Source organism: Caproiciproducens sp. (assembly GCF_053840905.1).
On the sequence record NZ_JBNLXQ010000007.1, the window covers coordinates 151,988 to 206,086 of the forward strand.

70 protein-coding genes (1 of these 70 running past the window's edge) are annotated in these 54,099 nt (G+C 48.2%); 10 read left to right on the top strand and 60 right to left on the bottom strand.

Going from position 1 to position 54,099, the window contains the following annotated elements; genetic code table 11:
• From ACQGQ5_RS09260 to ACQGQ5_RS09465, 42 genes are all read right to left on the bottom strand, one after another.
• On the bottom strand, positions 1-283 hold a 283-nt coding region (locus ACQGQ5_RS09260), incomplete at its 3' end, for a Kelch repeat-containing protein (protein WP_455736231.1).
• Positions 280-1,224, bottom strand: a complete 945-nt coding sequence (locus ACQGQ5_RS09265) for a hypothetical protein (protein ID WP_455736232.1) — start codon at positions 1,222-1,224, stop codon at positions 280-282. The genes ACQGQ5_RS09260 and ACQGQ5_RS09265, both read right to left, overlap by 4 nt.
• Entirely contained in the window at positions 1,225-2,274 is a 1,050-nt protein-coding gene (locus ACQGQ5_RS09270) for a siphovirus ReqiPepy6 Gp37-like family protein (RefSeq protein ID WP_455736233.1), read from the bottom strand.
• 1 nt (position 2,275) lies between these two features.
• Positions 2,276-3,115: a phage tail domain-containing protein gene (locus ACQGQ5_RS09275; RefSeq protein WP_455736234.1), complete on the bottom strand. Its 840-nt coding sequence runs from the start codon at positions 3,113-3,115 to the stop codon at positions 2,276-2,278.
• Positions 3,112-5,427, bottom strand: coding sequence for a phage tail protein (locus ACQGQ5_RS09280; protein WP_455736235.1), 2,316 nt, complete (start codon positions 5,425-5,427; stop codon positions 3,112-3,114). The genes ACQGQ5_RS09275 and ACQGQ5_RS09280 overlap by 4 nt, the downstream gene beginning before the upstream one ends.
• Before the next feature lie 172 nt (positions 5,428-5,599).
• Positions 5,600-5,968 (bottom strand): hypothetical protein, encoded by a 369-nt coding sequence (locus ACQGQ5_RS09285; RefSeq protein WP_455736236.1) that lies wholly within the window; start codon positions 5,966-5,968, stop codon positions 5,600-5,602.
• A 42-nt stretch (positions 5,969-6,010) separates the two neighbouring features.
• Positions 6,011-6,571: a major tail protein gene (locus ACQGQ5_RS09290; protein WP_455736237.1), complete on the bottom strand. Its 561-nt coding sequence runs from the start codon at positions 6,569-6,571 to the stop codon at positions 6,011-6,013.
• Between the two features lie 2 nt (positions 6,572-6,573).
• Entirely contained in the window at positions 6,574-6,981 is a 408-nt protein-coding gene (locus ACQGQ5_RS09295; protein ID WP_455736238.1) for an HK97-gp10 family putative phage morphogenesis protein, read from the bottom strand.
• Positions 6,974-7,324 carry a hypothetical protein gene (locus ACQGQ5_RS09300; RefSeq protein WP_455736239.1) on the bottom strand — a complete coding sequence of 117 codons (351 nt, stop codon included), beginning with the start codon at positions 7,322-7,324 and terminating at the stop codon, positions 6,974-6,976. Before ACQGQ5_RS09300 ends, ACQGQ5_RS09295 begins: the two co-directional genes overlap by 8 nt.
• Positions 7,321-7,644, bottom strand: a complete 324-nt coding sequence (locus ACQGQ5_RS09305) for a phage head completion protein (RefSeq protein ID WP_455736240.1) — start codon at positions 7,642-7,644, stop codon at positions 7,321-7,323. The genes ACQGQ5_RS09300 and ACQGQ5_RS09305 overlap by 4 nt, the downstream gene beginning before the upstream one ends.
• Complete coding sequence (locus tag ACQGQ5_RS09310; protein ID WP_455736241.1) at positions 7,637-7,924, bottom strand: head-tail connector protein; 288 nt, start codon at positions 7,922-7,924, stop codon at positions 7,637-7,639. The genes ACQGQ5_RS09305 and ACQGQ5_RS09310 overlap by 8 nt, the downstream gene beginning before the upstream one ends.
• 10 nt (positions 7,925-7,934) lie before the next feature.
• Positions 7,935-9,140 (bottom strand): phage major capsid protein, encoded by a 1,206-nt coding sequence (locus tag ACQGQ5_RS09315; protein WP_455736242.1) that lies wholly within the window; start codon positions 9,138-9,140, stop codon positions 7,935-7,937.
• Between the two features lie 2 nt (positions 9,141-9,142).
• Entirely contained in the window at positions 9,143-9,811 is a 669-nt protein-coding gene (locus tag ACQGQ5_RS09320; RefSeq protein WP_455736243.1) for a head maturation protease, ClpP-related, read from the bottom strand.
• A gap of 1 nt (position 9,812) precedes the next feature.
• Positions 9,813-10,979: a phage portal protein gene (locus ACQGQ5_RS09325; RefSeq protein ID WP_455736309.1), complete on the bottom strand. Its 1,167-nt coding sequence runs from the start codon at positions 10,977-10,979 to the stop codon at positions 9,813-9,815.
• A gap of 10 nt (positions 10,980-10,989) precedes the next feature.
• A complete protein-coding gene (locus ACQGQ5_RS09330; protein ID WP_455736244.1) occupies positions 10,990-12,672 on the bottom strand; it encodes a terminase large subunit in 1,683 nt (560 codons plus the stop codon).
• Positions 12,669-13,046: a hypothetical protein gene (locus ACQGQ5_RS09335; protein WP_455736245.1), complete on the bottom strand. Its 378-nt coding sequence runs from the start codon at positions 13,044-13,046 to the stop codon at positions 12,669-12,671. The genes ACQGQ5_RS09330 and ACQGQ5_RS09335 overlap by 4 nt, the downstream gene beginning before the upstream one ends.
• Positions 13,047-13,144: 98 nt before the next feature.
• Positions 13,145-13,453 (bottom strand): HNH endonuclease signature motif containing protein, encoded by a 309-nt coding sequence (locus tag ACQGQ5_RS09340; protein WP_455736246.1) that lies wholly within the window; start codon positions 13,451-13,453, stop codon positions 13,145-13,147.
• Positions 13,454-13,641: 188 nt separating this feature from the next.
• Positions 13,642-14,730: a metallophosphoesterase family protein gene (locus ACQGQ5_RS09345; RefSeq protein WP_455736247.1), complete on the bottom strand. Its 1,089-nt coding sequence runs from the start codon at positions 14,728-14,730 to the stop codon at positions 13,642-13,644.
• A gap of 227 nt (positions 14,731-14,957) precedes the next feature.
• On the bottom strand, positions 14,958-15,365 hold the full coding sequence (locus tag ACQGQ5_RS09350; protein WP_455736248.1) for a hypothetical protein: 408 nt from the start codon (positions 15,363-15,365) through the stop codon (positions 14,958-14,960).
• 24 nt (positions 15,366-15,389) lie between these two features.
• Complete coding sequence (locus ACQGQ5_RS09355; RefSeq protein ID WP_455736249.1) at positions 15,390-15,671, bottom strand: hypothetical protein; 282 nt, start codon at positions 15,669-15,671, stop codon at positions 15,390-15,392.
• On the bottom strand, positions 15,668-15,952 hold the full coding sequence (locus tag ACQGQ5_RS09360) for a hypothetical protein (protein ID WP_455736250.1): 285 nt from the start codon (positions 15,950-15,952) through the stop codon (positions 15,668-15,670). The genes ACQGQ5_RS09355 and ACQGQ5_RS09360 overlap by 4 nt, the downstream gene beginning before the upstream one ends.
• Positions 15,945-16,211 (bottom strand): hypothetical protein, encoded by a 267-nt coding sequence (locus ACQGQ5_RS09365; RefSeq protein ID WP_455736251.1) that lies wholly within the window; start codon positions 16,209-16,211, stop codon positions 15,945-15,947. Before ACQGQ5_RS09365 ends, ACQGQ5_RS09360 begins: the two co-directional genes overlap by 8 nt.
• Positions 16,208-16,489: a hypothetical protein gene (locus ACQGQ5_RS09370; RefSeq protein ID WP_455736252.1), complete on the bottom strand. Its 282-nt coding sequence runs from the start codon at positions 16,487-16,489 to the stop codon at positions 16,208-16,210. Before ACQGQ5_RS09370 ends, ACQGQ5_RS09365 begins: the two co-directional genes overlap by 4 nt.
• A complete protein-coding gene (locus ACQGQ5_RS09375) occupies positions 16,479-16,703 on the bottom strand; it encodes a hypothetical protein (RefSeq protein WP_455736253.1) in 225 nt (74 codons plus the stop codon). The genes ACQGQ5_RS09370 and ACQGQ5_RS09375 overlap by 11 nt, the downstream gene beginning before the upstream one ends.
• Entirely contained in the window at positions 16,700-17,047 is a 348-nt protein-coding gene (locus ACQGQ5_RS09380; RefSeq protein WP_455736254.1) for a hypothetical protein, read from the bottom strand. The genes ACQGQ5_RS09375 and ACQGQ5_RS09380 overlap by 4 nt, the downstream gene beginning before the upstream one ends.
• Positions 17,047-17,433: a hypothetical protein gene (locus ACQGQ5_RS09385; protein ID WP_455736255.1), complete on the bottom strand. Its 387-nt coding sequence runs from the start codon at positions 17,431-17,433 to the stop codon at positions 17,047-17,049. The genes ACQGQ5_RS09380 and ACQGQ5_RS09385 overlap by 1 nt, the downstream gene beginning before the upstream one ends.
• A complete protein-coding gene (locus ACQGQ5_RS09390) occupies positions 17,426-17,998 on the bottom strand; it encodes an NUMOD4 motif-containing HNH endonuclease (protein ID WP_455736256.1) in 573 nt (190 codons plus the stop codon). The genes ACQGQ5_RS09385 and ACQGQ5_RS09390 overlap by 8 nt, the downstream gene beginning before the upstream one ends.
• A 54-nt stretch (positions 17,999-18,052) precedes the next feature.
• Positions 18,053-19,015 carry a phosphoadenosine phosphosulfate reductase domain-containing protein gene (locus tag ACQGQ5_RS09395; RefSeq protein WP_455736257.1) on the bottom strand — a complete coding sequence of 321 codons (963 nt, stop codon included), beginning with the start codon at positions 19,013-19,015 and terminating at the stop codon, positions 18,053-18,055.
• Positions 19,016-19,396, bottom strand: coding sequence for a RusA family crossover junction endodeoxyribonuclease (locus ACQGQ5_RS09400; protein WP_455736258.1), 381 nt, complete (start codon positions 19,394-19,396; stop codon positions 19,016-19,018).
• Positions 19,397-19,400: 4 nt separating this feature from the next.
• Positions 19,401-20,006 (bottom strand): hypothetical protein, encoded by a 606-nt coding sequence (locus ACQGQ5_RS09405; protein ID WP_455736259.1) that lies wholly within the window; start codon positions 20,004-20,006, stop codon positions 19,401-19,403.
• 186 nt (positions 20,007-20,192) lie between these two features.
• Positions 20,193-20,609, bottom strand: coding sequence for a single-stranded DNA-binding protein (locus tag ACQGQ5_RS09410; RefSeq protein ID WP_455736260.1), 417 nt, complete (start codon positions 20,607-20,609; stop codon positions 20,193-20,195).
• Positions 20,610-21,290, bottom strand: coding sequence for a hypothetical protein (locus ACQGQ5_RS09415; RefSeq protein ID WP_455736261.1), 681 nt, complete (start codon positions 21,288-21,290; stop codon positions 20,610-20,612). It abuts the gene before it with no gap.
• Entirely contained in the window at positions 21,263-21,904 is a 642-nt protein-coding gene (locus ACQGQ5_RS09420) for a putative HNHc nuclease (protein ID WP_455736262.1), read from the bottom strand. The genes ACQGQ5_RS09415 and ACQGQ5_RS09420 overlap by 28 nt, the downstream gene beginning before the upstream one ends.
• Positions 21,905-21,920: 16 nt before the next feature.
• Positions 21,921-22,619: a phage recombination protein Bet gene (gene bet, locus ACQGQ5_RS09425; RefSeq protein WP_455736263.1), complete on the bottom strand. Its 699-nt coding sequence runs from the start codon at positions 22,617-22,619 to the stop codon at positions 21,921-21,923.
• The gene (locus tag ACQGQ5_RS09430) at positions 22,619-23,542 is read right to left on the bottom strand and encodes a DUF1351 domain-containing protein (protein WP_455736264.1); all 924 of its coding nucleotides are present in this window, start codon (positions 23,540-23,542) and stop codon (positions 22,619-22,621) included. Before ACQGQ5_RS09430 ends, bet begins: the two co-directional genes overlap by 1 nt.
• A gap of 8 nt (positions 23,543-23,550) precedes the next feature.
• Positions 23,551-24,207, bottom strand: coding sequence for a lambda-exonuclease family protein (locus tag ACQGQ5_RS09435; RefSeq protein ID WP_455736310.1), 657 nt, complete (start codon positions 24,205-24,207; stop codon positions 23,551-23,553).
• Positions 24,208-24,276: 69 nt separating this feature from the next.
• Complete coding sequence (locus tag ACQGQ5_RS09440; protein WP_455736265.1) at positions 24,277-24,462, bottom strand: hypothetical protein; 186 nt, start codon at positions 24,460-24,462, stop codon at positions 24,277-24,279.
• Positions 24,459-25,283, bottom strand: coding sequence for a pentapeptide repeat-containing protein (locus ACQGQ5_RS09445; RefSeq protein ID WP_455736266.1), 825 nt, complete (start codon positions 25,281-25,283; stop codon positions 24,459-24,461). Before ACQGQ5_RS09445 ends, ACQGQ5_RS09440 begins: the two co-directional genes overlap by 4 nt.
• 29 nt (positions 25,284-25,312) lie before the next feature.
• Positions 25,313-25,621 (bottom strand): hypothetical protein, encoded by a 309-nt coding sequence (locus tag ACQGQ5_RS09450; RefSeq protein WP_455736267.1) that lies wholly within the window; start codon positions 25,619-25,621, stop codon positions 25,313-25,315.
• Between the two features lie 211 nt (positions 25,622-25,832).
• Positions 25,833-26,021, bottom strand: coding sequence for a hypothetical protein (locus tag ACQGQ5_RS09455; protein ID WP_455736268.1), 189 nt, complete (start codon positions 26,019-26,021; stop codon positions 25,833-25,835).
• A 350-nt stretch (positions 26,022-26,371) separates the two neighbouring features.
• Positions 26,372-27,151, bottom strand: coding sequence for a phage antirepressor (locus ACQGQ5_RS09460; RefSeq protein WP_455736269.1), 780 nt, complete (start codon positions 27,149-27,151; stop codon positions 26,372-26,374).
• Between the two features lie 24 nt (positions 27,152-27,175).
• On the bottom strand, positions 27,176-27,346 hold the full coding sequence (locus ACQGQ5_RS09465; RefSeq protein ID WP_455736270.1) for a helix-turn-helix domain-containing protein: 171 nt from the start codon (positions 27,344-27,346) through the stop codon (positions 27,176-27,178).
• Between the two features lie 224 nt (positions 27,347-27,570).
• Here ACQGQ5_RS09465 and ACQGQ5_RS09470 point away from each other — a divergent pair, with 224 nt between their 5' ends.
• From ACQGQ5_RS09470 to ACQGQ5_RS09500, 7 genes are all read left to right on the top strand, one after another.
• On the top strand, positions 27,571-27,930 hold the full coding sequence (locus tag ACQGQ5_RS09470) for a helix-turn-helix domain-containing protein (RefSeq protein WP_455736271.1): 360 nt from the start codon (positions 27,571-27,573) through the stop codon (positions 27,928-27,930).
• Between the two features lie 6 nt (positions 27,931-27,936).
• Positions 27,937-28,182, top strand: a complete 246-nt coding sequence (locus ACQGQ5_RS09475) for a hypothetical protein (protein ID WP_455736272.1) — start codon at positions 27,937-27,939, stop codon at positions 28,180-28,182.
• 117 nt (positions 28,183-28,299) lie between these two features.
• A complete protein-coding gene (locus ACQGQ5_RS09480; protein WP_455736273.1) occupies positions 28,300-28,824 on the top strand; it encodes a hypothetical protein in 525 nt (174 codons plus the stop codon).
• 21 nt (positions 28,825-28,845) lie between these two features.
• Positions 28,846-29,652, top strand: coding sequence for a 3'-5' exonuclease (locus ACQGQ5_RS09485; RefSeq protein ID WP_455736274.1), 807 nt, complete (start codon positions 28,846-28,848; stop codon positions 29,650-29,652).
• A gap of 119 nt (positions 29,653-29,771) precedes the next feature.
• Positions 29,772-30,959 carry a tyrosine-type recombinase/integrase gene (locus tag ACQGQ5_RS09490; RefSeq protein WP_455736275.1) on the top strand — a complete coding sequence of 396 codons (1,188 nt, stop codon included), beginning with the start codon at positions 29,772-29,774 and terminating at the stop codon, positions 30,957-30,959.
• Between the two features lie 215 nt (positions 30,960-31,174).
• On the top strand, positions 31,175-31,741 hold the full coding sequence (locus ACQGQ5_RS09495; protein WP_455736276.1) for a class I SAM-dependent methyltransferase: 567 nt from the start codon (positions 31,175-31,177) through the stop codon (positions 31,739-31,741).
• 304 nt (positions 31,742-32,045) lie between these two features.
• Complete coding sequence (locus ACQGQ5_RS09500) at positions 32,046-32,195, top strand: hypothetical protein (RefSeq protein ID WP_455736277.1); 150 nt, start codon at positions 32,046-32,048, stop codon at positions 32,193-32,195.
• A 646-nt stretch (positions 32,196-32,841) separates the two neighbouring features.
• Here ACQGQ5_RS09500 and ACQGQ5_RS09505 read toward each other — a convergent pair.
• The 9 genes from ACQGQ5_RS09505 to ACQGQ5_RS09545 form a co-directional block, all read right to left on the bottom strand.
• Complete coding sequence (locus tag ACQGQ5_RS09505; RefSeq protein ID WP_455736278.1) at positions 32,842-33,204, bottom strand: VOC family protein; 363 nt, start codon at positions 33,202-33,204, stop codon at positions 32,842-32,844.
• Positions 33,205-33,775: 571 nt separating this feature from the next.
• Positions 33,776-34,216, bottom strand: coding sequence for a hypothetical protein (locus tag ACQGQ5_RS09510; RefSeq protein WP_455736279.1), 441 nt, complete (start codon positions 34,214-34,216; stop codon positions 33,776-33,778).
• Between the two features lie 290 nt (positions 34,217-34,506).
• Entirely contained in the window at positions 34,507-34,764 is a 258-nt protein-coding gene (locus ACQGQ5_RS09515) for an HPr family phosphocarrier protein (protein WP_455736280.1), read from the bottom strand.
• A gap of 93 nt (positions 34,765-34,857) precedes the next feature.
• Positions 34,858-35,592, bottom strand: a complete 735-nt coding sequence (gene dagF / locus ACQGQ5_RS09520) for a 2-dehydro-3-deoxy-phosphogluconate aldolase (protein WP_455736281.1) — start codon at positions 35,590-35,592, stop codon at positions 34,858-34,860.
• 1 nt (position 35,593) lies between these two features.
• A complete protein-coding gene (locus ACQGQ5_RS09525) occupies positions 35,594-36,709 on the bottom strand; it encodes a DgaE family pyridoxal phosphate-dependent ammonia lyase (RefSeq protein ID WP_455736282.1) in 1,116 nt (371 codons plus the stop codon).
• Positions 36,710-36,760: 51 nt separating this feature from the next.
• Complete coding sequence (locus ACQGQ5_RS09530; protein ID WP_455736283.1) at positions 36,761-37,627, bottom strand: PTS system mannose/fructose/sorbose family transporter subunit IID; 867 nt, start codon at positions 37,625-37,627, stop codon at positions 36,761-36,763.
• A gap of 2 nt (positions 37,628-37,629) precedes the next feature.
• Positions 37,630-38,376, bottom strand: coding sequence for a PTS mannose/fructose/sorbose/N-acetylgalactosamine transporter subunit IIC (locus ACQGQ5_RS09535; RefSeq protein ID WP_455736284.1), 747 nt, complete (start codon positions 38,374-38,376; stop codon positions 37,630-37,632).
• A 21-nt stretch (positions 38,377-38,397) separates the two neighbouring features.
• Positions 38,398-38,892: a PTS system mannose/fructose/N-acetylgalactosamine-transporter subunit IIB gene (locus ACQGQ5_RS09540; RefSeq protein ID WP_455736285.1), complete on the bottom strand. Its 495-nt coding sequence runs from the start codon at positions 38,890-38,892 to the stop codon at positions 38,398-38,400.
• Entirely contained in the window at positions 38,885-39,313 is a 429-nt protein-coding gene (locus ACQGQ5_RS09545) for a PTS sugar transporter subunit IIA (RefSeq protein WP_455736286.1), read from the bottom strand. Before ACQGQ5_RS09545 ends, ACQGQ5_RS09540 begins: the two co-directional genes overlap by 8 nt.
• A gap of 326 nt (positions 39,314-39,639) precedes the next feature.
• On the opposite strand from ACQGQ5_RS09545, the gene ACQGQ5_RS09550 reads away from it, so the two are divergent.
• Entirely contained in the window at positions 39,640-40,476 is an 837-nt protein-coding gene (locus ACQGQ5_RS09550) for a MurR/RpiR family transcriptional regulator (protein ID WP_455736287.1), read from the top strand.
• A gap of 100 nt (positions 40,477-40,576) precedes the next feature.
• Here ACQGQ5_RS09550 and ACQGQ5_RS09555 read toward each other — a convergent pair whose 3' ends face one another.
• The 4 genes from ACQGQ5_RS09555 to ACQGQ5_RS09570 all read right to left on the bottom strand — a co-directional run bounded on the left by ACQGQ5_RS09555 (position 40,577) and on the right by ACQGQ5_RS09570 (position 46,506).
• Positions 40,577-41,797 carry an aspartate kinase gene (locus ACQGQ5_RS09555; RefSeq protein ID WP_455736288.1) on the bottom strand — a complete coding sequence of 407 codons (1,221 nt, stop codon included), beginning with the start codon at positions 41,795-41,797 and terminating at the stop codon, positions 40,577-40,579.
• Positions 41,798-41,829: 32 nt separating this feature from the next.
• Entirely contained in the window at positions 41,830-42,726 is an 897-nt protein-coding gene (thrB, locus tag ACQGQ5_RS09560; protein ID WP_455736289.1) for a homoserine kinase, read from the bottom strand.
• 34 nt (positions 42,727-42,760) lie between these two features.
• On the bottom strand, positions 42,761-44,005 hold the full coding sequence (locus ACQGQ5_RS09565) for a homoserine dehydrogenase (RefSeq protein ID WP_455736290.1): 1,245 nt from the start codon (positions 44,003-44,005) through the stop codon (positions 42,761-42,763).
• Positions 44,006-44,154: 149 nt separating this feature from the next.
• Entirely contained in the window at positions 44,155-46,506 is a 2,352-nt protein-coding gene (locus ACQGQ5_RS09570; RefSeq protein WP_455736291.1) for a transglycosylase domain-containing protein, read from the bottom strand.
• 266 nt (positions 46,507-46,772) lie between these two features.
• On the opposite strand from ACQGQ5_RS09570, the gene ACQGQ5_RS09575 reads away from it, so the two are divergent.
• Both ACQGQ5_RS09575 and udk read left to right on the top strand, forming a co-directional pair.
• Positions 46,773-46,985, top strand: a complete 213-nt coding sequence (locus ACQGQ5_RS09575; RefSeq protein ID WP_275714276.1) for a BofC C-terminal domain-containing protein — start codon at positions 46,773-46,775, stop codon at positions 46,983-46,985.
• Between the two features lie 73 nt (positions 46,986-47,058).
• Positions 47,059-47,703, top strand: coding sequence for a uridine kinase (udk, locus tag ACQGQ5_RS09580; protein WP_455736292.1), 645 nt, complete (start codon positions 47,059-47,061; stop codon positions 47,701-47,703).
• Between the two features lie 51 nt (positions 47,704-47,754).
• On the opposite strand, the gene ACQGQ5_RS09585 is transcribed toward udk, so the two are convergent.
• The 5 genes in view from ACQGQ5_RS09585 to ACQGQ5_RS09605 are tightly spaced (at most 60 nt apart) and all read right to left on the bottom strand, a layout consistent with a single transcriptional unit that may run on beyond the window.
• The gene (locus ACQGQ5_RS09585; protein WP_455736293.1) at positions 47,755-49,014 is read right to left on the bottom strand and encodes a hypothetical protein; all 1,260 of its coding nucleotides are present in this window, start codon (positions 49,012-49,014) and stop codon (positions 47,755-47,757) included.
• Positions 49,015-49,037: 23 nt separating this feature from the next.
• Complete coding sequence (locus tag ACQGQ5_RS09590; protein ID WP_455736294.1) at positions 49,038-50,219, bottom strand: glycosyltransferase; 1,182 nt, start codon at positions 50,217-50,219, stop codon at positions 49,038-49,040.
• The gene (locus tag ACQGQ5_RS09595) at positions 50,216-51,436 is read right to left on the bottom strand and encodes a glycosyltransferase (RefSeq protein WP_455736295.1); all 1,221 of its coding nucleotides are present in this window, start codon (positions 51,434-51,436) and stop codon (positions 50,216-50,218) included. The genes ACQGQ5_RS09590 and ACQGQ5_RS09595 overlap by 4 nt, the downstream gene beginning before the upstream one ends.
• Entirely contained in the window at positions 51,433-52,962 is a 1,530-nt protein-coding gene (locus ACQGQ5_RS09600) for an O-antigen polysaccharide polymerase Wzy family protein (protein WP_455736296.1), read from the bottom strand. Before ACQGQ5_RS09600 ends, ACQGQ5_RS09595 begins: the two co-directional genes overlap by 4 nt.
• A 60-nt stretch (positions 52,963-53,022) precedes the next feature.
• Positions 53,023-54,099: the 3' portion of an Rqc2 family fibronectin-binding protein gene (locus tag ACQGQ5_RS09605; protein ID WP_455736297.1), read on the bottom strand. It continues 684 nt past the right edge of the window; only the last 1,077 of its 1,761 coding nucleotides appear in the window; the start codon falls outside the window, past its right edge — the gene reads right to left on this strand; the stop codon is at positions 53,023-53,025.

Here is a 54,099-nt window from a genome sequence, read left to right on the forward strand (position 1 = left end):
ATCCAGCACTTGAACTCGTATTACGACCACCGAAGATGTATATTTCATCCCCAAAAACCGCGCTACAAAACTCAGATCGCGCGGTAGGCATATCTGCCGCCAAACTGGGATTCTGCCACTGTTCCGCCGCCCACACGTTGCTGTCGAAAACAATTTTTTTGATTTTTTCGGCAAGGGCAGTTTTCAGCCATACACCGTCCTTTTCAGCCGGTTCAGTCGGCTGCGCGTAAACTTTCAGCCGTAGATCACTCCCGCCCCCGCCCTGTGCTGTGTTAATGATCACGATACATCCCCCCTGATGGTTACTGCAACCGGTATGTCAATCTCCGGCTTATCTCCGTCCGCCAGCAATGTGATGCTGTCCGTACCCTGCCCGCCGCCGCGTATCAGAGCAGTCCGCCACGCCGCCCACTGCGCCGCTGTTGCGTCCGCTGTCGGCTGTACCTCTATGCGAGTAGGTTCGGATTTTGCCCCTGTCACGGCCACTGTGATGCTGTATGGGGCTATTACCCCTGTCCAATTTGCAGCTTCCAGAACAGCCGTTGTAAAGATGCTTTTATCCGCTTTTGAAGATTGCAGCCCGTTAATCATATTCAGCAGATTTCCTGCCGTTTCAGCGTCCAGTATATCTTTTAGACTATTAACCCATACCGTGAAATCAGCCTCGTTTACATTTTTAAAACTCGCCAAATCAGCTTGAATTTGGTTGTAAAATGTCGTGGTGTCTATCTGCTGAAAAGCTCCGGTCACAATGCCACATACTGAGCTGTCAAGTCGCGTGTCGGTAATCAGTGCCTGCGTGATCGCCGTCGTGCCAGCTGGTACACTAATTTCTGCGATTTTAAGATCGTATTGTTCCGCCGTGCGCACAATGGCAGGGGCAACCGGATTACTCGCGGGCGTACCCGTGATAACTTGTGCAGTAACGTCACGGGTATTTATGTCGCTGCGCAGGACAATGGTGTCCTTGCGGTTAAGCACACCGTCAGCGTTTGCAACGGTCAGCGTGAGAGGGCTATCATTATAGTATTTGCGGACTTTCCACGCGGGGCCGACGTATGCGCGGCCTGCGGGAATAACTACGGACATATTTCCGCCTGCAGTTACGGCCAAATCACCGTTTTGGACGCCATGCGTTGCAAACCCGCCCGCGTACTCCGCATAATCATCATCGGTATATTCCCGGTCGCCGTTCACATCCGGCCAAAAATAGCTGTGTTCCATTTAATCACTCCCTAAATTCAAAACTTCCGGTAAGGGCGTCCCGCATACCGGAGTCACTGTCATAACACCGTTTTCATAGACCTCTTCGACTTCGGTGATTCGCTGATTCAGTGTGATACCCCACTTTTCAAAAGAAACGATGTCCCCCAAATCCCAATCAGTGAGATATTCAAAATTTTCCGTGCTGACGGCCCCGGCTTCAAACAATTCCGCTTTTGCAGCTTCTGCGAGTTTTTCAAGCCCGCGCTGCCGGAGTTGTGCTTGATAGTCAGCGTCGGTTAGATCGCCTTTCTGCAGGTCTTTTGCGTCAACCCATAGTTCGCGGCGCGGTTCTCCGCTGGCCCGGTCTACCTCGACGATTACCCGCGCTGTGCCGTCTCCCTCGCCGCCGACAATGGCATAGTTTTTATATCCCGTCGTATTCAGCGTGTACTTTGGCCCGGAAATGTTGCGGAATTCGTCAGAAAATAAAACATACGGTCGCGTGGTTTGCGTGATCGTCTTGTCCAGACCGTCGTAAACCTCAAAAGCCCATTGCTTATTCGGCACGTCCAACCGTACTCTAAAGCCGAGCGGAGCGGACTTTCCCAGTGCTTCGCAGACCGTGAGCACATTTTTATATGACGCTTGAAAACTGCATGTCTGCGTAAATCCCACGGACGCGCCGAGCATCAGACCAGATAAAGGTCGTACTGTGATTGCGTTGTCAGATACAATCTTATGCATGGCTGCTTCCACGGTTCCGCTGAAATTGATGGTTGGCGTGATGATACGCTGGTCGAGCATACTTGACCCCATGCGGCCAGTTATAGCCAGTTCGTCGCCGTTGTCTGTACCCTCGATTGCGACACCCTCAATGATGCCGGCTTCGGAGCGGTCGAGGCGATGGATGATATTATCCTCTGCCAGCAGTGACAGATTTTCACTCGTCGCCGCGCAATGTAACTCAAATTCCCCCGGCTCGAAAAAGCGCCGCCGCCAGCGGAAGGAAGAATATTTGTCGATCGTCCCTTGCTGCTCAATCGTGGGGCTGTAAATTAGCAAGTCCATATTAAGCCCCCCAGTATGCCTTCGTGTGCAGGATTGACACGCTTAAACTGTCTATTCCGCTCTCCGCGTCATACCTAAATAAATTATCCCCCTGATAGGCTTGTAGCCACTTAGGAGGATATAGCATGAGATTATTGATATTTGTGGTCGCGCCGCCGGAAATCAGCTTGACACGCTTGTTTCCGTCCCCGGTTGTGATGACGATCTTATCCCCGGCATGCATGGTCGTGTTGATCTGCATCAGCTCATAACGATTGACATCGTACAGAGACGGGTTGACCACTTCACCGGAAGCCGTAAATTTCACGGTCAATCCCATTGGCACGGCGCTGTCATTATGGACATTCCCTATCAGGGTATTTACCTTTTCCGTCACCGTGAAAGGCGGATGAATCCGCAATGGGAATGTTATTTTTCCCTGCCAAACTGCCAGCTGTGTCAACTGATCTTCCAGAGCGTAAAATTTCGGGTCTGAGCAAATTAAAGACAGTGTAATGTGTCTAACTGGGCCGTCGCCTGCAGGAGCGATCTGCTCGACATAATAGTTGATCTTTTTTCCGTCGTCGTTGTCGTAAAGATAGAGGACCCCGGCAGAGCGCGGCTGAAAGAAACTATACAATCGGTTCCGCTGGGTGTAATAGTCAGCACGTTTCACACCGATTACAATAACAATCGGGCGCTTTTTTGCGGTCGAGCCGTTGTAATTTTCGCCATCTTGCCCCGAATTTTGGGAGGTTAAGACCTCATAGTCCGCGCCGATTCCCTCAATTGACTCTAAATATAATGGGGAGCGGCCAATTGTGACCTGCTCCCCTCTGACGTTTTCGCAAATTAATTTCATGATCTCGCCCCCAGCAATAGCTGACGTTTAGCGTTACGGACTTGTCGCGCAGTTTCGGCGGGGGATAACGCTTTAGGACTGTTGATTATGATGGTATCGCCACCTTGTGCGCGTCCTGTTTGAGCGCTGCTCGCGGTCACGTTTATGTTTCCAGTTATCCCCGACATTGCAGCATTTATTGAGCTTTTAGCCCTTGCAACCATTGACGGTATTCCTGCCATAAAATCAGTATTTTGGATTCCCTCACTAATTCCTAAGCCGATGTATTGGCCGACTTCATCACGCATTAAGGTAGATGGGGAGTGTATCCCGAAAAAGTCTTTTAAACCTCCGACAATCTTTTCTCCGACTTTTTTTACTGCCTTTTCTACCCAGCTCCATGCGGTAGAAAATCCGTCGCAGATTCCTTTGATAATATCTCCACCGATTTTTCCCCAGTCCTGTGCTTTTAAGCCGTCCCAGATTTCAGAAAGCATTTTAGGCCCCATTGCCAGCAGTTGAGGCAATGCTCCGACTAATCCGGTAATTACCGCGGCTATGATTTTCGGTGCCATCGTAATTAGTTGTGGTAGTGCATTGATGATTCCGGTAATGATAGACACGATAATTTTTGGTGCAGCTTCGATCAGCTTTGGTAATGCTCCGACAAGGCCTGTGATGATAGTCATAATAATTTGCGGTACCTTTTCCAATAGTTGCGGCAGCGCGTTCATGATGCCTTGGATTAATGCCATAATGATTTTAATTGCCGAATCTATAATTTGTGGCAGGTTGCTGATTAGGCCGTTAACAATGGTCATGATGGCTTGTACTGCCATTGGAATAAGAGTAGGTAGCTGTGCGGATAAACTGTTTACAAGCGTTAAAATGACCGTAATGGCCGTTGACATTATCTGTGGTAATGCGCTTGTTAAACCGGATATAAGCGTCATAATTGCCTGCACACCTGCGGTAATTAAAGCCGGGCCGTTGTCCTGCAAAATTTGCAAAACAGAAGTAATGATTAAAACTACCCCGCTTGCCAATGCCGGAAGTGCAGCCGGAATAGCCTGTACAATTGCCCCAATTGCGCTTGACAAAACCTGAGATACAATTGGGATAGCTTTCGTAATCAACCCGGATAGTTGGGTAACAATAGACGATATTCCGTTGGAAAGCACTGTGCCAAATTGTGTAAAGTCCCCGGTCGTTAAAGCGGTATTCAGCGCTCCTGACATGTCTCCAATCAGTCCAGTAAATTGGTTAAGCATAGGCAGGGCTCCCGCCGCCATTGTACCGGCCATTCCTTTGAGGGCAAGTTTTGAAGCGTCTAAGCTATCGCCGAAGCTGTCAAGCCCAGAAACTGCTTCGTTTGACATTACTGCGCCGTTCTTTTTGGCTTCATCGGACATATTTTTCAATTCGTCTCCGCCAGCTTTAATTAATGGGTTTAGTTCCATTGCGGATTTGCCAAAAATGTTCATTGCAGTTGCGTCACGTTCGGTGGAGTTTTCCATTCCGCCTAATTTGGTAATTACTTCGTTGAATACTTCCGTGCTATTACGCAAATGCCCGTTACCGTCGGTTACTGATACCCCTAATGCTTTAAACGCCGCGGTTTGTGTCTTACTTCCGGTGCTTGCACTCTGCATGTTTTTGGTTAATTTAGCTTGCGCCCTGGTCATAGTGTCAAGTTCCACGCCCAGCGCGGAGCCCTGATATTTCATGACTTGCAGTTGTTCGGCAGAAATTCCGGTAACGTCTGACATTTGCTGCAAGCCGTCAGCGGTTTCGACGGACGACATAAGCAACTTTCCAGCTCCTGCCGCTGCTGCGACTGTTGCCGCACCCATTGCCGCGAGTGAAGCACCGGCCGCTTTTGCACCTGTCGCAAGCCCGCTGCCTAAGCCACTTAACCCGCTTTTTAATTTATCTCCGAAACTAGTTGAGGATTTTCCTGCGTTTTGCAGCTTATCGTCAAGGTCTTTGATTTGATTTCCGGTGGAAAGCATTTCAGCTTTTGCTTTATTCAGCGCAGTTTCCATGCGCTTAGATCCCTCGGAATTATCTCCTTGCGCATCTTTCATAGACTGCAGAGCTTTTTCAGTTTCTTTTACCTTTGCAGCCTGCTCGTCAAATGTCTTTTTTAGGATGTTCTGTTTTGAGCGGAGAGCATCTGTGCTTTCACCGTTTCTTGCGAATTGAGTCGTGGAAACTTTTAACTCAGAGCTGAGAAGTTTTAAGTTGCTGTTGATTTGGGCGCAATTATCCTTGTACTCTTTTTCACCGTCAAACGATAGCCTTGTTTTTATGTTGTCGGTTTTGTCAGCCATTAAAATCCCCCCAGCGCTTCATCAATTGGATCCATTCTTTTCTTTGCTTTTCCCTCATAAAATTGCTTTGCCTTGTTCAGCTCTAAAATCTTGTAAGGCGTCATTTTCCATGCTTCTATTTCGGAGTATCCAAGCGCCCAGTGAGCGATATAAAAAAGCAGCGCGGTCGAGTTTACATCGTACCCGTCGCTGCTATCTTGGGGTTTTCTTCATCTGCCGGCTGCCCTCCGGTTGTGCTGACATTAAACGCTGCAAAAATGGATCCGATAGCAGTGTTCATATTACCGGAATTAATCAGCTTCCCAACTTGCTTTTCGGTGAGTTCTTCTTCGCCCTCGTCAGCTCCCTCGTTGATAAGCAACGCAAGGATCCATTTGAGGTCTTTTATGTAGTGCGGGTTTTTGTCCTTGTCGAGGATTTCTCCGAGCTTATCGTATCCACCGTACTTGTCGTTCAGATCGTCAATGACATTGAGATCAAACAGCAAATGCCGGGTTTTGTCTAGTTCGATTTCGTATCTGCCGTCTTTTAATGCGCTCATAACAAAATTAGGGAGAGCGTTTGCTCTCCCCTACCTCCTTTTCTAAGTTGCTGCTGGTTCCGGAACCGCCGTAAACCATGTTGCCGCCGCCGTGTCTGTCGGGAGCGCGGTAATATCGGCTTTCCATGCCCCGTTTTTGTTCAATGCCTGGAATGTTCCTTCAATAGTGGGCGACTTAAACTCGATTTTCTCCGCCTTTGTTGCGAATTCCTCCGACGGCATGGAGAATTTCCCCTTGTAAAGCCACACATAGCGGAACTTTCCTCCGGTTTTTTTGGCGCGAAAGCCAATTGCGACATAAGGCGGCGCGTCGTCCTTATTGGAAAACACTATTTTGCTGGTTTCGTCAACCTTTGCGCCGAGCAAGGTTGCTGTGTCAGCGTCGGCAAGGTCAGCAACTTCCAAAACCAACTTTGCATTTGCAAATTCGCTTACCTGTTCTGCTACGCCGTCATCAGCGTAGAGTGTGCCATCCGCCAGAGTTGTGGTCAGCTTTGCGGAAATAGCCTGTGCCAGCTTTTTGGGCGTCCCGAATGTTTCTGCCCCGTCAGCCGCTTCGGTGACGGTCGCCATATACAAATCTCTCAAACCAAGAGTAGCCATAATTAACCCCCTTTATGGTTGTCCCATATTTCTTTTTCTGTTTCGGTGATTTCGTCTGAACACTTTTCATTTGCCGTGCGCATCCACGGGCGGGCAGGAATTTTGCTTGTGCCATACTCGGCGATAAAGCCTTTGTCCGCGTTTCGAGTGCCTTTGTGATCTTTGCCCTGCGGATAAACGTCAACATACGAATTGTCGTCCTTGTCTTTTTTGATATTTGTAGGCTTGATGGAGTTAATAAAATCCCCTGTGTCCCGGATTTTCATTGCCTGAGCCTCAGTCTTTTGCGCTTTGACAAGGATTTCTGCACCCGCTTTCAGCATTTCTGGGATTGCTTCTTCTGCCGCCTGCTGATGGTGCATCATGTCATTTATGACATCATCAATTCCTACGGTGTTAAAATCAGCCATTGCAATCCTCCAAATAGACGTCAACCGGGACATGGTAAAATCCCGTGTCTTTCTCGTAAATCTCCGGCCCGCTACCCTGAATTGTGAACCCTGCAGCTTTCAAGCGTGCTTTTACGTCCGCAAGCAAGGGTTTATAGTTGCCTTTGCTGAAAATGTCGATTGTGGCGGTCACGGAGCCTTGCACGGGTTCATCATCCGCATAGGTGTCATCCTTATCCAGTAAGGTATAAAACGTGATGTAGGTCGTTTCTGCGCCAGTGTAAACGATAGGCGTTACGGATACGGCTTTGCCGCCCGACGTAATACCGGAGAGAGCGGACAAGACAAGCGGATTGATATTCACGCGCCCACCCCCAAATCAGTGCAAGTAATTTCCAGCATTTCGTCGTCTTTGGAGTAGGTGCGGAGGATTTTATACTTCTTTCCGTCGTGTTCAAGACGGGTCGCTTCCACTCCATCATAGGTCGATTCGTCAAAATCCACCTTACGGGTATTAAACACAGCGGTTGCCGTCGCCCCAGCCTGTAAGCTGGAATAAAATTCGGCGCGGGATACAGACTTTTTATCAGCAAAAACATCGTGTGGATGCTCCACTTCTGCCGGGAATCCGTCCGCGTCCTGCCCTTTGGTTACCGCAATCAAAGTGATAATGTCTTTATACACCCGCAACCACCACCGTATTGTAATCTCCTGATAATGCCATTGAGTTTTTAAGCATATCGTACGCCTTTTGATACCTTTCGCTGTCCGCGCTATAGCCAAAGTTGGCCTTTACATAAAGAACAACGGCCCGCTGCGTGAGCGGGTCGCTGTCCTTAATTACGTTTACGCCGGATAGTTTAAGGTCTATTTTACAAGCGTCGATTATTGGTTGAATCTCCGCAGAATCAAACGCTGTTGACTTTATACGGAGATTTACTTTTACATCGTCAATCAGTGCCATATGTCACCTCTTAGGCTACAGTCTTTTTCAGCACAACAAGGCTGTTCTTATCGACAACTTTGCCGTCGACCAGCATAATTGCCTTTGTGATCTGATCGTCGGTTTCGTTGTCCTCATAACGCTTGACCGTAACCGCGTAGTTGGTGTTGAGAACGTAGTCGGAAAAACTAAAGAGGAACGCAAACAGGGTATCAGTAGTGACCGTATCGGCATAGCTGCCCATGTAATCGTTGAGGACAACGGTGCGGCCAAGCAGAGTGCGCTCCGGTCTGCCATTGATACCCTGATTTACGCGGGCAATCGGCTGCTTCTGAGAATCAAGCATTCCGACGAACTGCATAAAGGTCTTTTTGGTCATGCACCATACCGCATTGGCTTCATAGGCAAGCGGCAGAGCAGATTCGGCGGAGATCAGCGTTGCGTAGGTGAGTTTGTCAGCAGCGGCAAGAGTAACGGTCTGACCGTCAACCGGAGTTTCGGTCAAGATGCCTTTCGGCTGGGTTGTACCGTCGCCGCTGATGATTGCCTGCTCCTGCGCCTTGACCATTGCTTCTGCAACATTGTTTGTAAACGCAGTTTCAAACACGCCGAGAGTAACCACGGAGGTTTCAAGTGACATGGAAATTGCGCAACGGAGTTTGAAATTGGTAAACGTGATGGATCCGGTAGTCTTTTTCTGTTTGTCGGAAGTGGCGCCCTCAGATACCCATGTTGCCACCGGCTTAACACTGGACGTAGGAATGCTCAGGCCGCCCTGATATGCGGTCTTTGTTACGAGCGGAAGAATCATGCCGGTAGATTCCATTTTTTCGATGATCTTCTGCATAATCGTGGTCGGGATAACGCTGCCGACATCGGTTGTCTTGGTGTTAGCATCTGCGTTCTGGAATTTCGCAGGAATAGCAGTGCCTTTCAGCACGTTGTTCATGAATGCCTTGCGGTATTCGACGGAGTCGTACATGTCGGTCGTTTCCGGACTATATGCGCCGATAGAATCCACAACGCGCGCGCCCGCGCCAGAAAGGTCGACAATCTTCTGGTTGTCTTTCAGAGCGTTCAGATTTGCCAATGCTTTCGCCTCGTTGTCAAACTGAGTGTCGAGGTCTTCAACAGCCTTGGTCTTTGCGGCGGCATCTTCCAGTTTCCCGTCATTGATAAGGGCCTCTGCTTCTGTGAGCAGGGAATTGCGGTCGTTCATGTATTTTTCTTTTGTCATTGTTAAACCACCTTTACTTTCAATAAATTTAATTTGGCCTGCAAAAAAACCGCCTGCTTTTCAGCCTGCGGATTCTTCATTTGGTTTCTGATTTTATCGATTACAGAGCGCGGCAGCAAGCCGCTATTAAAGGACGCTGCAAGTTGCGGAGCGTCGGCAAACATCACTTTATCAATCAGCCCTTTATCGACTGCCTGTTGCGCTGTCAGCCACGTTTCTTTGTCCATCATGGATAGCGCGTCCTTTTCTGTCATGCCGGTCTTTGCAACGTATGCCGACGCAATGGTCTTGTTGGCCTGTTGCAAGACATCCGACTGCTTATCCATGCTGTGGTAGTCGCCCTCCGCATAAGACGATACGTTATGTACCATCATCATTGCCGTAGGCGACATTTCGGACTTGCCGGCCATTGCAATGACAGACGCGGCCGAGGCGCATAGCCCCACAATTCGGATATTCACGCCGCCGGCGTAACTTCTCAGCGCGGTATAGATTTCAGACCCCGCAAAAATATCGCCGCCGCCCGAATTGATTTCCACGTCAACCGGCATACCGTTTGCTTTTTCCAGCGCATCGGAAACGTCTTTGGGGCTGGTCGCGTCAATTCCGAACCAGTCGTAAATCCATTTGTCCGCGTTCTGGACAATCGCGCCTTTTACATTGATTTTCACTCTACTCACCTCCCGTTACCGGCGCGGTGTCAAGTCGCCTTACCGGATTATCCCCGCCGTCAATCGGTGCAAGATTCAGTACGGAGCGCCACTCGTTCGGAGTCATTGCCCCGCGGTCAACCATCGCTTGCAGTGCCAACTTTGTGGTCATGCTGGCATACTGTAAATTGTAAGCCTCAAAATAAATGCGATTTCCAAATCCTCGCTGCTTGCGGCTAAAAATCTTTCGGGTGTATTCCTCACTTAGTTGGCGCTCGACCGGCTCAACTTCTGCCTCAAAATACGCCGTCCAGTCATCTTCTCCGTAACTGGATTGGACAATCTTCTTATTGGTGTTGAAAAAAGAATAGATACGGTCGGTTGTTCTGTCCATCTGTGAAGCGTTCGGAACGTAATCTTTCGGTTCCACTCTCACTGCTTCGGCCTTGCTATCCACCGCGGCGACTCCGACCGACGCGCTGTCAATGCTCAGGTAGTTTGTTGCGAAATCCTCAGCTTGCTTTTTCAAGTCCTCCGGGCGCATGGAATTTGTAAATTTCAAAAGCCACTGAACGATGGAGGAGTTTTTAATTGCTTTGATGATTCCCTGATCTGTCGTAGAAACTATGTTCATCAGCGGTTCAAGCGCAAGTGCAGGGCTTTCACCGAATATGTCGTTTTCGTTGTAATCCTGTCGCAAATGGATGATGTCAGAATATGGGAAAGTGGTTGACCGCCCATTCAAAAACAGGAATTTCAGCGAAAGAGTCATGTCGGAGTTGTAAATTGCTTCTGCTTGAATCGCGGGCACTGGGTAAATTTCAGTCGGAAGTCCGTTCCCGTCCCGGATGATTGCCGCAAACGCATTGTTGTTTAAGCAAAGTTGCGTTGCCATCTTTTCCTGCAGCATTTGACCAGTCATAAACGGGTTTGGCTCTTCCAGAAGAAACCGTATGTACGCGTCCGGGTTAACTGCTGTAATAGTTTTCCTGCCGTTTACCGCAGTTTCTCTAATATGCTTGCCAACCAGCTTTCCGATCGCCTTAACCTTTGGGCGGATGCAGGCGCGAATAATGTCAGACTGATAAAGTTTCCCGTTCCACGCGTAAAATCCGTTCCCGCGGTCAGTCATCATCTGAAAGCGCGTTTCAGTCGGGGAACGGTTAAAAATTCTTTGCATTATTCCCATCAAATCACTCCTAAATCATTGATAAATATTCGCCCATTTTATTCTGCAATACGCAGTAACAATCAAGCAAAGCGGCAGTACCGTCTATCCTTTTTCGTGGGCTGCTCGTCTTGATCGGCTGAATGTTATCGTTTTTGTCAATGTCTATTGCGGTATTTGCAAGACACCATTTGTCAATAGGGTTGTTGTTGTAAATGACAAGTTTACTGTCAAGGTCGGCACCGAGCTGTTTCATGGGCGCCGAGAGAGTTTTTTTGCCTTGAATAACCGGTATCATGCTTTCTTTGCCAAATTCGCCTTTCATTTCCTCCACCCAGTATGTGGCCGACCATGAATCGTACCCGACCCACGGGATGTAAATATCCATTTCATTTTGGACTTCTAAAAACCATTGTGTGACATACTTTGCATGGACTTTGTTCCCCGGGCAGGTGCGGAGCAAACCTTGTTCAGCCCACAAATCATAGGGTATCTTATCTTCTTTGGCTCGCTGCTCAATCAAATCTTCCGGAAGCCAGTACATTTGCAAAACGTAAATATGCGGGTCGTTTGGCACCATAAAAATAACCTTGGCTGCGGTAAGGTCTGTTGTGCTGGATAAGTCAGCACCGCCGATTCCATAGCGCGGCTTCATGGCTTTCAAATCAAACGTATTCGTATTGTTGAGTTGCTCAAACGTCAGCCACGCTTCGGAAGTTGTCTCTCGGATATTAAACTCTTTGCAGACAAGATTCTTAACGAGGCTCGGGTTCTCTTTTGCCTTGCGAACTTTTTCGGCGAGTTGCGCCTCGTTCTTAATTGTGCCGAGGCCGGGATTTGCTTTCTTCCAACATTTCGGATCAGTCCATTCCTTTCGGTTGTCCAGTTCGTAGATAAGTGGGAGAAAATGCTCGTCGTGATAGCCTCCGGGGTCAAAGTATCCGTTTATTACCCGCGTTGCTTCATCGTACTTTTCGTCGTAGATATCTTCTCTGACTGTTCCGGCGGTTGATGTGATAAATATAAGCGGCTGCTCTCTGGCAGTCGTTCCATCGGCCATGATGTCGTATAGAGCCTTGCCTTGCTTCCATTGGTGGATTTCATCCATCAGGCAGCAATGAACATTAAGGCCGTCGAGCGTGTCGCTGTCGCTTGCCAACGGGCGAAATATCCCGTCGTTAAAGTCACAATACAATTCGGAGACAAGCGGCTTCACACGCTTGCGCAGGATAGGGGACTTTTTTACCATCAGTTTGGATGCAAGCCAGATTTTTTTTGCCTGGTCTTTTTTGGTAGCCACGGCATACACTTCCGGACCCGGCTCTCCGTCCGCCGTCAGCATATAATCCCCGACGATGGATGCCAAAAGGGATTTACCGTTTTTCTTGCCGATGATTAAAAGGGCTTCGCGGTATTTTCTCAGCCCCTCAATATCGGCAAACCCAAATATAGCCGCGAGCATGGCCTTTTCCCACAATTCGAGCTTGACGAGCTTTCCGCCCTCCTTGCCTTGGTAGTTGTGGCAGTAATTTTCGGCAAACTCCAATATGTGGTTAGCACGTTTGGCACTATAAAAATACTCGCCCGGATGCTCTATATCGTAGGCGAGTTTCTTATAAGTCTTTTTGATTTTTGCTCCGACGATCTCTTCACCGGATTCGATTTTACCCCAATATTCAAGTATCGGGTTATAATCCCGAGGATAGCGTATCATGCATCCTCACGCCCCGAAACAAAGTCGTCGAATCCATCATCTTGCTCCGGCTTTGGTTCTTCTTTTGGGAGCAAATTTGTAAGCTGATTGATTGCCTTTTGATAGCTGGCGTTCATTGTGTTGTAAAGGTCTGCAATAGGGCGCTTACGATCGTATGGCTCTTGATTGCCCTGCGAAAACGGCTCCGTAAATCCATTCAGATCAATGTCTTTTTCCATATCCTCGAGTGATACTCGCATATAGGCTGCGCGTTGGATAAGCCCTTGCACGGTTGCTTTTTTACGATCGTCTATATCGGCGTATATTTTTGCAAGTCGCTTTTCTTCCTCAGAAATTCGCTCTTGCTTTGTCTTTTGCCGCGTACCTTTTCGCATTTTCATCACTTCCTTTTGGGGTAGGGGGGTCATACGCGCGACCCGTGTGTTTTTTGGAGGCTCACCACCGGTGCCGCCCCTCTCGCTACGCCTTGTTTTTATGGGGGGGAGTATGGCACTATCTGTCCGTCCTCATCAAAAATATAATTTATCGTCACGCTCTCGCCAAAGTGTTCGACGTTGTGGCAGTCTTGGCACAGCGCTTCGAGGTTGTCCCAGTTCAGCGTCACGTCGGGGTTATTGATGTTATCAGGCGTTATGTATGTCTTATGATGGACTATCTTTGCCGGTACAATCTCACCCTTTGCAAGACACCTCTCACATAGCGGATGCGCTGCCGTGTATGCCCGGCGCAGTTTCTTCCACTGCTTCCCGTTGTAAAACCATTCAGCGTACTGCATTGCCATATCTGTGCCTCCTGATCTCCCCCCTTATCATCCTGTACTCAGCCTGTTCAGACTCGTCCCTATTCACTGTGCAAAGTTGTGCCAGCCTTTTTGTCAGCTCATTCACACTCTTCTGACAGCGTGGCATTGAGCAGGACGGGACAGCAGTTATTTTGATTTGACTGTACGGGCAGTTATCACAGATCATTTTAATAGTCCTCATTGGTCATATCGTAGTACGGAATAAATTTTGGAGATAACTCCGTGATGGTTCCGTCAGGCTTGCACTTAATCGTTATAATCCATCCTCCGACTACTGCGTTCAAATGCTTGCCCAGTTCAAAGTTGGTTTGTGCTTCAAAGCACGGAACAACAAATGCGTGAATGTTTCGGTACATCATGTAAAACTGTTTATGATAATGTCCGCACATTAAGAGCCGTGGCTTCTTTCCGCCTTGCAAACCGTCAATGTGTTTCTGAAGCTGATAGGATAGTGCGTAGCTGCCTCCATCCAATGGATGAAACAGATCCATGTCGCATTGAGGCGTAAGCCAGATCTTTGCTTTCATGTATCCCAGATATTTCATGTCCGGGCGCTGATCCGCTATTCTCTTTCCAATGTCGGAACCGCCGTTTTTAATGTGAGTCGCATCATGATTGCCCGTGATGAATTTTGTAGTGACCCCGTCACGCTTTGGATATTTGTCAATTATGTACTCGGCCTGCTCGTCAAATCCAATCTTAAACAGTTCATAAATGTGTTCCGGCCTGTTTTTGTAATAGCCATCTGAAATGTCGCCACAATGATAAATTGTCGATATTCCTTGTCTTTGGCATCTATCGTAAAAATCATTCAGATAGGTTAGCTGCTGAGATTTATTGCAAAGGTGCGTGTCCCCAATCACTCCGAATGTGATTTCCGTCTCTCCGCTATAGTCCTCATGTAATTCATTGCTGCTGGCTACCGCTGCTTTCTCAAGCCAAATCAAGTTGCTGGCTTCGGTAATGTTATACCCGTCAGAAGAAAGCCTGTCACAAGCCCTCACAAATGAAGTAATAGACATATGCAGTATATCCGCGTCCTGTTGTGCTGTCCTCTTTACCTTTAAAACAGATAGTATCTGGTCGTCAGCAACTTCTTTGTCCTCTTTCGCTCTATTCCGAAACGGAGCGCGAATCTTTTCCCGGATCTGCGTTTCCGTCAGCCCCGGAAATTTTGGCGCAAGTTTTCTGGCTATTTCAGTCCACGACATATTCTCTTGAAATTTTAGCCGTTCAACTTCTTTTTTCCAGTCCAAATTTACGCCTCCATTTTAAGCATAACAAAAGCGCCCACCAATTAAGGAGAGCACCGAGTGTGGCGTCAGCATCCGGTTCATGCGCCGCAGCCAACTCATTCCGAATTGGCCTTTATGCTGGCATATTGCGCCGTCGATTGTGGCGGCGCTATGAGAAGGAGGAACTATTTTCCTATAAGCAATTTTTCACTATGTCCATTATACCCCCTTGATTTTGTTTTTAGGTATCATATTTCGTTTAGGTTTTCTGCGACCGCCATTAAAAACGTTTTTCTCAGCCGCTTCATACTGATAACAGCCATCGGCAAATTTATATCATCCATCCTGATGTTTTCAAAGAAATTCAGCCGAATAAACTCTCTTTGCCACGGCTCCGCGAATATTGCCCATGCTTGCTCTACGGCCTTGATCTTGCGCTCATTCTCTGCCTGCCGCAAAATTATCCTCTCAGCCTTTCGCCCTGTCGTGTCGCTTGTCCCGCTCCCATGAGGTTGCCCATCTGAAGCGGGCGATTCGTGGATAATATCGTTTTCGATTTCCTGCCGTCTGCGGAGCATGGCATAATAGGACTTTGCCACGTTTACCGCGGTACGATAAACATCGTTCGGCAGGCTTATGTATTTGGGGTTATACATCCACATCACCTCTATCTTTTGCGCTCATGCATCCTCCTTGTCAAACGGCAGTTTTAATTCTTTAATTACCCGGTCAATGTGATCCCAGAATATTTCGTCATTTTCTGCCTCTGCCGATAGATTTGATATTTCACACAATAGTTCTGCCAGCCGGTCATGGCCAAAATTATACTTCTGGTGTAGTGCTACGCACATCAGTTTAAAGAATCGGCGCATTGTCTGTTCTTTTTGAGTGTCAAGATATTCGTTCAATGTTTTGGCCTGATTCCGCGTTACTTTGTGCTTTACGGGGATATGGCAGTTCATTGAGTTTCACGCTCCTTTAGCGCTTTCTCCGCTTCGGGGCGGGTTAAAAAGACGGTTTTGCCAATGTCATTTAACATTCTAATGCTGAAATGCAGAGATACTATTTCTCGTGTTAATCCGCTACCAGAAATGTATGTTGTATAAACCGTATCTCCCACCTTGCACGGCAGCACCTTAATTAATCCCTCGCCATACTGCTGAAACAGTTCCGGCAGCAGATAGAGGGCGGCTGCGGGGTTCTCGGTATAGGTGGCGCGGAGGGTTTGGATAATGTCAGGCATTGTTATCATTCATCCTCTCGATTAATTTTGGAAGTCCTTTTTTCACTAATTCTGTAGAAGCCCTATCTACAATTTTTTCGATTATTTCATCTTTGTGGGAATAGACATAATCTTTCACAGACTGTTCTACACCTTTTCTAATTCCCCATTTTGTATCAGACGATTCCGCACTATATGTCCTTGCCATAGAAGAAGCAATTTTTTCAATAACTAATTTTGCAATATCGTCTTCATTTATGGTAATTACAATATCTTTCATTCCGCCCCGTCCTTTCTCACGCCGAAACTACAAAAATCGGTATCCATTTTTACGCTGCCGACATTGGGGTTGCGGCACATTCCGTAGTTATGCACACTGTCGTTTTCCCAGAATTCGCATTTTTTACAATGCACCACCGGCCTTAATTCCCCGGATGCAACACGGCGGAGAATGGCGGCGGCAGCGGATAAAACGCGTATGTCATTATCAGATTCTATGTGAGAATCAAGATATAAAAGTGTTTCCGCAACCTCTGCGTGATTCATTTCATTTGGCATTGGGCGCCTCCAAATAATCTTCCGGTAACTTTAATTTTGCTTCAATGCTTATTGCACCCAATTTAGCCGCTCTTTTAACGATGCAATTCGCACATAGCAGACCTTCATGCTCAGGGAAAACTAAATCCCATTGATCGTTTGGTAACGTCAAATCAACCCAGTTAGTGCCTCCATATGGCATACCACAATCATAGCATTTTGCTTTATCTCTCATTTCTTCCCCTCCTGTTCCTGCGCCTTACGAATGAAATAATCCGGTGCAAATACTTTTTCAACCGGCGACAGATTGAGTTCAGCACACGCCAGTTCCAGCGCCCGTTTCAGCGTAGCTTTTTCGGTTGTCAATCGTATAAAATCGTCAACATGGTCTTGATGAGAATCCTGCAATTCGGCTTTCAGTGCGGTATTTTCTTTCATTAGCCGTTCCACCTCGGCAAGCAGTTTTTTCCCGTAAAGTCGCAACTTTGCTATCTCAGATATGCGCAAGTCCCTATAATCGTCTGTCAACATTTCTGTTGTAAAAGCCGCCTTGATCTCTGCAAGATATTTAGCGTCCATCACTTTTCCTCCAGTTCCGGCTTGCGGGCGTAGGCATTGGCTACTCCGCGGTTGAAATCTTGCTCTGTATACAACCAATTTTTGGCCTGATGCACAGCGCATGGGTATACTTGCAAGATACACTTAGTTGCGCGCACAAAGCACCAATGCGCCTTTGGGGGCCAGTCAACATTTCCCTCAAAAACCGCCCACACCGGCTCCCCGTCCATCTGCCTAAGCTGTTCCAACGTCAGCGCCTTGTTTTGCGGGGCGGGGCGGCGGTCTATAATATCAGCCGCCCATAATATCAATTCGTCAAGACCGGGTATTTGGCAATGCCCTTTCCATTTGCGTAATTTTTGAGAAACTTCTTCGTCCGTATATGGGCACGGTTTTAATTCATCCATTAGATTTCACTTGCCTTTCTTCCTTACGTAAGGAAAATTTAAATTTAATTTTATGAGCCGTTTTTCTTTTGCCATTGCAGCAATAGCCAATTGCATTCCCTCCAAAAGCGTAGTATCTTCCCGCTTCAGATATACTGCTAAATGTTTTACCATCATCTAGGCAAGTCACTGGTTTTGCGTGGCCACAAAGGCTATGAGAAAATGCATGAATAGTGTTTTCTTTTGGAGTGACCCATTCGAGATTCTCCGCATTGTTATTTTTCTTGTTACCGTCAATATGATTTACTTGGGTTTTACCGTTTTCTCTATAAACAAAAGCATTGGCTACAAGTCGATGAACAAAAAGCGAGCGCACGCAATTTTCTTTTGACAAACTAACCCTTTGGTAATTCACTCTACTTTTGTTCGCATCACACAGCGCTAAAACCTTTCCTTTCATATGCTTCATCTTTCTTGTTCTAACGTTATAAACATTTCTGTCTAACGATCGAACGCGGCCTTGATTACTTACCTGATATAAACCTTCATATCCGTGAATATCTTTCCAAACTTCTGGATTCATCATAGTCCCTCCATCGTCATGGAGGCGGCGCGCCTTTAAACCGGTACCTATGACTTTTTATTTGTGAGATTTAAATTCCCGATACATGCGGGTGTACTTGTAACTGTCTGCAAAGATGTTGTTTACTGCTCCGTACAACTTCGGCTCATACTGCTGAATTAGCTTAAGCTCTTCCTCAAATCGGCTTCCAAACGGGCATCCTGCGCATCCAGTCCGAATCATACCCCAAACGCAATAACAATCTGAGTGCTGGACGCAGTAATGTTTTTCGTAGTCCCGTTTATCTGCATCGCTGACGAAAAACAGAGGCCGGTATGCCGCGATATTGTCTTCCTTTGATGGAGTAAAACAACTGGAGTTAATTGTTGCCCTTGCGCCCCCCTCGGCTCGGCGTTCACCTGTGATTTTCAGATCGGCTGCGAATTCCGTATCGCATAGGTGCGCAGTTTTCTTTTTTGCGCCTGTACAACATTCCTTTGAGATTTTGAACCACGGCGGATGCGCGATCATGAACTCCTTTAGCAGCTTATTTCTGGAAATATTAAAGCTGCTTTTTTCTCCGAACCGATTGCACCACCAGCGTAATGCTGCTTTGCATTTTGGATATTCTGCATAGAGTTCTTCAAACGGCTTATCTTCCCACTTGAAATTGTGGCGTTGTAACCTTTCAATGAATTCTGAAACTTGTTTTGATAAAAACGGTTGCCCGTGCTTTTTGCATCCCAATGGAACCGGCACAACTGCGGGACGCCGCTCAATGGTAATGCCGTATTTCTCTTGCAAATAATCAAGATGCCTCTTTGTAGCCTGAGTCTCAATTCCGGTATCGAAAAACACGTATGTAACGGTGTGTGGGGCAATTTTCTCGATTACATCCATCATGATGTCGCTGTCGCTTCCGCCACTGATGGAACAAACTGGGCGGATAAAGGTATCTAGTTTCGCATTCATGGTCATAATCATTTTTTGGATAGTTGCAATTTGAGGAGCTGCTTCTAATAGTTTTTCAATATCATTCATTCAAGCATTCCCAACCTCCGTTATGGTGACTTCCGTGCGGGGTCTGTCCTTATCGTACAATACTCTGCTACCGTCCGTCGTAACAACAATCTTGCAATTATCATCTGCCAAAACATGTGCTTTGACTAAAACGTCCTGAATTGCTTCGATAAGGTTTACAAGGTCTACACGGCGCTGTGACGGCATGAAAAATTTTGCGCATAAATTCACCGGACAATCAATATTGAGCTTGTATCGCGAAGATATGAACATAAGACAAGCGTTCTCATAAGCTATGTATTGGTCTGACTGTGCAATAAACGGTTTACCGGTTTTGTGGTTGCGCCTGATCTGTTGATGGTTCTTTTTCGTAACCGGCGCTATTGATATCGTAAATTTCATATGCTCACTTCCTGTCAAAATTTCCGAATACGTCGGAATTTTCATAGAGGTCAATATCGTAAGACGGTTTATGTTCTGGCTTGCCGCGGTTGTCATAATTGCCCTCGATGATCTTTTTCCAATTCTCAGGCTTCAGAATCCAATCAAATGAGCAGCCTGACCATTTGCCGTTTCTGCCGGAAAGAAAATCACTTTTTTCAATCCGTTCAAAAACAGCGCCCATTTCTTCAACAGACATTTTCTTATCGCGGATCCGTTTCTTCCGTCCATCCGACCAGTTTTCAGCATCTTCCGGCTTAGGCAATGAGGGGCAAAATTTTAAAAATGCGTCGCGATAGTCACTATATATTATCTTTATTGCTTTATTGCTTTCTTTAGCTTTCTTCAATTGATGTTGGTCGCATGTTGATGGCATGTTAGTGGCATGTTGGTCGTATGTTAATTCGCATGTTGGCTGCTGATATAAATCATAGTTTTTTATAGTCACAATGCTATATTCAGCAGTTGCGATGCATGTTATTTCGCCTGTTGATTTTAAGTGATTTATCGCTGTCCTTGCCTGTTGCACTGGCATATGTATTTCCTTTGCAAGTTTCACATAGGAAAACACTCTCTGCCCCCTCTGAATAGTAATTCCATGCCATTGTTTAGGTTCATAATTTGCGGTTAAGATCAAATGTAAAAACACAGATTTTGTATTTATATCGTCGTACCACTCCCATTTTAAAAATGACCGGTACAGTCTGACATATCCAGAATCAAGCAATTAATCACCTTGCTTTCACGCTTTAACACACTAAAATGGAAGATCATCATCAACGGGCATTTCTTCAAAATCTCCCGTGTCACCTCTCGCTGGTTCAACGTCTGCCGAACCGCGTTGATATGTGTTATTGTTGCTTTCCTTCTTCTCTGCAAAATGCACATTGTTTGCGACGACTTCAAACGCTTTGCGCTTGTTTCCGTCCTTGTCGGTATAGGTACGCGTCTGAATGGAACCTTGCACAATGATTGCTGAGCCTTTTTTGAACCACTTGCAGACTAGTTCCGCCGTTCCGCGCCAGCACACTACGTCGATAAACGACGTTTTCTTTTTGTCCCCGTTTCCCTGATCGTTGGCAATGGTGAATGATGCAACCGCAATATCATTTGGAGTATGTCTCAACTCCGGGTCTGCACAAATTCTACCTTGAACGATTCCAACATTTAGCATTTATATTGCTCTCCTTATGTTTCTGTTATTTAGATTTGGCTGCATGAACATTTTGTTTTTAGGCCAATTATTTGAGATTCTCCACCGCAGTGTTGCAGCAGAAATTCCAACTTTACGCGCCCATTCTGAAACCGGAAGTGTTTGGCCATAAATTGTTAAGTATATCGTATTTCTACGATTATTTTCCTGCTCTTCATAGGTAGACCATTTGCAGTTTTGCGGTTCATAATTTCCGTTACAATCAATGCGGTCAATGGTAAGGTTATCTAAATATCCGTTCCGAAAAGCCCAGATCTGGAAGCAATGGAAATCATGCAGCCATTCATTGCATACTGTTATTCCGCGCCCTCCATAGTCCTTGTAAGCAACGTTTTTACGGTTGTAGCATCTGCTTTTCATTGCACACCAAATGGTCCATAGCCGTGTTCTGGACATGCCGTGTTTAGGCGAATTGTTGTGGGGAGCAGTTTCTTTTCTAAAGCATCCACAACTTTTTGTTTTCCCGGAAGTCAAACTGTCTGCTAAAATTGTCTTAATGTTTCCGCATTCGCATTGACATATCCATTGCGCTTTTCCTCTTTTGTCATTGTTTGCTCTGTCTATTACTGTAAGTCTGCCAAACGTTTTTCCTAAGAGTGGTTTTAGATTCATGCCTATCCTTTCAGCCGCAAAACGCGGCACAAATAATCGTCCAATTTGATTCCAAAAACCTTGTATTTCTCGCAAAACGTGTCTTTACCGATTGCGTGAAACTCGGTGTGATGTGTCCTGCAGAGCGGAAGAACATGCATACCTTTGTGAACGATTTCTTTTCGATTTCTTCCACTGCCGACTGCATCGACGTGGTGTAATTCAGCTTTCTTGCCACACAGAGCGCACTTTTTATTTGCAAGGCAACAATACAAATACCGTGCAATATCCGGCGAACGGTCAAGCAAGCTGTCCTCCGTGGGTATATCCTGCTCGATACAAAATTCAATCAGAAAATTAAGAAATTCGTTTGCCGTGGTCATATCTGCATCTGCAAGAGAAAAGTAATCACACCCTGTTTTTGCTATAAAATCGTACTTCATGAGTGCTTTTATTTCGTCTGGCAAATGCCCTGACCATATGGAAATATCTCTCATTGTGGCATAGATTTTCTTGCGCTGATCTGCACTGACTGTCCGGCCGTCGTCAAGCCTTATTTCGCACTCGGTAATCTCACGTTTTGTAAGAATATAATCATCGGAAAACGGGGCGACTATCGTTAATGCCTGTCCGTCAAACCCGCTTATGTAGCCTTTGATATTCACCCCGTATCACTCCTTTTTATGCTAATGGGTCGGGTTCTTGCGGCTGCGTAGCCTGCGCCGGTGCGTCAACAATTTTGCTTTCATCAATCGGAGTTTCGTCTAAAATTTGGTTGCCAGTGTCAACTTCCTCTGCCGAATACATGCCAGAGAAGTCCTCTGGGAACGCTTCGCGGAGTGCTTGCACCAGTGCAACCTTGCGAATCATGGTTGCCGGCTTCTTTGACCATTGCCCGTTCACTTCGCCGTCTTTTTTCATGCCGATGTATTCAGACAGGGAAACGGTAATTTCGACCGGCTCAACATAATCTTTGATGAATACTTTCGCCCATCCACCGACTAACTTTTCATTTTCCAGTACAAGCGTACCGATACGATTTTCAAGGGCTCCGTCCTCTTTTTGGACTACTACGCCTGCCTGTTGCCCTGCATAGTCCTTGTTGCGGCGTGCGCGTTTGGTAAATACTTCTTTACCGGTTACCATCGTAGCGGGCTGATTTCCGCCGTATTTGATAAGGTACGCTTCGCGGAGAAACGGGTTTAAATGCTGAAAGCGGCACAAATTAAGGAACATCACAATTTCCTGATCGCTGACATTCCCGCCGCCGGAAACAAGATAATTTCTGATTATTGCCGGTGAAAGTTTTACCTTTTCACCGCTTACCTCGTATTCAACGATTTTGCTTTCCTGCTGTTTTGCCAATGAATTGTTTACCATTATTGCAAATCCTCCCTTTTAGCCCATCCGTATTTAATTCCGTACTTCGTGCACAACGCGCCCATTTCGTGGCGGAAGTCTGCCGTTGTGTCGTGAAACGTGACGCTTATAGTCTTTCGCGGCTCATCGGGTACTATCGGTTGCGGACATTCGTCCGGCTCAGGTATGTACGACTGCTGAGGCTGTGCGGCCTGCGTAGGCTCTGAAAAAGTCGTTTCAATAACTTGCGGAGCAGGCTGTTTTGATTCTTCTGCGGCCTTTTCTGCGGCGGCTTTGCGTTGTGACTCTTCGTATTCTTTCAAACGCTTCTGCTGTTCCTCCCAACGCGTTTTCTCTGCCATTGCAGCGCTCATATCAAGCGTGCGGAGGAAAGTGTCAAGCATCTGCTGTTCGCACTCTACGCCAAAAGCCTTGATAATGTTGATGTCATTTTTCACCTTGAAAATGGTTTTCGTGATTTCGTCGGCGATATCAGCCATTTTGTAACCGGAATTGAGCCATTTCGGATTGTAGATTTTTTCGAGCGGAAGAAGCGTTTCCAGCTCATGAATATTTGCAAGGTAAAAAGCTTTAATCTGCCCCTCTTTCTCTGCTTTTTTCTGTTCGTCAAAAACTTTAAGCTGGGTATCAATAGCAGTGATCGGTTCGTCTATCATGCCAATTAATTCCTTGACCTTTTTTTCAAAGTCCTCAAATGGTGTAAGACAATCCTTTTTGACTTCCTTGCGCTTGTCGTCTAGGGCAGTTTTTAGCTTATTCAGCTTTGCACGGTCGTCCTTTGCACTTTTGATGCTATCCTCGGTGACAACCAGCGCGTTGTAATATTTCAGCTTTTCGGACAGCTCCGTTTTAAGTTGCTCGTGGTTAAAATCAATCTGCTTTGGCAGTTCTTTTGCCAAATCGGTAGTCATTATTAGTTCCATATTTCCTCCTAGATTTCCGGCAGGATAAGCGCCGGTTTAATATCGTTTTGTACGCAATCCCAAAACACTTTTTCGCGTTCTGCAAGCCAGTTTATATCGTCTATAACGTCAACACGCTCAATAAAATAGTGCCGAATATACACGCTTAATTCACCGTCGCGCCATGCTTTGATCTGTGCTTTCAATACTGAAAAATCGTATCCGGTCGCCAAAAGTTGATGAACAACTTGTATGTAATAATGTTGCGGAATTCGGTTGTTCCATTCCTCCCACTGGCCGGCACGCATGATCTCCGCTGTTTTGATTTCGAGAACCCCACGGCGGCTGGAAGATTTCTCCGTCAGTGCGCCATCCAGTGTAGCAAAGGCGAACGGGCAATCGGGGTTATTGCGAATCATGCCAAACTCGTCATAGTCAACCCTATACTCTGGGAAGTCCAGAGAAAACAGAGCGCGCAAATGCCTCTCGGCTTCTTTGCCGTACTGGACATAAGGCTTATCGGATATATCCGGCGCAATTCGTCTGCCGGTCTTTTCCTCCCATAATTGGACGTTTGACTTATAAGGCGACATTCCAACGATTGCAGCGGCTTCACTCGCTCCGACACCGTTTATTCGCGCTTTTATCCAATCGTCATGGTTCGTCGGCTGATTCATCTGCACCATCCTTTTCAAATGGATCCGGCCCCTCCTGCCGGTCATACTCGGCTTGCGCCGCGTCTAGTCCGTGATCGTTCATTTTGCAATACCCTCCAAGACTTTGATGGTTTCGTCCATCGTCTGCGGCACGACCGGTACACAGTTTTTATACTTTTGGCACTCGCCATACCAATAACTGGATGATTCCGTTTGCTCTGCCAGCTTGTCCTCAAGCTCAATGATTTTTTCTGCTTGTCGGGCAATGATTTCTTTGTCGGTCATTTCACTACCTCCAACAGCCTTACCTTTTCGCAACGGATTTTCCCGTCGGTATTGTAAGGCACGACAACCCCCGCAAGCCACGGCCATTCAATCAGGACTTTCCAAATGTCACCGTTATGGATTCTGCGCACCCAATCGAGCGGAGCAACATTAATTCCGCATCCGCAATCGTTTGTACGGTTTGGATTAACGTTTTCGATAATTACGCTGTCGGGTTCGATCTTCCACTTATCCGGCGCACGATACTGAGAATTGAAAGTTTTATATGCAATATAGCCTTTATCCGTGCGTTCAAAATGAGCATCGATAAAGCCAATAGAAGAAAGCAGCCCCTTGGCACCGCTCAGGTTGGCATCGCTCAGGTTGGCATCGCTCAGGTCGGCATCGCTCAGGTCGGCACCGCTCAGGTTGGCACCGCTCAGGTCGGCATCGCTCAGGTCGGCATCGCTCAGGTCGGCACCGCTCAGGTTGGCACCGCTCAGGTCGGCATCGCTCAGGTCGGCACCGCTCAGGTCGGCATCGCTCAGGTCGGCATGTTGCCCACCCGACTCTCCTGCTAAATACTTTTTATGTAGGTCAAGGATCCCTTGCAGCCGTTCGCCCGTCAATGGGTCTTCATGCCGTACAAAATCAAAACATTTTTCGTCAACATTCCATTTGTCACCAATGTGGGAAGAATCTTTGTGAATCAAAACCCTGACCTTTATATTTGGCTCATTAACTTCAACAACACGGCCCTCGGCCATATCTTGATTTGTAATGCTGTAACAACTGGATTTTTTATTGCCTTTGACGATATCTCCAATTTGAAATTTACTCATAGTTGACAAATCCTCGCTTTCAGATATAATTAGATTGAAATATTTTCTACTGCGCCGCTTTCAGTTTGCAGACTGAGGGCGGCTTTTTTCTTTGCGTACTCCTTGCGCCTTAACGCGTTCCGGTGTTCTCTCCTTTCCGCGTCAGTCAGCTTTACGCGCTTTGTCGGCTTGATTATAATGTCTTTCTTTTGCTTGCCGCCGGACGTATATTTGGTACAATTTGGTCCTGCATGGCATCCGCGCGGATGTCCGGTATAATACATATAATCACAAGTGCTGCATTCTCCCGGAGCATTTGAGCGGTAAATACATCCTTTGCAGTAAACCGGAGCACTCATGTTCTCGCCTTCTTACTTGCTCTGCGGTGGGTATCCAGCATAATTCGACGAGAAGTTGTCATCAAAAAGTCGTCCAACGCCTTTTCGCGGTCTTTTGCAGCTTTAATCTCGGCCTTTTCATTGTCGCTCTCGGTTTTCCATTCTTTCCACGTCGGGCAGCCTGAGTGGCATCCTATGTAACGGCCAGTACAATCCTTGCAGGGTGGCTGCGTCATAATAACCTCTCCCCCTCGCTTACTATGTATCCGACTAATCCGATCGCCATGCAGGCGGCAGAAGCGGCGCACAGATATACAAGTTGATTAAGCGTTATCCGATCTGCATCAGAGGCACCGGCTACGAAAAACATGCCAGCAAAGCCGATAAATGCAAGTGCGGTAAAAATTACTGATTTACGCATGACTTGTCCTCCTTCAAAATTCCTGCCCTGACCAGCTTTGCCCTGGCATCACATGTCGGACAGACATATCCGGTTCTGGGTATGTGCTGAAAGATACTGACGTTCCATGATTTTCCGCAGCGGGTGCAGACGGCGGTCATGAGGCTTGCACCTCGATTCTTAATGTCCCTCTCTGATATGCTACCAATAGGCCGGGGCTGATATGATATGACCAGTTTGATTTCCCCTTATCCGCCGTACCATACGGACAGGCATGGCTTTGCAAAATTCCGTAAATATGTAGGTAAGACACACCGAGATATGCCGCTGCCGTCTTTACCGGAACATTGTCCATTGCAAGAATTTCTTCATCAGTAGGCTTCACAATCTTCACCGCCTAAAAATTTGTTGATGAAATATTGCTGGCCTTTCCCGGTTACCTTTGTTGTACGATTGACCGTTACATGGCCATCAGAATGGGTAATTGCGGTTTCCTTTACCCTAAACAAACCCATCTCCATGCTTTTCTGTGTGGGAGCGTTGTAATCAGTGCCTTTTCTACGGATAAGATAACCGTTTTCGCGGAGCCACCCAAATAGCCGCTTTTCGCCGATATCAACGCCGTTCTGCTTAATCACCTTTGCCAACTCTCCAATTAGCATCGGGCTTTCACTCGTGGCAACCGCATCGGCAAACAATACTTTGGGCTTGTCCGATTCAACTTTTGATTCAAGTACTTTGCGCTGTTCCTGCTCTTTTTTCAGTTCGGTAAGAAGCTTGATTCCAAATTCCGGGGAAGAAATCATTTTGTCGAGCGTGTCCGGTGTTGCATATGCGCCGTGTTCCAAAACGGACGGGATGACTTCATCAAAAATCCAACTTTCAAACTTGTCCGCTCCGGGAAGTTGGCTGCTGGCAGCAAGGCGACATAAATCCCCTTTTGAAATAAAGTTCAACTGCTGGATTCCTCCGGCTGTAAGGGTTTCCCGTTTCGTTACACCCTTGCAATGGTCTGATACGGCTTTGCTGGGGTTTGCGTACCCAAGCGCTTTCGCGGTATCAGACCCACAGAATAAAACTGAACCGTCGGGCTCTTTGAATGTGCGAATTTCTCCGAATTCGTTACTTTTGAAAATTTGTAAATCGTTCATGAAATTCCCCTTTCTATGTAAGTTTTAAGCGGTTTTACGTCCTTTTTCAAACGCGTCTATATCTTCCTGCCGGATTCTATAATCACGCCCAATTTTGATTGCCGAAAGCTTTTTTCTGCGAATCCAATCCCACACAGTTAAGGTTTTAACCTTATATCTTGTGGCAATTTCTTCACAGGTAAAATATTCAGACATAAAATTCCTCCTTCCCATTAAAAAATACTTGCGTTTACTTCGGTTTTGTGATATACTTCGATTGTCGGTAAAAGTAAATCATAATTCGAAGTAGTACGGATTTCGTTTTGTATTGCTTCGTATTTCGTGGTATGCTTATAATATACAACGGGTTTCGTTGTATGTCAATAGGTTTGCTACGAAAATCGTTATACTATTTTAAGTTTGTAAAGGATTAACGAAAAATGTATGAAATTTTTGAGCAACTTTTAAAACGTCGAGGCATTACGCCTTATCGAGTCCATAAAGAAACTGGAGTTCCACAAAGCACATTAAGTGATTGGAAAAACGGTAGGGGTGTTCCTAAGATTGATAAACTCCAAAAAATTGCAGATTATTTTGGGGTGACCGTTGATTATCTCATTAATGGCAACGATCAAAAAGAAAAGCCCCTCGTCAATAATGACGAAGAGCTTACTGAATATCTTGAAGAACTGAAGACCAGACCGGAAATGAAAATGCTTTTTAATCTCGCCAAGGGTGCGACAAAAGAGGATGTTGAAAAGGCTGTTAAAATTGTAGAAGCTTTTTTAAAAAAGGACTGATAAACCTTGGGTGATACGTTTATACATTTGTTACCGCTCCCAGCCAAAGTGTACGCGCTTACGATTCCTGACGAGTGCGGTAATTTTACAATAATCATTAATTCTGAATTAGACGATTTGCTGCAGAGGAGAGCGCTTGAACATGAATTAAAACACGTCGCATTAGACCATTTTTATGATGAAAACGATGTTGCTCAAGATGAAAGAGAAGTGGAGGGGAAAGCTAAAAATGGCAATTTAATTGCAATATAAAAAGCCCACACGTTACCGCAAATAACGTGTGGGCTAAAGTGAAAAACTCCAACAGGGAATTCTCCAAATACATTGTAGCATATTGATAAAATATGTCAATTATTGGAGGAAGGAAAAATGTATAGCGACGATAGTATTGTTCAAACAATACACGATATGATTAAGCCGGAATATCTCGCAAATTCAAGAATGTATCTGACTATTAATAAATCAAATTACAATAGCATCAATGTGATCTCTGACAAAACACCGTATCGGGATTCAGCAACCGGAGAATTGCTATTTGCAAGGCTTAAGACAAGCGGTTCTTCAACCTATGTTTCGTTCAACAAAACGTATAAAGAATTATTTATCAAAAAAGGAATTGCTGTCACGACAATAAAATCTGATCCAAATTTCATTCGTATAAATTTAGATATATTTTCACCGATTTCCGGTTATTTGGAAGCATTGCCCGAAATATTCAACCAAATATTCATCGATATTTTTTCGTTTCCTGCTTTTGGCTGCTGCTCAAAGTATGTAGAGTGCAGTGATGCAAAACGCTGTTTGCACGAGGACATAGCCTATGCTACAGCTTGCCAGTATAGAGCCAATCTTGAATCTGGAAGAATATTTTACGGCAAAAACAAAAACATTTAAATAACTGGAGAGGTAAAATATATGCTTGAGCCTGACTGTGAATGGACAAAGTTTGCTTCGGACGACGAAAAATTGGAGAAATACAGGGAGTGGGGGTTTATTGCTCCAAAGCAGAAATGGTTAAAAACTCTTTTTTACTGTGGTATTTTTTGTGACACTCCCTCTGTATGTGATATTGTCGGTTATATTAACGATTTTATGATTGTAATAAAGGTAAACGATAAGCTGCATACGATTCAACCGAATTATTTATTGCAAATGCAGAATGCTTCCCCTACAGCTTACCCTGATAAATACATAGTGCTTGACTTGGAAACTACCGGCTTTAGTCCCAATAAAGATAAAATTTTGGAAATAGCCGCTATAAAATATCAACAAAGCACAGAACTCGAAATCTTTCATACTATGATAAATCCAAATTGCGGTTTAAACCCGTTGGCAAAATCCGTAAATCATATCGATTCTTCTATGATTTGTGATGCTCCCTGCATAGAAGACATTCTTCCGAAATTTATTGATTTTTTGGGTGATCTTCCATTGGTAGCTCACAACGCCACGTTTGATTTGGGATTTCTAAGAAAAGAAGCTCAAGCTGAAGACTTAAAAATTCTAAATACAGTTTTTGATACAGCGAAGCTTGCAAGAGAAGCTTTCCCTAATTTGACAAATTATAAGCTTCAAACCATTATAAAAGAGCTCAATATTAAAATTGAGGATTCTCATAGAGCGCTACCTGATACGCAGGCAACTGCAATAATTTTTCAAAAATGTTTGCAAATACTCTATCCGGCTGTCAAATTTATTTCTACAGCAGAACAGGTAGAGTAATAAAAAAACCGCCCTACCCTGCTCCAACAGGATAAGGCGGCTCACCATCAGCAGGGCTGACAGTACGATTAACGCATTTATATTGTACTCTATCAGCCTTCTTTTTCCAAGGAGGAATTATGAACTGCAAGAAGTGTAAAAAAGAAATTGAGGACGATTTTATTTTCTGCCCTTGGTGCGGGACAAAACAGATTAGAACGCCGCGCCGAACAATTAAGCGCGAAAATCTGACAGGCTCAGTGTACAAGCGCAATGACCGGAAGAATCGCCCGTGGGTAGCATTGACACCGAAAACGCAGCAAATCATCGGGCATTATGAAACGGCGCAACAGGCTAAAGATGCATTGGATGACTACCGCAAAAACCCAACGACGAAGTTAAATATCACGCTTAAACAAATCTACGAGGAATGGATTCCCCTTGGACTAAAAGATAAGTCAAAACAGCTTGCAGACAGTTACAACGCCGCGTGGATTAAACTAAAATCGCTTTATGAGGTCAAGTTTCGCGAACTCCGCACGGCGCAAGTACAGTCAATTATAGACGGTCTGCAAAAGCAACGCCCAAAATTGGGCAAAGATGGGAAACCAGTCATTAAGGACGATCAGCCCGTTATGCTCTCTCCTATGTCATATTCGGCCCTGCATGATATAAAAGTTTTAATGGGCCTGTTGTATAAGTACGCCATGCAGAACGATATTGTAAATAAAAACTATGCTGAATTTTTGGTACTGCCTAAAAAGGTCAGCGGCGTAAAAGACTGTTTCAACGATCTGGAACTTAAACGAATTGAGGGCGCTGCATTTGGCACGGATAAAGTTAATAAAGTACCGTTTGCTGATTGCATACTCTTCATGTGCTACACAGGCCTTAGAATCACTGAATTTTTGACATTAAACAAATTTAGCGTCCACGAAAAAGACGGTGTGTGCGCCCTTTACGGGGGCATAAAGACAGATGCAGGAAAAAACAAGGTTGTACCAGTGCATCATAAAATTAAGCCAATTTTAGCGGACTGGATGAGCAAGGGCGGGGAAACAATTTTCTGCCGCCCGGACGGTACTCCCTACCCGGTAAAATACTTTCGTGAAAGCTGCTTTTATCCTGCGCTTAAAGAAATCGGCATCACCCGAAAATTGACCCCTCATGCCACCAGACGTACGCTCGCGACGCTTATGAGCTCTGCAAACGTTCGCGAGGAAGATTTTATTGCCATGATGGGGCATGCTGATTTCGGCGTGGATATTGATAGCTACATTCTTCAATCAGCTGAAAAACTTCAAAAATCCATAGAAATGATCCCGTAATGTTACTACCGCGTTACTACAAAAGCCCCATGAAACCCGCATGAATACTAGGTTTTCCTTTGACTGGGGGTCAAGAGGCCGTGAGTTCAAGTCTCGCCACTCGGACCATAAAAATCCATGTGTCAGCATTTAAACTGGCACATGGATTTCTTATACCCACTGTGTAATACAATATTTATCAATTATTTTCGTCGTGTAAACAGAGGTGCATCTCAATGTATATGGGCAACTTATCTTATTGGAACGATAAATTTAAAGCAAGAGGTCAGAAATTGATGCAGCCGGAAGGCCGTTTGGTCAGTGATATGCACTTCCTTCCCAAAAGCGGAACGGTTTTGGACTTAGCCTGCGGCGACGGCCGCAACACGGTATTTTTGGCTTCCCACGGTTACAAAGTAACTGCAGTTGATTTCAGTAATATTGCTATTGAAAGATTGTGCCGGTTTGCTTCGGAAAAGCAGTTAGACATCAGCGTACTGCAAAAAAATCTTTGTGCAGAAGAGTCTTATCTTGATTTCGGTGAGTTTGATTTAATCGTGATAAATCACTACCGTTTGGAAGACAATTTTTACCCTATTTTGGAACGGCACTTGAAAAAAGGCGGAGTTCTATGGGTAAATGGTTTTTATGAAGTACCGAAAGATAACCCTGATATTAAAGATAAAGATATGATTGCTCCAATAGATTTCCATGGGTTAAAAGGATCGACTTGCGAGAACAAGACAATCTATGAAATCGGTATGAGAAAATTTATAAGGTATATTTGGAGAAAAGTTTCTTAGCTTCAAACGGAATTCAATACCCTTTCCTGCCAGATTTTCCGGCAGGCTGAGTCTGTATGCCATTCTCGCTCCTCACCCTGCAGACCCATCGATTGATATCCATCTGATCTGCTTCATCGAAAAAAGCCGCAGATTATGGTATAATTGAGCAACCCTGCAGTTTATTAAAAACATCTAAACTGCAAGAGTCATTTCAGAAACATCTGGTAATTTCTGTAATCATATTATAATCACATTTCGGCAATTAATGTTCAGGAAAAATCGGTATAATGAAAGAACATTAATTTGATTGGAGATGTAAACGATGGTAAAAGCAGAGACAAAGGTAGAAACAGCAGAAAAAATAAGGCATATGCTTCAGGAGCTGGGTTGGTCCGACGAAGTAATAAACGACTATCTTGTAAATTCTCCGGACTTAACAACTCAGGTCCCTACAACACCGAAGCAGCAATGACTACATAACATGAAGCTTCCAGGAAGTATATTGCCGGACAATATCTCCCATGCTTTTCCCTTTGAAATCCGCCATTGCCTGAACAGTTTTGTATAAAACAAGAAACCCGGTCCCGAAGGGGTCTTCAATGGATCGAATACGCCGGTCTAATTTTTTGATTTCTTCTTGTGTCATTTTGTTGTTACCCCCTAAAATATTTGTTTCTATTATTATAATTGATTTTTCGTTAATTTTCGACATGTGTAACAGAATGTAACAAATTTATCTTTCGGTAAAAGCGGAAATGTTTCTCCGACAGCAATAAAGCAGCAGCAGAACGGGCTCATCGAGTTCATGGAGTCCCGATGGCCATAAAATCATCCATTTGGCATGTTATCTCGTAGTACAAGTTTCATTATTGAATTTTACCACATAGACTTATATCAGATATGTTAATTCTATGAAAATAAACAGAGCCTGGCAAATATAATAATCCTTCTTCAAATAATGAAATGATGATTTACCACCAATTCCAATCTGAAATAGCAAATAAAAACCCTCTCAGGCGGCAAGACTGAGAGGGCAAATTATTAAGGAAGATATCCGGAGAATCCCCCGTTGGCAAACCGGCCGACGGGGGATTCATCATATTGCCGCGCTGAAAACATCAGGGGTCATTTTCTACAAACTGAATGGAAACACCGTTAGGATCCTTCACGAAAAAGAAAGAGGCCCCCGGTACTTTTGCAGGTCCGCCGAAAGCAGCAAGTTTTTTGGATTTGACCATGGCAAGCGTATCCGCAAGCGATTCCACTTCAAACCCCAAAGAGATACCCTCTTTTTCCGTTCCAACGGGTCTGCCGTTTTGCAGCAGCTCAATCTCAAAGCCGTTTTCGTCTTTCAGAAAAGCGATTTCCGTACCCGGGTTGGGTGAAAAACGCCGCGCAACGGAGAGCCCGACGACCTCCCTGTAAAATTCCACGGACTCGTCCAGTTTCTCCGTCGTAATCGTGCACCAGCAGCAGTTCATAAATTGATCCTTCCCTTCGTGTCTACTGTCTTTTCATGATATTGTCAGTAATTTCAGTATAGCATCGCAGAACTGTATTGTAAAGCTATGCAGACTACTGAAGATATTGCTCCGCCTGTTTCCTTCTCGCCCCGATCAGCTTTATCAAGGACCACATCAGCCAAGCGTGAAAAATAATGATACTGAATCAAGGTCCGGATGAACTTTCAAGCCAATGTCATCCCCGACGTTAATGCATCATATGAGACGCTCCGGGGAAGTACCGAATAAGAACCGATCACGCGAAAGAACGGCCTCAGGTAAATTGCCGCCGGAAGTCTTTGTAATCTCTCTGTACACAAAGGCATATATTGAAATGATCCCAACAGAAAAGAGGTAAATGAATGAGCGGCACTTACAACGTGACTCTGCATACGCCAATGGGGGTCCAAAAGGGAACCGTGACCCTTGTTGACGATCACGGAACGCTAAGCGGCTCTATCCGTTCCATGGGGAGCACAAGCTTTTTCAGAAACGGGAAAGCCCATGGAAATTCCTTTGCGTTTTCCGGAACCCTCAGCCTCGGATTTTTTCAATTAAGGTACCATGCGAAAGGAACCGCAGAAGGGGATATCATCAGAGCTGTTGCCACGACCGATTCCGGAACATTCCAGATAAACGGAACACGGGCGGCATAAAAAATTTTTGAAATGCTGAAAATCCGGCGTTTGCAAAAATCGGCACTCTCAGCCTTAAAAACTGAGAGTGCCGATTTTCCCTGTATTCCAATCAGTCCGATCCGGATATTAAACAACAATCTTGGCATATTATTTTTAAAAGCAAGGTTGGTGCATGTACTTTGACACTGAATATAATCATCGGGTTTATCATTCCGTGGATAACGGCGCTGATCTTCATACGGGAAAGAAAGATCCTGTTTCTGATCGCCCCTTTTTCCTCCGCTATGGCCTTTTTGATTAACGATATCGGATTTCTTTATTACTGGAAGCTGTACCCCTTTCATCTTTATCATCTCGCGTCGCTCCCGTTTACATTGGGGTTATTTTGTGTTTATCCATGTTTTGCAATTGATCTCATACGTAAATATCATTTTTACGACCATGCCGTCTTAATCCTGTCCAGCCTTCTGCTGACTTTAGCGGAAGGCTGCGGAGTTCTCATAAAAAGAGTTTATTATCTGAGCCAATGGAATATTACAGCGACCTTCCTGTCTTACTATATCGCGATTCTGAGTTCTTATATCTTTTATCGGATACTGAAGCGAAACGGATATCTATAGCTGGGGGCTGCAGAAAGCTGTCCTTATAGGTTCTCCCGGAAGAAGCGTTCCAGGGCAGCCGCCGCTTCGGCTTCATCAGGGCCTTCTACGGAAACGCGGATTTTTTCTCCCTGCTTGACCGCAAGCTGCATAACCGCGAAAAGCTTTTTTAAATCAGCGGAGCTTTCGTCTCTGCTGATCGTAACGGAAGAGCTGTATTTTTTTGCTTCCTTTGCAAGAGCGCCTGCCGGACGGGCATGGATTCCCATCTCATCCTGTACGGAATAGTAAAATTCTTTCATAGGTAATCTCCTTTTGCAGTAAAATGATATTGATGACAAACAGGATCCCCGGTGAATTTACCGCCGGGGATCCTGCGCCGTCATTGTGTAAAATTACTTTACCAGCTCGGTAATGATCGCATAGAGCTTACGGACATCCTCAATTCTGGTGTCCCCCGTTTCCTGATCGATGATGGAGGAATAGACATGAGGGATGATTTTCGGCACCCCGGCATCCAGAACGATCTGCAGAATCTCTCCGAAGTTTTCCGTGGTGATTCCTCCGGTGGGTTCCAGCCCGAAATGCGCGTCGGCACAGGCCTTCGCCACCTTCGCTAGCTCATCCCGCACCTTCAGACCGCCCATCGGGAAATATTTGAGCGAATCCACTCCCTGCTCCTTCGCCATGGCGATCGCCGTGGCAACCGGCGCAATCACGGGTTCCAGCTTCCCGCTTACCGGACCGGTTGAAATGCGCACATAGCCCGGCCTGCCGCAGGGGGACACCATCGCGTTCAGGAAAGGACCCTCCCCGGTCTTGCCGCGGGTAAACCCCGTAGCCGTAAAGGTCTGATTGATGTGTTTGGGAATGATCTGGGAAGAAATTTCAGCCACCGCGCGCCACTGGTTCGGATTTCCGGCGCCAAGCCCGACGGAAATGTTGTTGTCCACCGCTTTCTGATAAATTTCCATATCCTTCACCGCGCTGGCGACATCGGGATAATTGGCGGACAGAATCCCCACGACCACATGGCCGTTTGCCGCTTCCAGAATTTCCCGGGCGTTGCGCACGGAATTGGTCAGGCAGTTCAGCGCGACGCGGCCTTTGTAAAATTGAATTTCGTCCATATTAATCTCCTTTGCTAAGACGTTTCATACTGTTGTAGATTGTTTCCAGCTCCTGCGCGGAACGCAGCGGACGGGGGTCAATGGCAATCGAGCCTAAATTCGCCTGATAATCGCGGGTGTAAATGGCCGGATTCCCTTTTTTCAGCTTTTCCACAACCTCTTCGGCACTGAGGCCGAACTCTTCCCCAAACGTAATCTTGCACCGGTAAATCAGCCGTCCCGCCTCGTCCTGTACAATCTGCGTCCGGCATCCGGGGATGGAGCTTATTTTTTCGGCAAACTCTTTGAGCTGCTCCAGATTGACCGCGGGCTGGTGCTCGCCGGCAAGATATTCTTCCATGGCTTTGAGCAGGCCCATGATATTTTCTTTGCCCACCTTCATGGCCCGCCCGATTCCTTTATACTGCAGGCGCATATTGGCGGCAAGCTCTTCCGTTTTGCAGACAACCAGCCCGCTGGTGGGGCCCTCGATCGCCTTGGCCCCGCTGTAGCAGACAAAATCTGCACCCAAACGGTTGTAAAGGCTTAAATCTTCCTCCGCGGCAGCGTCCACAATGCAGGGAATCCCCAGCGAGTTTGCCAATTCGATTGCCGAACGGGCATCCACCATTTCTTTCTGTACACAGTGATGCGATTTCACGAATAAGACCGCCAGCGTTTTTTCATTGACCGCGGAGCGGATATCGCCCAGGGTGGATTTGTTGGCGTATCCAACCTCCACCACTTTTCCGCCGCCGATCTGGATCATCTCGCCGACCGGCGCGCCGAAGTCCACATTCTGCCCTTTCAGCAGGATAACCTCCCGGCGTTGCGTGTCGGGGAGAAGCTCATACAGATGCTGCACCCTTTCCAGACTGTCTTTGCAGATCAGGGAGGCGACCGAAAGCGCGATGCCCGCCGAGGCGCTGGAGGTAACGCACGCATCCTGTACGCCGACCATGGAGCCGATTTTCTTCCCGGCATATCTCATCAGGTCTTCTATAACGACATAGTGGCCGGCCGCTTCGGCGACCGCCCGGCCCACCGCTTCGGAAACCGTGGATACTCCCAGAATGGTCATGCGACCGGAAGCGTTGATCACCTCCTGCAGTCCGTTTTGAGTGTAAATATTTGCCATGATATCAGTTTCCCTTCTTTAATGCTTTCGTCCTTTGTATTGCGGCGTCCTTTACAGGATCCCCAGGAAGGCCGCGGCAACGGAGACCACGACGATCGTTCCCAGAATCAGGTTGTAGCGGGGGCCGCGCTTTTTCAGATAGAAATAGATGAGAAATACCGCAAGCAGCGGCAGAAGGCCGGGAACGATCAGATTCAAAATATCCTGAAGTACAATTTTATTTCCGCTCGAGAACACAAAGGTCAGCGGAGTGGAAATCTTCACGTAGCTTGCCGAAAGCGCGCCCATCATGGTAAGCCCGATGACGTTGGCGCTGAAAATAATGGACTGCATCTTTCCGCCGTTCAAAAGGGAGGTTACAGATTTCTTTCCGAGTGTGTAGCCCTGATGAATCAGAACATACGAAACGCCGATCGTGATCAGCGGATAAAGGATCAGCGGAAGCAGCCCGCCCATCGGCGAACCGTTGGAAGCAAAGGGCAGGAAAATGGAAATGAGGATCGGCATGAGCGCCGCCCAGATAATGGCGTCGCCGATACCGGCAATCGGGCCCATCAGGCCGGTTTTCAGACCGGTAATCGCGTCGTCCGTCACATCTTTGCCGTTCGCTTTTTCTTCTTCCATCATAATCGCGATTCCCTGGATGACCGCGCCGAACGTACCCTCCGTGTTGAAAAACACCAGATGGCGTTTGAGCGCTTTGCTGAGCTCCTCGTCCGTGTCATACAGCTTTTTCAGCACGGGAGTCATGGAAGCGCAGAAGATCAGGCTTTGTAAACGTTCATAGGAATTGGACAGCTCCGCGCCGAGGTAGTAAATCCACATCGCCTTGGTGATGTCTTTTTTCTCCAGGCGGCTGGTTTTCTTCTCGTCGGGCTCTTTCAGGGCCTCTGTTTGTACCGTCGTCATATTGTCCATTTTTACGCCTCCTCCTTAATCTTGAACAGGTTCAGCAGCAAAGCAGTGCAAATTGCAAAGATTGCCATTGCCATGGTGTCCAGTTTCAGATACTGCACGGCGAAAAAGCCGATGATGAAAAAGGGCAGCAGCTTCTTTTTGCCGATCACCATCAAGGTAATCGCGAAGCCCAGTGCCGGAAGAATTCCACCCATGACCTCGAATGAGTGCATCAGCCAGGCGGGAACAACGGTCATAAGTGTTTTGACCGCGTCGACACCGAGATAATCGATCACAAACACGATTGGAAAACGGATGACAAATCCGAGCAAGGCCGGAAACAGGAACGCAGCCAGCAGGATCCCCTTTGTGTTGGCCTGCTCCGCGTAACGGTCTGCCATATGTACCCAGATGGCGTTGGTGGAACGGCGGAGCTGGTCGACGAAGACGCCCAGAACACCGAAGGGAATCGCCAGCGAAATGGCGACCTCCGGTTTCATGTTGGCGAGCACGCCCAGCGGGATCGCCACACAGCCCGCAAGTGCGGGATCGCTGGGAACATTGCCGCCGGGAGTGGAAGTAACCCCTAAATAGACCAGCTGAAGCCCCGCGCCGATCTGCATGGACAACGCCATATTGCCCGTGAGTATGCCGACGAAGATACCGATGACAACGGGCTGGAGCAGCATGGATGAAAAGGTGTAGCCGAGCCGCAGCCGGGAGAACCAGTAATAGATACCCATTGAAATAGCAAGTGGCAAAACGCTCATTGTTGTTTCCTCCTCAAGTATTTAGTTTTGACGATACTTCTTCAAAATTCCTTCCAGGCTCTGGGGAGCATCCTCCGGAATTGTCTGAAAAATGATTTTCACACCTTTCTGCTGCAATTCGGTAAGGATCTCCACATCCGCGTCGTCCAGCGTGATGTTCTGAAAGACCACTTTCCGGTTCGGCGCTCCGCCGAGACCGCCTACCTGAATGTCGGTAACCCGGATGCCTCCGTCATAGACCTCTTTCATTGTCTTGAGATTTGGCAGCAGGAGCAGCACCTTTCCCCCGCCGAATTGGTCCGCATTCCAGTTCTCAATAACATCCTTCAGGGTATAACAGCTCACCTTGACATCCCGCGGCGCGGCAAGAAGATAAATCTCCATCATGAAAGGGTCTTTTGCAAGCTCATCACTGACCACGACGATTTTGTTCGCCCCGGACTGATTGACCCATTTGGTCATGACCTGCCCGTGGATCAGTCTGCTGTCAATTCTGCACAGAACAATTTCAGCCATTTTTTTCCACCTCCTTTTCCTGAAGCGATTTTGTGATCTTTTCGATTACATCTATAACGGAAGTTTTCCCCGTCTCCAAAACAGAGTCGAAGTCTATCCTGCCGTCCTCCATCAGCCCGAGACACGCCTCGATCAGAAGCGGGGCATTCAGCCCGGAAAATACCCGGATGTTTTTTTCCCGCCCTACGAGCGCGCCCGCGTTGGTCGTGGTTCCGCCAAACATATCGGTAAGGATCAGCGACCCGTCGGGCATTGCATCGGCGGCTTCCCGAACAAGCGCAAGATATTCCTGAAAGGTGACCTGTGGTCTCAGCGGCACTTCCTTTACGAAATCAACCGCGCCGATCACCATCCTGACCCCTTCCATCAGGGACATCCCCCACCCTCCGTGAGTCAGCAGTAAAATCTGTGGTTTCCCCATAAAACACTCTCCTAACAGCTAAAAAATCGAACTGTTACATACTTTATGATTCTATAATTATTGTAGTACACTACATTATCCGCGTCAATTCACGAATCAGATAAAAAAATCCCGCTGTTTTTGTAATTTACTACAAACCGATATAATTCGATGTAGGCAAACAAACAAAACTATGATATAATAACAAAACAGTTAAAGTTGGCTGCACAACAAAGTTTTTCGGCGTTCTCAAAAAATACTATTCCCTGTTATGACGCCAAATCAACTGTTAAATGTTGGATTACCGACGCAAAATCCCAATTCAAATAGGGAGGTACCCACCCGCAATGGCAAAAGAAAGCGATTGGTCCAGTCTGATCACACGGATGAACGCAATGTCGAACCAGTTTACAAAGACCGACTGGAAAATTGTCAATTATATTAAAAAGAAAGCGGAAACCTTTCTTGGCTGCAACGCGCAGGAGCTTGCGAAAGCAATCGGCACATCCGACGCGAGTATCATCCGGTTTACCCAGAAGGTGGGTTATTCGGGCCTGAACGAATTCAAATATGTGCTGCAGCAGCAAATTACGGAACCCGCAGCGGAGACCGGGACGGGGGATTACGCCGCGCTGCTGCAGGACAACATGACGCTCCTGAAACTTCTGTATCAAACGGTCAAACCGGAAAATGTGGACCTGCTGCGTAAAAAGATGCTGGCTGCGGAAAGGATTTTTATCGTTGGCCTGGAAATCAATCAGCATGTGGCGGAAATCCTGGCTTTCAAATTCGCGAAACTCGGGCTGCCGATCTGCGCTGTAACAAACTACGACGTACTGAAGGTCTACCGAAAAATTTCCACGCCCCGCGATTTGTTCATCACTATTTCTCTTTCCGGAGAGGATGAGCTGCTCTCGGAAACGCTCGCGGATTTTATTGATAACGGCAGTTATATCGTGCTTTTCTCCAACCATGAAAAATCCCTGTGCGCCGCGTACACGGACCTGCTTTTCCTGATTCCGAAAACGGACCTTCTGTCAAGCTCCAACGTAATCTGCCGTGAAATCCTGCTGCTCCAGCTGGGGGACATGATTTTTCAGAATTTTCTGGCGAAGGACGGCCCTTCCTACAAAACATTCCTGAAAACGGCTTCCTATGCCATTCCTGACAATGAAGACGATTAGCGGAAGGATTCCATACAAAAAAGATCGCTGCCCCTGTGAAGTAAAAGGGACAGCGATCTTTTGGTTCTGTTTCACAATTCCAAAGCACAAAATCCGAACTTTAAGCTTCCATCGCTTCGCTGAAGAATTTATTGTGTACCGCCGTGACGGCCTTATCCGCATCGGAGCGGTCGATCAGGACCGAAATCTTGATTTCACTGGTCGCAATCATCTGAATGTTGATATTTGCTTCAAACAGCGCTTCAAACATCTGAGCGGCCGTGCCGGGATGCGTTTCCATTCCCGCGCCCACAATGGAGACCTTGGCGACATTTTCATCGTACACAACGCTGGTCGCGCCGATCAGCTCCACATAGGGGTTCAGAATGTCGATCGTTTCCTTTAGATTTGCCTGGCTGACCGTAAAGCTGATATCCTTTGTGCCGTTTCTGCCGACGGACTGAAGAATAATGTCCACATTAATATTTTTCGCGGAAAGCTTTGAGAAAATTTTGAAAGCGAGACCCGGTCTGTCAGGTACGCCGATGATTGAAACGCGGGCCACATCCTCGTCTTTCGCAATACCGCTGATCAACATTTTTTCCACTTTCGTTGCCTCCTTAACAATTGTGCCGGGTTGTCTTGTCATACTGGAAAGGACCTCGAGCTGAATCCCGTACTTTTTTGCCATCTCGACCGAACGGTTATTGAGCACCTGCGCGCCCAAAGTCGCAAGCTCCAGCATTTCATCATAGGAGATGTAGGCAAGCTTCCTCGCGTTTTTCACCTTGCGCGGGTCGGCGGTATAAACGCCCTCCACATCCGTAAAGATCTGGCACAGGTCCGCGTTCATTACCGACGCGATGGCGACCGCGCTGGTGTCCGATCCGCCCCTGCCGAGCGTCGTCATGTCGTTGTATCGGTTGATTCCCTGAAAGCCCGTTACAATGACGATATTCCTTTTGTCGAGCTCCTTCTTGATACGGTCGGGCACGATCCGTTTGATTCTCGCGCTGCCGTAGGCCGAGCTGGTATAAAATCCGGCCTGCCACCCCAAAAGCGAGACAACTGGGTAACCCAGCTTTTCAATCGCCATCGCGAGCAGCGACGCGGATATCTGTTCGCCCGAAGTAAGGAGCATATCCATTTCTCTTTTGGAGGCATAGGGATTGATCTCTTTCGCTTTATCGATCAGATCGTCTGTCGTATCGCCCTGTGCGGACACGACGACGACAATGTCGTTGCCCTGTGAATAGGTGTTTGTGACGATGTCCGCCACATTAAAAACGCGTTCCGCATTCGCAACGGAACTGCCGCCGAACTTCTGGACTATAAGGCTCATTCGGTTCCATCCCCCATATTAAAGTAAAAGTATTATTCAATCGATATCTGCGCGCCTTTTGAATCCGTATTTAAAATTTTGATCTCCCAGCCCGTAATCCCCTTTTCCTCCAGATGATTCGCCGCGTATTTTGCAAAGACATCCGTATCGGAGGCATCGATCATGGAGATAATCGTCGGGCCGGCCCCGCTGACATAAGTACCGAGCGAGCCGAGCTCATAGCTCAGGCGGAACACGTCGTCCAGATGATCGATCAGATTGGCCCTGTACGGCTGGTGAATCTTATCCTGCACCGCCACGCGCAGGTTTTCCAGCTTGCCGGAAAAGAGCGAGGCCGCCATCAGCGCGGACCTTGAAAGATTGTAAACGGCGTCGCTTCTCGAATACTCTTTGGGAAGCACGGAGCGCGCCTTCTCTGTTTTCAGTTCAAAAGGCGGAATAAACAAAGCGAACCGGATCTTTTCCGAAACGGGAACGCTCACGCTGTAAACCCTTCCCGCTTCCATGGCGGAGGCGGCAAGGCCGCCTTCGATCGCGGGCGTGGTGTTATCGGGATGCCCTTCGATTTCAGCCGCAAGGTTAATCAGCTCCTGTACCGAAAGAGGGCCTCCCAAAAGGCGGTTCGCGCCCGAAATTCCGGCGACGATGCACGCCGAGCTGCTGCCCAGACCGCGCGCCATCGGGATATTGTTCAGCTGAACGATTTTAAGACCCGGCAATTTGCGGCCGCACCGCTCATAAACCTGCTTTGCGGCCCAGAAAATCAGGTTGCTGTCGTCCGTCGGCACCTGAATATTGTCTTTGCTGGAAATATCAACGGTATCGGATTCTTCCATCCAAACCTGATTGTACAGGTCCAGCGCAATTCCAAGGGAGTCAAAGCCCGATCCAAGGTTCGCGCTGGTAGCCGGTACCTGAATTCTTATCATATCCTATCAACATCCTAATCCTAAAGAAATGAATTTACAGATCCCCTATGCGGATGGTATTCTTTACCGTCACTCCCAGCGGTTCCAGTTCCGCAAGCTTTGCGACGATTTCTTTTTCCCGCATAACCTCCGTCACAAAAGCGATTTCGCCGCGGGCCGGTTTTTTACGGGAAAGCCGCGTAACTCCGCCGAAAATCTGATTGATGTTCTTAAAGGCGAGGTCCTCGTCGTCCGTTTCGGCGCGGACGAACATGGCGACCTCGTTCAGGAGGTAATCCTCCACATAATCCTTTGAACCGTCTTCCCAGTAGAGATATTTTCTGGCTCTGAAATGCTTCACGCAGTCAATGACGTCCGCGACAACCGCGCTTGCGGTCGGGAGCTTTCCGGCGCCCTTTCCGTAAAACACGATATCGCCGGTCGAGTCGCCGCGCACCATAATCCCGTTGAACACGTCGTCAACATTGGCAAGCTGGCTTTCGCGCGGAATAAACATCGGGCAGACAATGACCTGCAGCTTTCCGCTCTCCATCATTTTGACCTGTCCGATCAGTTTGACCACTCCGCCCCAGGCGGCGGCGTACTCCACGTCCGCCAGAGCAATTTTGGTGATGCCCTCGGTGTGCACCTGATCGGGGTAGACGTGCTTGCCATAGGCCAGGGAGGAAAGAATGCAGATTTTGCGGCAGGCGTCCTGCCCCTCCACATCCGCGGCGGGATCGCGCTCCGCATAACCCAGCTTTTGGGCAAGAGCCAGCGTATCCTCAAAAGTCATCTGTTCACGGATCATTTTGGTCAGTATAAAATTGGTGGTACCGTTTAAAATACCCGCGATTTCCACCACGTCGTTTGCCGCAAGGCACTGGCTGATCGGGCGGATAATCGGGATGCCGCCGCCGACACTCGCTTCGAACAGGAAATTCAGGTTGTTTTTCTGCGCGATTTTCAGCAGCTCGGCCCCTTTGGCGGCCACCAGCTCCTTATTGGAGGTAACCACGCTTTTTCCCGCTTCCAGGCAGCGTTTCACATAATCGAAGGCCGGGTTCAGCCCGCCCATCACTTCCACCACGATTTTTACTTCCGGGTCGTTCAGGATGGTATCAAAGGATTTTGTGAATTTGCTTTCAAACGGACTGCCGGGGAATTCACGCAAATCCAGAATATATTTGATATCGATTCGCTCTTTGGAGCGTTTGGCGATATTCTCCGCGTGATTGGTCAAAACCTCCACCACACCGGAGCCGACTACGCCGTATCCCATTACAGCTATTTCTACCATATGTAGCACCCCTTACTATTTCTACTGATCTCCCAAAAAACAGATAAGCACTTTAATAGTTTACCACGTTTCAGTGCGACAATCAATTTACAAATTAACCGAAATGCAGATGCCCGCGAACAGGCATCCGCATGAAAATGACAGAGCAGTCAATCGGCCGCAGCCGCCAAATCCCCCTGGGGACGGCCCGGCTTCGACAGTTTATCCGGGCGGGAATTCTTTGCGGACGACGTATGGGATTCCGGTGTTGTGGAAGACGTCGGAGCTTCCGAGGAAGCGTCGGGGTTTTCGTGCGACTCCCCGCCGCTCGAAACGGCGCTCTCCCCGCTTTCCGTACCGGACTCATCGGAATGGGAAACGACGGAGGAAGCCGACCCGGCGTGGATACCGTCACAGATAGCCGGCATATGGTTCTTGTCGTACCAGCCGATCTGGGTGTCTTTGTCGGCAGTCGGGTTCGCCAAAAGTCCGGTCACCGTGCAGAACCTGGCCGAAACCACGTTGGGATCGTAGGTAAAGGTCAATTTTTCTTTATTTTTCAGATACGACGCCATAATATTCTTCCACGTGGCGGCGGCATAGGTCGTATTGGCCAGATGCGCGGGCGTCAGATAGCCTGTCCAGATACCGGCGACCGCGTAAGGCGTTCCGCCGATGAACCAGCTGTCCTTTTCATCGTTGGTGGTACCCGTTTTGCCGAATACCTCCCACCCGCTGATCGCCGCGCCGCGCCCCGTCCCGTGGGCGCCCGTCACGACATTGTTGAGCAGACGATGCATGATGGACGAGGTGGCGGAGCTGATTGCCTGAACGGAAGTCTGGCTGCGGTTATCCAGAATCACATTGCCGTCGTGGTCGTCCACATGATAAAAGGTATAGGGCTGATAATATTTCCCGCCGTTCGCGAAAATCTGGAAACCGGCCGTCATCTCTCGGACGGTGACGCCTTCGCTCAGGCCGCCGATCGCCATAGGCGCGCGGTTGTTGTCCGCGGGAAGCAGGCTGGTAAAGCCCAGTTTGTCTTTCAGAAAATTGAAGCTGACGTTCGGCGTAATGGCGTTTCCGACCTGCGCCGCGCTGGCGTTGAGGGAACGCTCCAGCGCCCACTCCAGCGGAATGGGGCCCCAGTATTTTCCGCTTGTGTTCCCCGGTCCCCAGTTTTTCGGGCCGGAGCTGCCGTCGCTGAACCAGTTCGGCAGCGGATTGTCATTGACTAAAGAAGAATAATTGTATTTTCCGGATTCTATCGCCGGCCCGTAGACCGCCAGAGGCTTGATGGTGGAACCCGGCTGTCTTTTGGAGTCCGTGGCCAGGCTGAACAGGCGGTTGCTCTTTTTCTCCCCCCTGGAACCCACCGTGGCCAGCACCCGTCCGGAATAGTCCATGGCAAGGTACCCCGCCTGCATCTTGGTGTTGCTTCCGAAGAGCTTGTCCGATTTGAACGTATTTTCCGCAATGCTCTGCAGATCGGTATCCATTGCGGCATAAATCTTCAGTCCGTCATGGTAAATCATATCCACGGCCTTCTCGCTGGAGCAGTTATAGTGCTCCATCAGGCCGCTCTTGACGTCTTCAAACAGGGTATCCACATACCAGTTCCAGATAGGAACGTCGTCCACGACATTCTCGGCTTTTTTCCCCACAAAGGTCATGTGTTCCGATTTTGTCATCGCGGTATTGTACTCCGCGTCCGTAATCATTCCCTGAGTATGCATCTCGTTCAGCACCGTCTGCTGGCGTTCCCTGTTCTGATCGGGATGGACAAGCGGGGAATATTTCGTCGGGTTCTGCGTGATGCCCGCAATCGCGGCACACTCCGCTATATCACAGTCCTGGATATTCTTTCCAAAATAAAGGTTCGCCGCGGCCTGGACGCCGTTGCTGCCGCTGCCGAAGGGAACGACATTGAGATAAGCGGCGAGGATCTCCTCTTTGGTATATCTTTGTTCCAGATTCAAGGCACGGAAGATTTCCTTTACCTTTCTGGTAAGACTCACGTCCTTGTCTCCCGTAATGTTTTTAATCAGCTGCTGGGTAATGGTAGAACCGCCGTAGCTGCTCCCCTTGGAAAACAGCGTAGTCACCGCGCCGGCCGTTCGTATCCAGTCAACGCCCTTATGATCCCAGAAGCGCTTGTCCTCGATCGCGACAATGGCGTCTTTCATGGACTGCGGTATTTTGTCGTAATCCACCCACACCCGGTTTTCACTGCTGTACAGGCTCTGGTACTGGACGGGATTGGAGCTGTCGTCGTTGGGGCCGTTTACATAGATGAAGCTCGTATAATTCAGCTGCAGCTTATGCAGGTCGTAATCGACGGATTCATTGCTCAGGCTGAATACAAAGGAAAGCAGCGAAATAGACACAATGATGCCGGTAATGAATAATATAGTAAAAACGGTGAAAAGACTTTTCCATACGATCCGGCCAACGGACCTGGCTTTGCCGTCTTTTTCTCCGTTTGGGGAGCCGACATATTTATTGATATCGGTTTTTCTCATCGGGAACCACCTCCTTGATAAAAAATGGATTATCGCAACAAAAATGAATAATTTTCCAATATTTTCAAATAATACCTATGAGGTGATGCTATTTGAAAAGAAACTGGATTGTGCTGCTGGGTACAACTGTTATTATAATCGGAATGTTAATGTGGGGTTTTTCTCAAACGAGAATAAACCAAATACCTGAAGTTTCAAGCTCAGATATATTAGATAATTCTACCTCAAATGAGGCTTCAAGTCAAGAAAACAGCGAAATTCCGACCATGGCGAGCCGAAGCAGCAGTGTAAACACCTACACGGTAAAGGAGTATGAAGGGCATATCGGAGTCTTTTACAACAACGAGAGCACTCCCTATCAGGAGATCGACGTCGACGTCGCATCGCTGCCGCAGGCGGATCAGGTGCTTTTAAAAGACGGGATCCGGGTCACGGACGTCGACCGCCTGAACAGTATCATTGAAGATTATGAAAGCTAAAAGAATGCTTTTCGCCGGTTTTTGTGCTATAATTTAAAGCTGTAAAATAACACATTACACACAGGAGGCAGCTATGGATTGTTCACCCTTTGTAATCGGTGTAGCCGGCGGCACCGGTTCAGGAAAAACAACGCTTTCGACGAAGCTGAAACAGGCAATCGCCGACGACGCCATCATTTTATCCCATGATTTTTATTACCGCGCAAATTCCGATATTCCATTCGAACAGCGTGTCAAAATGAATTATGACCATCCCAACGCATTCGATACCGATTTACTGATTGAGGACGTAAAAAAACTCAAAGACGGCCGGGCGATCGACCACCCGGTTTATTCTTTTGTCACCTACACCAGAACCGAAGAAACCGTACACGTGGAGCCGGCGCGCGTGATCATTGTGGAAGGGATCCTGATTTTTGAAAACAAAGACCTCCTGGATTTAATGGATATGAAGCTGTTTGTGGACACGGACGCGGATATACGGCTTCTCCGCCGTCTGACCCGGGACGTGAAAGAACGCGGCCGCAGCCTGGATTCTTTTATGTCCCAGTACATAAATACGGTCAAACCCATGCACGAGCAGTTTGTAGAACCCAGCAAGAAATACGCCGACATCATTATTCCCCAGGGCGGCGAAAACCCCGTCGCCCTGCATATGCTGATCGACCATATCAGGACGCTGATCCGCAAAACGGACAAGCTTCCTATTACCCGTTAACAAAAACGCTCCGCGGATTTTCCGCGGAGCGTTTTTGTTCTGTCTGTCCTTTCAGATATCGGTGGTAACAAAGCCGATGGGATTGCCGCCGCAGGCGTTCAGGCGGTGGAACGAATCCTTGAATTCATGATACGGAGTCGAACCGTATTTCGCGACCATAATCACGGAACCGGCGAGCCTTGCGATATTATCCGCCTCCGGATACCGCACTTCGGAAGGCGTATGGATAATCACATAATCGAACTTTTCGGAAAGCTCCCGGAACAGCCCGGTGAATTTCTCGGAAAACAGTACGTCCGCGGGATTTTGGGATGCTTCCGTGCCGGAAACAAGGCTCAAACCCTTGACGGAAGTCTGTGAAACCGCCTCCTGTGCGGAACAGGTCCCGTTCAAAACGTCCGTCAGGGAATGCTGCGGTTTTACATCCAGCAGCTTACCGATCCCGTTTTCACGGAGGTCCGCGTCAATCAGAAGCGTGGTTTTTCCGGAACAGGCCAGCGCGCCCGCCATCCCGGCCGCCACGGAGGCAGCGCCGTTGTGCTCGCAGACATCGGTGACCAGGAAGCTGGTCTTTCCCTGTGCACAGTGAACCGCCGCGGCACGAAGCTTGCGGAAGCTGTCTTCCTTCTTTTCGCCGCCGCTCTTCTTCGGAACCGTTCCCAGAAGCGCGGTGTCCAGCGCTTCGCTGACATAACGGCTGTTGCGGATGGTCTTGTCCGTCAGCACGACAATAATGCCGTAGCACACGCACACGATAAAGCCGATGACGAGGCCAAGGATGCCGGCCTTGAGCATCGTGGATTTATTGGACTGCGGCTCCGCCGGAATCGCGGGGTTGGCGATCACCGCGGTCAGCTTCGGGGACGGGAACGCGTCGGTAAGCTTTGCCCCCAGCACCCCGGCCGCTGTGTTGGCAATGCGGTCCGCCATGGCGGCGTTTGGGGTTTTCGCGGTCAGCTTGACGACCGGAGCCGTATTCACCTGAACCGCGCCGATCGAAGTAATTTCCTTTTCGTCGATCCCAAGCTTTTCGGCGGTCTGGGAAATCATATCCTTGCCCGCCGCGATGGCGATGGCGGTCTGCACCCTGCTGTTCAGAATGCTGGTGTACTGCAGCCGGTAGTCCGTCTGCGCGTCCTCGGGCACCTCACAGGAAATGATCATGGTGGTATCGCAGGTGTATTCATTGTGGACAAATTTGAGGGGCATCAGCCCGAACACAATTCCAAAGGCGGCGACGACGACGACAAATTTCAGGATGCTCCTCTTAAAATATTCCAGTATTTCTGAAAAGCTTACGAAAAGTTCCATATTTAACCTCCAAATATCGTTGATCAATCTATATTCATTGAAGCTCCCGCAAAAGTAAGGACCTGCTTCATAATGGTTTTCCAGTCGTAATTTTTCTCCGCGAATTCGCGTTCCTTTCGCGCTATGGACGGGTCCCTGCGGCAATTCCGGACAAATTCGATGACGGCGTCCATATCCACCGCCGTCCCGTCGTTCGGCAGCCTGAGCGCAAACGGCGTATCGCTCCCGATTTTTGAATCGTCGTAGGCATACAGGAAGGGCAGTGCCGCGGCGCAGTATTCGCGCGCTTTTAAGGAAAAGCAGGCGGTCAGCCCCCTGCGGTAACAGCCGAGAGAGGATACCCCCACGTCGACCGTCTGATAAATATCGGAAAGCTCCCTGCCTTTTTTAAAGCCGCAGAACGTCACGTCTTCGGTCAGGCCAAGCCTGTCCACCAGCGCGCGGAATTCGGGCATCTCCGTGGCGTCGCCGCCGACCAGCACAAATTTCAGCGCGGGCGCGCCGTCCGGTTTTTTCTTTTTGTACTGGCTCATTCCCTCAAGGACCCGGTCGTAGCCCTGCCACCACAGGGTACCGGCAACCCCGAGAAACACAATGTCCTTATCGACGTCCCCGCAGTGTGGGACGGGCGATATCCCGTCGATGTTGATGCCGTTGTCCCCGTTCATGGCTTTGACTCCGAAAAACGAGTCCGCCCGGTTTCCGTACAGCACCACCGCGTCCGCATACCGTTTCAGCCTTCTGCCCGACAGACGGTCGTCCGCCGCCGTTACGGCCACCTTCGCGGCGGTCACGGCACGGGTTTTGAGCGTTTTGGCATACCGGATATTGCGGACATAATCCCCCAGATAAGGATAATTCGGGATTTCGGCCACAATGGTTTTTACCCGGTTTTCCCGCGCGGTTCTGCAGATTCCAAGCATGTCAAAGCTGACGCGGTCAAGGCGCAGATACAGGACGTCGAAGCTGTGCTTTCGGACATATTCAAGGGCGATCTGCGTAAGCTGCTTCATGATTCCGCCGGAGGAATCAAAGCCGCTTTTCTGCGGCTCGGCGCCGAAGAACTGAAACATGCTCCCCTGCCACATGGAATAGGTCACCTGATAGCCCAGCTTCTCAAACGCGCCGACCTGGCCCTCGATTTTATTTTTCACACCCAGATACAGCGGAGCATCCTCCTGAAAAGTAAGATACAGCAGTTTCATTGACTGATCTCCTTGTAAAAGTTCCGGTAGTTTTTCTGCGCGTTGAATTTTTCGGCCCATATTCCGCGCGCATTCCGGCACAGGCGGTCATACTCCTCATCCGGCAGTTCTTTCAGCTTCTTCAGCCGGGACAGCAGCTCTTCCGGTGAAAAATCCGACGGGAGCAAATAGCCGTTTTCCCCGTCGTACACCGCTTCCCGGGTTCCGCCGACATCCGTGGCGATCACGGGAACGCCGAAGGAGCAGATTTCCATAATGGAAACCGGGATCCCCTCGCTGGCGCTTACATTGACAAAGGCGGAAAGGTCATGGGAACGGTAATAATCCATAATGGCGGCGTTGTCCATCTGTCCCTTCCATTCCGTACGGACACAGTCCGGCAGCTTCGACGCCATCCCTTCGATTTCCCCGCGCAGCGGCCCGGAGCCGATATGCGTCCAAAGAATCGGAAAATCCGCTTTTTCCAGCGCCTGCGCAATCAGGTGCAGACGTTTGACCGGGGCTATGAAAGAGCAGGATACGATATGCAGCCCGTTTTCTCTGGCGCCGTGCTTTTCGCCGTGGTCGGCCGTCCCCAGAAAAGCGGGCGCTATTTTTTCCGCGTACCGGGGATACCGTTTTTGAAGGTACTCCGCTCCGGAAGCGGAACAGGGCAGCACTCGGTCGATCCGCTCCAGCAAAAACTCCCTCATCGGAAGATAATTCATCTTCGCAAACTCACTGTAAAGGTCAAAGCGGTGGGCGCGGGAAATCTGTTTCACCTTTTTTCCCCGCCGCTTCAACTCCTGCGCAAGCAGCGCTCCCGCGGCCGCGGCGTCAAACAGCCAATAGCTGTAGATGGTGACTTCATCGGCAGAGGCAAGCTCCGGGAGCTGTGCCAGCGCCGTATCAATCTCGCAGGCGCGCTTCATAAAGAAAAGCATTTCATGCGCCCTTTGCGGGGTAAATGTCCCGGACTTCATCATACCGAGCAGTTCTGCCCATATAAAAGGCCTGAGCATCAGCCCGGCGTAGGCCGACTTCCCGCCCGGAACCGTTTTGAGCGGAACACAGGAGATAAAATCGGGCAGCTTCTTTGTAACGGCGGAATCCGGTTTCAGGTTGCAGGGACAGATCAGTACCCGGTCGTATCCGCTGATATAATTGACCTCATTGAGCAAAAACTCTTCCCCGTTGTCGTACGGAAACGAGGAGGTAAGCAGCAAAAGCAGCTTCATGGCTGTTCCTCCCATGTCAACCATCCGCCCCGGGCGTGGGAAAGCGAGCGCGCGTGCGTCCCTTTCGCAATCAGCAGCGCCGCAAGGTAGATCCCCACAAAGAAGCAGATATAGGTGATGTTAAAAACCTCGGTAACCCACAGAAACGCAAAGTTGCGCGGAATATATACGAAGTTTTTCAGGGCGAGCAGCCCGAAGGCAATGGTCACCCAGGAACGGGTCAGCAGGGAAGAGAAAAAGCGGAAGATGACGCCGATCATCGCGCTGACCAGGACGACCCCTAAAATGCCGTAGGCGACATAGGCCTCGGCTACATAGGAGGTGCCGAAGCCGCCCCCGCTCAGGTAACGGTCCGGATCGACCATAAAGGTCAGGGCATGTCCGAAATTATGGGTGGTGCGGACAAATTCCGTGTTCTGCACCTCGATAATCGGGGTCAGGCCGAACAGGGTTTTCGTAACAATATTATTATGGACGAACAGTTCAAACGGATAGAATAAATACCAGTAGGCTGTGGAAGGGTTGAACAGGTCGATATGGTTGACCGTCTGGACAACGACGCGAAAGCTTGCCCCCTGGGAATCGACAAAGCTGACGAGCATTTCTCCCAGTCCCCTGTCCGTGTCCAGGCCCGCGCGAATCAGCGCCAGAAGCTGAAGCAGGTACACGGCGGCAACTCCGAACACGCCCCCGTAGGCAACCGTTCTTTTTTTCAGAACCCTTTTCTCTTTTTCCAGCATCGAGTCCCGCAGGACAAAATAGGCGATCAGCATCAGCGCTTCCGTTACGATCGTATTTCTCCGTCCCGTCAGAAGGGACGCGAGCATGTAGGCCCCGTAGACGGCCAGCGGCAGCTTCATCTGCTTTTTATTGGGCAGAGTGGCAAGAAAAACCGCAAACGCCGGGACAAAAAACATGGAAAGGCGGCTGACGGCGGAAGGAATGCTGGCCGTATTGGTGTAAGAGCTGAGATATCCGTTTTTCAATACCGCCAGACCCGAAGTGAACAGGAGATAGAAAAATGGAATGGAGCTGATGTACAGCACAACCGCGCTGATCTGGCGGATAATGGGATTCAGGTCGTTCCGGGTGACGGCGTGGATTCCTTTTGTCCGTATCGCGGATTCCAGGCGGTAAAAAAAAGGTCCCACGGCACGGTAAACCGCGTAAACGCAAAAAAGCGACAGCGCGACAATCTGGAGGGACTGAAACAGCTTCGGAAAATCGTCCGCCTCCAAAAGCGTCAGCAGCTTATGGTGATAACCGAACCAGGAGGTATACACACGCCCCAAAAGGAGGATGTTGTAGGCCCCCACAAAGATCAGTAACGCAAAATCGCGCCTGATATGGACAATCAGGCTGCTGATAATCGCAATATTCATCATGATGACCGCAAAAAACAGGACGTCGACCGCCGTTTCCGCCCTGCCGAAAACGGTCATCAGATTGGCGGCGAACATCAGCAATATCGTAATTCCAAAAAGGATGGTATCTCTCAGAAAATCGGATGTTTTTATTTTAAGCATCGGCACACTTCCCAAATAGATTATTGGTTATTATAACATGAATCCTATATTTTTACCAATTTAATTTGCTTTGCGGCTGTCTGTAAACGCAGCATCCGGGGTAACGTAAACGGTTTTATAGTTCACATAAATAACCATGCCGGGCTTTGCGCCCTGCGGCTTGCTGACATTGCGCACCTCCGTATAATCCACGGGGACCTTGGAGGACTCTTTCCCCCTGCTGTGGAAAGCCGCCAGCATGGCCGCTTCGTAAATCGCGGTTTCCGTCGCCGAGCGCCCCTGCGCAGAAAGGATGGTGTGGGAACCGGGAATGTTTTTCGCGTGGAACCAGAGATCGTTGTTATTGGCCTGCTTCATCGTCAGATGGTCGTTCTGCCGGTTATTGCGCCCCACCAGAACGGGAAATCCGTCCGAGGAAACAAATTCCAGGGGGCCCATGGCCGCGGGCTGCTTCCGGCGGCCTTTCGGCGCGCGGATATAGCCCTGTTCGATCAGTTCGGCGCGGATTTCGGAAAGGTCGCGTTCCGTCGCCGCCCGGCTGAGCTCCTCAAACACGGTGTCGATATAGCCGAGCTCCTGCTGGGCCTGCTGAAGCTGAGCGGTCAGCATCTCCTCGGCGGTACGCGCCTTGCGGTATTCCTTATAATATTTCTGCGCGTTCTGGGAAGCGGAAAGCGCGGGATTCAGCTTGACCTTGACCAGAGGCATCGACTCCTCGTAAAAATTCTGCAGTTCAACCATCGCCGAGCCTTTGGGGATATTGTACAGATTGGCGTTGATCAGGTCGCCGCAGATCCTCAGGTCGTCGCGCTCCGCGCAGTGCGCAAGCTCCGCCCGCTGCAGGTTCATCTTCCGGCTGAGACGGTCGGAGGTGGTGGTCAGAACGCGCAGCAAATCCTGCGAACGCACCCGCATGCGGTCAATCCGGTCGCGCTCGTCGTAAAACGCGTCCAGAAGGGTGGAAAAATCATCGTACGGTTTCACAACCGCGGTCAGACCGTACTGCTCAATATTCATAAAAGAGAAATCCATTGGCTTCTGGACGGGGCTTGCCACCATGTGCGGCGTTCCGTCCACATTTTTGACCGTATCCGCCATTCTGCCTAAAAAGAACGCAAGCCGTTCCCACTGCTGAAC

What these genes read in the sequence shown, in the direction of transcription:
- ACQGQ5_RS09465 (WP_455736270.1), bottom strand. Translation starts at nt 27,346, where the DNA reads ATGTCTGAATATTTTACCTGTGAAGAAATTGCCACAAGATATAAGGTT.
- ACQGQ5_RS09390 (WP_455736256.1), bottom strand. Translation starts at nt 17,998, where the DNA reads ATGATGAATCCAGAAGTTTGGAAAGATATTCACGGATATGAAGGTTTA.
- ACQGQ5_RS09585 (WP_455736293.1), bottom strand. Translation starts at nt 49,014, where the DNA reads ATGGAACTTTTCGTAAGCTTTTCAGAAATACTGGAATATTTTAAGAGG.
- ACQGQ5_RS09335 (WP_455736245.1), bottom strand. Translation starts at nt 13,046, where the DNA reads ATGCGAAAAGGTACGCGGCAAAAGACAAAGCAAGAGCGAATTTCTGAG.
- ACQGQ5_RS09455 (WP_455736268.1), bottom strand. Translation starts at nt 26,021, where the DNA reads ATGCGTAAATCAGTAATTTTTACCGCACTTGCATTTATCGGCTTTGCT.
- ACQGQ5_RS09470 (WP_455736271.1), top strand. Translation starts at nt 27,571, where the DNA reads ATGTATGAAATTTTTGAGCAACTTTTAAAACGTCGAGGCATTACGCCT.
- ACQGQ5_RS09535 (WP_455736284.1), bottom strand. Translation starts at nt 38,376, where the DNA reads ATGAGCGTTTTGCCACTTGCTATTTCAATGGGTATCTATTACTGGTTC.
- ACQGQ5_RS09505 (WP_455736278.1), bottom strand. Translation starts at nt 33,204, where the DNA reads ATGAACTGCTGCTGGTGCACGATTACGACGGAGAAACTGGACGAGTCC.
- ACQGQ5_RS09530 (WP_455736283.1), bottom strand. Translation starts at nt 37,627, where the DNA reads ATGGACAATATGACGACGGTACAAACAGAGGCCCTGAAAGAGCCCGAC.
- ACQGQ5_RS09435 (WP_455736310.1), bottom strand. Translation starts at nt 24,207, where the DNA reads ATGGTGCAGATGAATCAGCCGACGAACCATGACGATTGGATAAAAGCG.
- ACQGQ5_RS09330 (WP_455736244.1), bottom strand. Translation starts at nt 12,672, where the DNA reads ATGATACGCTATCCTCGGGATTATAACCCGATACTTGAATATTGGGGT.
- ACQGQ5_RS09440 (WP_455736265.1), bottom strand. Translation starts at nt 24,462, where the DNA reads ATGACCGACAAAGAAATCATTGCCCGACAAGCAGAAAAAATCATTGAG.
- ACQGQ5_RS09495 (WP_455736276.1), top strand. Translation starts at nt 31,175, where the DNA reads ATGTATATGGGCAACTTATCTTATTGGAACGATAAATTTAAAGCAAGA.
- ACQGQ5_RS09290 (WP_455736237.1), bottom strand. Translation starts at nt 6,571, where the DNA reads ATGGCTACTCTTGGTTTGAGAGATTTGTATATGGCGACCGTCACCGAA.
- ACQGQ5_RS09295 (WP_455736238.1), bottom strand. Translation starts at nt 6,981, where the DNA reads ATGGCTGATTTTAACACCGTAGGAATTGATGATGTCATAAATGACATG.
- ACQGQ5_RS09525 (WP_455736282.1), bottom strand. Translation starts at nt 36,709, where the DNA reads ATGGCAAATATTTACACTCAAAACGGACTGCAGGAGGTGATCAACGCT.
- ACQGQ5_RS09315 (WP_455736242.1), bottom strand. Translation starts at nt 9,140, where the DNA reads ATGACAAAAGAAAAATACATGAACGACCGCAATTCCCTGCTCACAGAA.
- ACQGQ5_RS09555 (WP_455736288.1), bottom strand. Translation starts at nt 41,797, where the DNA reads ATGAGCCTTATAGTCCAGAAGTTCGGCGGCAGTTCCGTTGCGAATGCG.
- ACQGQ5_RS09575 (WP_275714276.1), top strand. Translation starts at nt 46,773, where the DNA reads ATGGCGAGCCGAAGCAGCAGTGTAAACACCTACACGGTAAAGGAGTAT.
- ACQGQ5_RS09360 (WP_455736250.1), bottom strand. Translation starts at nt 15,952, where the DNA reads ATGCCTGACATTATCCAAACCCTCCGCGCCACCTATACCGAGAACCCC.
- ACQGQ5_RS09280 (WP_455736235.1), bottom strand. Translation starts at nt 5,427, where the DNA reads ATGGCTGACAAAACCGACAACATAAAAACAAGGCTATCGTTTGACGGT.
- ACQGQ5_RS09485 (WP_455736274.1), top strand. Translation starts at nt 28,846, where the DNA reads ATGCTTGAGCCTGACTGTGAATGGACAAAGTTTGCTTCGGACGACGAA.
- ACQGQ5_RS09540 (WP_455736285.1), bottom strand. Translation starts at nt 38,892, where the DNA reads ATGGCTGAAATTGTTCTGTGCAGAATTGACAGCAGACTGATCCACGGG.
- ACQGQ5_RS09355 (WP_455736249.1), bottom strand. Translation starts at nt 15,671, where the DNA reads ATGAACTGCCATATCCCCGTAAAGCACAAAGTAACGCGGAATCAGGCC.
- ACQGQ5_RS09490 (WP_455736275.1), top strand. Translation starts at nt 29,772, where the DNA reads ATGAACTGCAAGAAGTGTAAAAAAGAAATTGAGGACGATTTTATTTTC.
- ACQGQ5_RS09380 (WP_455736254.1), bottom strand. Translation starts at nt 17,047, where the DNA reads ATGGACGCTAAATATCTTGCAGAGATCAAGGCGGCTTTTACAACAGAA.
- ACQGQ5_RS09395 (WP_455736257.1), bottom strand. Translation starts at nt 19,015, where the DNA reads ATGAATGATATTGAAAAACTATTAGAAGCAGCTCCTCAAATTGCAACT.
- ACQGQ5_RS09550 (WP_455736287.1), top strand. Translation starts at nt 39,640, where the DNA reads ATGGCAAAAGAAAGCGATTGGTCCAGTCTGATCACACGGATGAACGCA.
- ACQGQ5_RS09445 (WP_455736266.1), bottom strand. Translation starts at nt 25,283, where the DNA reads ATGAGTAAATTTCAAATTGGAGATATCGTCAAAGGCAATAAAAAATCC.
- ACQGQ5_RS09480 (WP_455736273.1), top strand. Translation starts at nt 28,300, where the DNA reads ATGTATAGCGACGATAGTATTGTTCAAACAATACACGATATGATTAAG.
- ACQGQ5_RS09365 (WP_455736251.1), bottom strand. Translation starts at nt 16,211, where the DNA reads ATGAAAGATATTGTAATTACCATAAATGAAGACGATATTGCAAAATTA.
- ACQGQ5_RS09285 (WP_455736236.1), bottom strand. Translation starts at nt 5,968, where the DNA reads ATGAGCGCATTAAAAGACGGCAGATACGAAATCGAACTAGACAAAACC.
- ACQGQ5_RS09270 (WP_455736233.1), bottom strand. Translation starts at nt 2,274, where the DNA reads ATGGACTTGCTAATTTACAGCCCCACGATTGAGCAGCAAGGGACGATC.
- ACQGQ5_RS09565 (WP_455736290.1), bottom strand. Translation starts at nt 44,005, where the DNA reads ATGGTAGAAATAGCTGTAATGGGATACGGCGTAGTCGGCTCCGGTGTG.
- thrB (WP_455736289.1), bottom strand. Translation starts at nt 42,726, where the DNA reads ATGATAAGAATTCAGGTACCGGCTACCAGCGCGAACCTTGGATCGGGC.
- ACQGQ5_RS09370 (WP_455736252.1), bottom strand. Translation starts at nt 16,489, where the DNA reads ATGCCAAATGAAATGAATCACGCAGAGGTTGCGGAAACACTTTTATAT.
- ACQGQ5_RS09310 (WP_455736241.1), bottom strand. Translation starts at nt 7,924, where the DNA reads ATGGCACTGATTGACGATGTAAAAGTAAATCTCCGTATAAAGTCAACA.
- ACQGQ5_RS09460 (WP_455736269.1), bottom strand. Translation starts at nt 27,151, where the DNA reads ATGAACGATTTACAAATTTTCAAAAGTAACGAATTCGGAGAAATTCGC.
- ACQGQ5_RS09515 (WP_455736280.1), bottom strand. Translation starts at nt 34,764, where the DNA reads ATGAAAGAATTTTACTATTCCGTACAGGATGAGATGGGAATCCATGCC.
- ACQGQ5_RS09265 (WP_455736232.1), bottom strand. Translation starts at nt 1,224, where the DNA reads ATGGAACACAGCTATTTTTGGCCGGATGTGAACGGCGACCGGGAATAT.
- udk (WP_455736292.1), top strand. Translation starts at nt 47,059, where the DNA reads ATGGATTGTTCACCCTTTGTAATCGGTGTAGCCGGCGGCACCGGTTCA.
- ACQGQ5_RS09400 (WP_455736258.1), bottom strand. Translation starts at nt 19,396, where the DNA reads ATGAAATTTACGATATCAATAGCGCCGGTTACGAAAAAGAACCATCAA.
- dagF (WP_455736281.1), bottom strand. Translation starts at nt 35,592, where the DNA reads ATGGACGAAATTCAATTTTACAAAGGCCGCGTCGCGCTGAACTGCCTG.
- ACQGQ5_RS09385 (WP_455736255.1), bottom strand. Translation starts at nt 17,433, where the DNA reads ATGGATGAATTAAAACCGTGCCCATATACGGACGAAGAAGTTTCTCAA.
- ACQGQ5_RS09325 (WP_455736309.1), bottom strand. Translation starts at nt 10,979, where the DNA reads ATGGGAATAATGCAAAGAATTTTTAACCGTTCCCCGACTGAAACGCGC.
- ACQGQ5_RS09340 (WP_455736246.1), bottom strand. Translation starts at nt 13,453, where the DNA reads ATGGCAATGCAGTACGCTGAATGGTTTTACAACGGGAAGCAGTGGAAG.
- ACQGQ5_RS09570 (WP_455736291.1), bottom strand. Translation starts at nt 46,506, where the DNA reads ATGAGAAAAACCGATATCAATAAATATGTCGGCTCCCCAAACGGAGAA.
- bet (WP_455736263.1), bottom strand. Translation starts at nt 22,619, where the DNA reads ATGGTAAACAATTCATTGGCAAAACAGCAGGAAAGCAAAATCGTTGAA.
- ACQGQ5_RS09510 (WP_455736279.1), bottom strand. Translation starts at nt 34,216, where the DNA reads ATGATAAAGATGAAAGGGGTACAGCTTCCAGTAATAAAGAAATCCGAT.
- ACQGQ5_RS09500 (WP_455736277.1), top strand. Translation starts at nt 32,046, where the DNA reads ATGGTAAAAGCAGAGACAAAGGTAGAAACAGCAGAAAAAATAAGGCAT.
- ACQGQ5_RS09410 (WP_455736260.1), bottom strand. Translation starts at nt 20,609, where the DNA reads ATGCTAAATGTTGGAATCGTTCAAGGTAGAATTTGTGCAGACCCGGAG.
- ACQGQ5_RS09275 (WP_455736234.1), bottom strand. Translation starts at nt 3,115, where the DNA reads ATGAAATTAATTTGCGAAAACGTCAGAGGGGAGCAGGTCACAATTGGC.
- ACQGQ5_RS09545 (WP_455736286.1), bottom strand. Translation starts at nt 39,313, where the DNA reads ATGGGGAAACCACAGATTTTACTGCTGACTCACGGAGGGTGGGGGATG.
- ACQGQ5_RS09375 (WP_455736253.1), bottom strand. Translation starts at nt 16,703, where the DNA reads ATGAGAGATAAAGCAAAATGCTATGATTGTGGTATGCCATATGGAGGC.
- ACQGQ5_RS09350 (WP_455736248.1), bottom strand. Translation starts at nt 15,365, where the DNA reads ATGTATAACCCCAAATACATAAGCCTGCCGAACGATGTTTATCGTACC.
- ACQGQ5_RS09595 (WP_455736295.1), bottom strand. Translation starts at nt 51,436, where the DNA reads ATGAAGCTGCTTTTGCTGCTTACCTCCTCGTTTCCGTACGACAACGGG.
- ACQGQ5_RS09590 (WP_455736294.1), bottom strand. Translation starts at nt 50,219, where the DNA reads ATGAAACTGCTGTATCTTACTTTTCAGGAGGATGCTCCGCTGTATCTG.
- ACQGQ5_RS09430 (WP_455736264.1), bottom strand. Translation starts at nt 23,542, where the DNA reads ATGGAACTAATAATGACTACCGATTTGGCAAAAGAACTGCCAAAGCAG.
- ACQGQ5_RS09600 (WP_455736296.1), bottom strand. Translation starts at nt 52,962, where the DNA reads ATGCTTAAAATAAAAACATCCGATTTTCTGAGAGATACCATCCTTTTT.
- ACQGQ5_RS09450 (WP_455736267.1), bottom strand. Translation starts at nt 25,621, where the DNA reads ATGAGTGCTCCGGTTTACTGCAAAGGATGTATTTACCGCTCAAATGCT.